This window comes from Paracidovorax sp., from assembly GCF_057642795.1.
This window is the reverse complement of the sequence record NZ_JBXYZY010000049.1, coordinates 1-57,671: the sequence shown is the minus strand read 5'-3', so window position 1 is coordinate 57,671 and position 57,671 is coordinate 1. Positions and strand designations below refer to the sequence as shown.

The following is a 57,671-nucleotide window of genomic DNA, read 5'->3' as shown; positions in this document are numbered from 1 at the left end:
GAAAGCGCGCGGGCAAGGCGCGGCCTCGCGCACGGGAAGGATGGCCGCTGCATCGGTGGCGGCCGCCCCATCCACGCAGGTGTCGTTGCGCGAGCGACGTGCGAAGTTCAGATGGCCCTTCAAGCCCGGCGCCGGCGGCAGCGCGCTGAGCGCCATGTCGCCGAGGCGCCGGACGATGGAATGGAAACGAGCTGGCATGGAATGGCCCCTTCGGGTGACGGCCTGTGTCCTGGAAGGGAACGAACCTACATGCGGAACACGCCGAACTTCATGTCGCCGATGGGCGCGTTGCGCGCCGCCGCCAGCCCCAGCGCCAGCACGCGCCGCGTGTCGGCCGGGTCGATGATGCCGTCGTCCCAGAGCCGGGCCGTGGCGTAGTAGGGGTGGCCCTGGTCTTCGTACTGCTGGCGGATCGGGGCCTTGAAGGCTTCCTCCTCCTCGGCGCTCCACTGGCCGCCCCGGGCCTCGATGCCGTCGCGCTTGACGGTGGCCAGCACGCTGGCGGCCTGTTCGCCGCCCATCACGCTGATGCGGGCGTTGGGCCACATCCAGAGAAAGCGCGGGCTGTAGGCACGGCCGCACATGCCGTAGTTGCCGGCGCCGAAGCTGCCGCCGATGATGATGGTGAACTTGGGCACGTTGGCCGTGGCCACCGCCGTGACCATCTTGGCGCCGTTGCGCGCGATGCCTTCGTTCTCGTACTTGCGGCCCACCATGAAGCCGGTGATGTTCTGCAGGAAGATCAGCGGGATCTTGCGCTGGCAGCACAGCTCGATGAAGTGGGCGCCCTTCAGGGCCGATTCGGAGAACAGGATGCCGTTGTTGGCGATGATGCCCACCGGCATGCCTTCGATGTGGGCGAAGCCGGTGACCAGCGTGGTGCCGAAGCGGGCCTTGAACTCGTCGAACGCACTGCCATCGACGATGCGGGCGATGATCTCGCGCACGTCGAAGGGCTTGCGCGTGTCCACAGGGATAACGCCGTAGAGCTCCTCCGCTGCGAATCTGGGAGCAGCAGGCGCAGGCTGGTCAAGGGCTGCAGGCTGACGGGCATTCAGGTTCTTGACGGCGGCGCGCGCTAGCGCCAGCGCGTGCAGGTCGTTCTGGGCCAGGTGGTCGGCCACGCCCGAGAGGCGCGTGTGCACGTCGCCTCCCCCGAGGTCTTCCGCCGTCACCACCTCGCCCGTGGCGGCCTTTACCAGCGGCGGGCCGCCCAGGAAGATGGTGCCCTGGTTCCTGACGATGATGGTCTCGTCGCTCATGGCGGGCACGTAGGCGCCCCCGGCCGTGCAGGAGCCCATGACCACGGCGATCTGGCCGATGCCCTGCGCGCTCATGTTCGCCTGGTTGTAGAAGATGCGGCCGAAGTGGTCGCGGTCGGGGAAGACCTCGTCCTGGTTGGGCAGGTTGGCGCCGCCCGAATCGACGAGATAGATGCAGGGCAGGTGGTTCTGCTCGGCCACCTCCTGCGCGCGCAGGTGCTTCTTGACGGTGAGCGGGTAGTAGGTGCCGCCCTTCACGGTGGCGTCGTTGCAGACCACCATGCAGTCCACGCCGGCCACGCGGCCGATGCCGGCGATCAGTCCCGCGCCGGGCGCGTCGCCGCCGTACATGCCCAGCGCGGCGAGCGGCGCCAGTTCCAGGAAGGGCGTACCCGGGTCCAGCAGCCGGTCCACCCGCTCGCGCGGCAGCAGCTTGCCGCGCGCGACGTGCTTGGCGCGCGCGGCCTCGCCGCCGCCCTGGGCGACCTGGGCGAGCCGGGCGCGCAGGTCGTCCACCAGGGCGCGCATGGCGGCGGCGTTGGCCAGGAAGTCCGCCGAGCGGGCGTTGAGTTGGGTGTCGAGGATCATGGTGTTCCGGTGTCGGGCAAGGGTCGAGCGATGGGCCGGGGGCCTGCGGATGGAAGGCGGCCGCCGCTCAGGCGGTGCGGCTTTCCTGCAGCCCCAGCTGTTCCTTCATCGCTTCGCGGATCTTGAATTTCTGGATCTTGCCGGTCACCGTCATCGGGAATTCGGTGACGAAGCGGATGTGGCGCGGCACCTTGTAGTGCGCGATCTGGCCCTGGCAGAAGGCGCGGATGCCTTCTTCGGTGGGCTCGGCGCCGGGCTTGGCGATGATCCAGGCGCAGAGTTCTTCGCCGTAGCGCGCGTCGGGCACGCCCACCACCTGCACGTCCTGCACTTGCGGGTGGCGGTAGAGGAATTCCTCGATCTCGCGCGGATAGACGTTCTCGCCGCCGCGGATCACCATGTCCTTGATGCGGCCGACGATGTTGACGTAGCCCTCGGCATCCATGGTCGCCAGGTCGCCCGTGTGCATCCAGCCCTCGGCGTCGATAGCCTCACGGGTCTTGGCTTCATCGCCCCAGTAGCCGTGCATGACCGAATAGCCGCGCGTGCAGAGCTCGCCCGACGTGCCGCGCGGCACCACGGCGCCGGTCTCGGGGTGAATGATCCGCACCTCCAGATGCGGCTGCACCGTGCCCACGGTGGACACGCGCTTGTCCAGCGGCGTGACAGTGCTGCTCTGGCAGCTGACCGGGCTGGTCTCGGTCATGCCGTAGGCGATGGTGATCTGCTCCAGGTGCATATCGCGCACCACGCGCTTCATCACCTCGATGGGGCACGGCGAGCCCGCCATGATGCCGGTGCGCAGGGTGGAGAGGTCGAACTCCGCGAAGCGCGGATGGTCCAGCTCGGCGATGAACATGGTGGGCACGCCGTGCAGGCCGGTGCAGCGCTCGGCCTGCACGGCCTCCAGCACCCTGAGCGGATCGAAGCCGTCGGCGGGATAGACGATGGCCGCGCCATGCGTCACGCAGGCCAGGTTGCCCAGCACCATGCCGAAGCAGTGGTAGAGCGGCACGGGAATGCAGAGGCGATCTTCGGGCGTGAGCTGCATGCATTCGCCGATGAAGAAGCCGTTGTTGAGGATGTTGCGGTGCGTGAGCGTCGCGCCCTTCGGAAAGCCCGTGGTGCCGCTGGTGAACTGGATGTTGATCGGGTCGGTGCTCTTCAGCGTGGCGGCCACGGCGTCGATGCGCGCATCCTGCGCGTCGCCCTGCGCCATCAGCTCGGAGAAGCGCAGCAGGCCGGGTTCATCGGCGCCCTGCCCCGGGCCTTCGTCGATCCAGACCACGGTGCGCAGATCGGGCAGGCGCGCGGCCTGCAGGGCCCCGGGCGCGGTGGTGGCCAGCTCGGGCGCCAGTTCGCGCAGCATGGCCAGGTAGTCGCTGGTCTTGAAGCGCGCCATGGTCACCAGGGCCTTGCAGCCGACCTTGTTCAGTGCGTATTCGACCTCGGCCGTACGGTAGGCCGGGTTGATGTTGACCAGCACCAGGCCGACCTGGGCGGTGGCGAACTGCATCAGCACCCATTCGGCGTTGTTGTGCGACCAGATGCCGACGCGGTCGCCCGGCGCAAGCCCCAGGCCCAGCAGCGCGCCGGCCAGGCGGCGCACGGCGGCGTGCAGCTCGGCATAGGTGTAGCGCAGGCCCTGGTGGCGGCTCACCAGCGCCTCGCGGCCGGGCTGGCGGGCCGCCATGGCGGCGAAGAAGTCGCCCAGGGTCTGCTCGATGAGCGGCACGTGGGTTTCGCCCCGGGCGTAGCTCAGGGCGGTGGAGGCGGGCGAAGCAGCGGTGTTCACGGCGGTGTCTCCTGGCGGGCGGTCTCTGGCGGACGTCGGCATGCAAGTGCGCCAGCCCGGCCCGCAGGGCGGGCGCGGCGGGGGCGCCTTCTGGCCTGCAGCATACGCCCGGGGGTGCCCGGCCTCCACCCCCGATCAGGCCAGAGAGGTTGCAAATCGTGCCACCGCCGGACACACTGCCGCCATGCGCCAGTCCCCTGCCCCCGCCCGCTCCGCCCCCCCAGCCCAGCCCGTTGCTGCCACGCCTATGGCCTTTGTGCAGGCCATCGTGCAGGCCTACGCGCAGCGCGGCATGGACCCGGGCGGCGCGCTCGCAGCGGCACAAATCCCGCCAGATCGCGTGCGTGACCCCTCCGCGCGCATCACCGCGCTGCAGATGGAAGCGCTGTCGGCCGCCGCCATGCGCGAGCTGGACGACGAGGCGCTGGGCTGGTTCTCGCGCCGCCTGCCCTGGGGCAGCTACGGCATGCTGGCGCGGGCCTCGATCAGCGCGCCCACGCTGGGCCTGGCGCTGCGGCGCTGGTGCCGCCACCATGCGCTGATCGCGGACGACATCGGCCTGCACCTGGATGGCGACAGAACCACCGCCACGCTGGCGCTGGCCGAGCATCGCAGCCTGGGCGGCCTGCGGGAGTTCTGCATCGTCTCGGTGCTGCGCAATGCGCTGGGGCTGGCGTGCTGGTTCATCGATTCACGCCTGCCGCTGCTGGAGGCGGCGTTCCCGTTCGCGCCGCCGCCGCATGCCGAGGTGTACCCGCTGCTCTTCGGCGTGGCGCCGCGCTTCGGCGCGCCGCAGGCGCTGCTGCGCTTCGACGCGCGCTATCTCGACATGCCCCTGCAGCGCGACGAGGCCATGCTGCGCCAGATGCTGCAGCGCGCTCTGCCGCTCACCGTGCGGCAATACCGGCGCGACCGGCTGCTGGTGCAGCGGGTGCGACAGTTGCTGGCGCACGCGCCGGAGCTGGCCCACAGCGCGCAGACGCTGGCCGCACAGCTGCACGTGTCGCCGCGCACGCTGCACCGGCAGTTGAAGGAAGAAGGCGCCTCGCTGCAGGCGCTCAAGGACGAGGCGCGGCGCCAGCGGGTGATGGAGCTGCTGCTGCGCACGGACCGGCCCATCAAGGCCATCGCCCAGATGGCGGGCTTCGCCAGCGAAAAGAGCTTCACCCGCGCCTTCCGCCACTGGATGGCGATGGCGCCCACCGAATACCGGCGGCGCCAGCGCGCTGCCTCGCTGATGACCCCGCCTGCCGTGCCCGCTTTGCCGGCTACAGGCCGTAGCAGCGCCTGAGGCCGGCGTAGTCGTAGTAGTGGCTGCCGGGTGCGTAGCGCGCGGCCTCGCAGGCGGCGGGAAAATCCACCTCCTGCTCGTTGAACAGCATCTTCACCAGCGTCACGCCCCAGGCGTCGCGCGCCACATCCCACTGCACGTTGGTGGCCATGGGCGAGACATCTTCGCCACGCCAGGGATTGCCGGCATAGGTGTAGGTGGAGGCCCGCGGCACGGGCGTGGCCGCATTGCGCAGGCCCAGCCGGGCGATGAAAGGAATCATGACCTCGGCATGGGTGAAGCGCAGGCGCGCGGCATGGCCCATGTCGCCCTGGGCGACGCGGCCCACTTCGTCGAAGAAGTCCTGCAGCAGCGCCTGCGTGAAGCGGGTGGTGACACCGCCGTATTCGGTCGCGGCCGGGCCCTTGCCATAGAAATCGTCGATGTCCTGCAGGTAGGCGAAGGTCGGCGCGTGCTCCACGGGCATGTAGGGGCTGAAGTCCAGGCCACCGGTTTCGGCCTTCATGCCGGGGGCAATGATGTAGAGCTCGTAGAGCAGCGCGGCGGCATCGACCGCGCTCTGGATCCGGGTCTTGCCGTCGCCCGTGAGCGTGCTGGTGAAGCGGCCATCGGCGCTGGAGAACGTGCGCTTGCCGTTGTTGGAGAAGCTGTAGGTGCCGGCATCGAGCTTGTCGATGAAGGCGCCGGTGAAGAGCCGTTCCAGCACGGCGCGCGCATGGGCGCGCACCTCGGGCGCATTGCGCGCGGCGGCTACCTTGGCAGCGGCCTCGGCGCCGAAGCCGGCCGCATCCTTGGCGGCGGCGTAGCGCTGGTAATCCTGGCTGGCGGCCAGCACGGCCGCCCGCACGGCGTTGCCGTCGGTCACCGCGTCGGTGCTGGTGGAGAGCTTGTGCGGATAGAGCTGGTAGCGGTCCACCACGGCCGGGGCGATGGCGGCGGCCGCCGCCGGCGCCGAGGCGGCCAGCGACGCGGCGAAGAACTGCGAGCTGTCCACGGCACGGTCCTGGCCGGAGTGCAGCACCTCGATGGCCCGCGCCCGGCCCTGGAAGCGCTGGCCGGAGAAGAGATCGGGGTCGCGCTGCACGAGGCGGGCGGCCAATTGGCGGTGCTCGGCGATACCCAGCTGAGTGAGGTTGCCATAGCCCGGCGTGCTGACGCCGGCGACGCCCCAGCCCAGCACGAAGTTGGCCTGCATGATCGTCTGCACGTCCGGGCCCAGCTGCTGGCCCAGGGCGGTGAGCGCGCCGTCGGCCTTGGCCCGCGCCCACATGTTCAGCACCGCATCGTCGTACTTCAGGCTGGACAGGCCCCGCGAGCCGTGCCGGGCCACCAGTTCCGCATACACCGTCCTGAAGCCGGTCGGAGGCGCCTCGTAGCTCGCCAGCAACTGGCGCGGCTGGTAGCCGGTCTTGGTGGCGTAAAAGCCCGAAGAGGCCGCGGCAGGAGTGCCATCGCCCCCGCCGCCGCACGCAGCGAGAGCCAAGGTGGTGGCCAGGCAGGCCCGGCGCAGGGAAGTGACGAGTGGAGACATGACGGCGGCAGTGCCAGAGAAACGCAAGGAGCCGGCCAGCCTAGGGCTGGCCCGTGGCAGCGCCATGACAGGAGGGGCGCCAGCCCCTCCAGCGGGCGGCCTCAGGCTGCGTTCAGCAGGCCCGGCAGCTCGCCCATGTGCGTGATGATCTTCCTGGCGCCAGCGGCCCGCAGCGCCTCGGCCACGTCGTGGCCCGGGCCGCCGGGGCTGTAGCCGACCACCGTGGCGCCGGCGGCCACGCCGGCGGTGACGCCAGTGGCCGAATCCTCCACCACCAGGCAGCGCGCAGGCGGCACACCCAGGGCAGCGGCGGCGGCGAGGTAAACGTCGGGCGCGGGCTTGGTGCGCGGCATCTCATGGCCGCTGAAGACACGGCCCGCGAAGAGCGGGGCGAGCCCGGTCTTGGCCAGCTGCAGCTCGACCTTCTGGCGGTCGGCCCCGGAAGCGCAGGCGATGCGGCCCTGCAGCCGCTCGTGCACGGCCGCCACGGCCTCGGCCGCGCCGGGAATGGCCTGCAGCTCCGCGGCCAGCGCGACGTTGCGCCGGGCGTAGAAATCGGCCATCCACGCATCGGTCAGCGGCCGGCCGGTGTGGGCTTCGATACGCGCGGTTTCCGACCGCACGGCCTTGCCCAGAAAGATGCCCATGCACTCCTCGTGCGTCATCTCCCAGCCGGTTTCGGCCAGCAGGTCGCGCAGCACGCGGTGCGTGATGGGTTCGCTGTCCACCAGAACTCCATCGCAATCGAACAGCACCGCATCGAAGTCCAGCATGTCAACGTCTTTCCCAAAGAGGTTCAAAGAAAAAAGAAAGCGCCCGAAGGCGCCTCTGAGTATGCGTCAGCCTCGCGATGGGGCCGGGCCGAACGCCCTCGCTGCGGTCATCGGCCCGGCAACTCGCCCACCCCGCAGAGGTCCTGGGCCACGATCGTGTTCCTGGCGGCCAGCGGCAGACACAGGCCGGGGATGGCGGTGAAGAGGAAATGGTCGCGCTCGGCCTGGGCGCGATCGCGGTATCAACACGCCGGAAGATCTGCAGCTGCGGCGCGAGGAAGTCGGCGGTGAAAAGCCGGGCCGAGGCAGACGCAGACCTTTGCGGCTCGGCCGTGTCAGCGCAGGTCGCCGTCCACGTAATACCAGCGGCCTGCGGTGCACACGAAGCGGCTGGTCTCGTGCAGGCGGTGGGCGCGCCCGCCGGGGGCACGCTGGCGGGCGACGAATTCGACTTCGGCGCGGTCCGGCCCCAGCGGGCGGTGGGCACGCACCTCCAGGCCCAGCCAGCGCGTGCCCGGGTCGAAGTCGATGGATGCGGGGCGGTGGGCCGCGTCCCAGGTGGCCAGCAGATAGGGGCCGTCTTCGCGCACGAAGGCGGTGTAGCGCGACCGCATCAGGCTTTCGGCATCGGGTGCGGGGCAGTCGTCCCAGTGGCCGAGGTAGCGGCCGCAGCAGTCGGCATAAGCCAGCAGGGCACGGGTGCGGGGCGCAGTGCGGCCGCAGGGGCAGGGAGAGCGGGGGTCCAGGGACATCGGAGAAGGAAACGGCGGAATCGGTGAAGGTCTGGCGGGCATTCTTGCACTGCGCAGGTGGCCCATATTGCTGCCATGATGGCAGACCCCGCAACGGCGGGATCAACGTCGTACATGAGGAGATTGCACTGATGTTTTCGCTCAGCGTGCCCTGGTGGGAGTTCATCGTCCGGGGTGTGGCGGTGTATGCCTTTCTGCTGGTCTTCCTGCGGCTGACCGGGCGGCGGCAGACGGGGCAGTTCGCACCCTTCGATCTGGTGCTGCTGCTGGTGCTCTCGAACGCGGTGCAGAACTCGATGAACGCGGGAGACAACTCGCTGATCGGCGGCCTGATCTCGGCGGCCACGCTGCTGTTGTGCCATGTGCTGCTCGCGCACCTGACCTACCGCTTCCCGCGCCTGGCAGACCTGGTGGACGGCCGGCCGAAGGAGCTGGTCTACCAGGGCCGCGTGAACGAGGCCCTGATGCGCCAGCAGCTGCTGTCGGCCGACGACCTTGCAGCCGCCCTGCGCGCGGGCGGCTGCCGCCATCTGCACGAGGTGGAGAGCGCCACGCTGGAGGTCAACGGGCAGATCACGGTGGTGCTGCGCAAGCGCGATTCGGAGTGAGGGGCGCAGCGGGGCCACGCCAGGCAATAGCAACCCTAATGGGCCTGCAGCCCGCCATTTACCTGCGCATCAAGCTATCATAAAAATAGCAAAATACCTCAAGCCAGCGCGCGCTGGATGAGGATCTTCTGCACGTCGCTCGTGCCTTCGTAGATCTGGCAGACGCGCACGTCGCGGTAGATGCGCTCGACCGGAAAGTCGTTGACCACACCGTAGCCGCCCAGGGTCTGGATGGCGGCGCTGCACACGCGCTCGGCCATCTCGCTGGCGAAGAGTTTGGCCATGGCCGCCTCCTTCAGGCACGGCCGGCCGGCATCGCGCAGCGCGGCGGCATGCCAGATGAGCTGGCGTGCGGCCTCGATCTGCGTGGCGCAGTCGGCCAGGCGAAAGCCCACGGCCTGGTGGTTGAAGATGGCGGTGCCGAAGCTCTCGCGCTCCTTGGCGTACTGCAGCGCCACATCGAAGGCGCTGCGCGCCATGCCCACGCTCTGCGCGGCGATGCCGATGCGCCCGCCCTCCAGCGCGCCCAGCGCGATCCTGTAGCCCTCGCCTTCGGCGCCGATCAGGTTCGCGGCCGGGATCCGGCAGTCGTCGAAGTTGATCTGCGCCGTATCGCTGCTGTGCTGGCCCAGCTTGTCTTCCAGCCGCGCCACCCCGTAGCCAGGGTTGCTGGTGGGCACGAGGAAGGCGCTCATGCCCTTCTTGCCGGCCGCCTTGTCGGTCACGGCGATGACAATGGCCACCTGCCCGTTCTTGCCGCTGGTGATGAATTGCTTGACGCCGTTGATGACGTATTCGCCGCCCTGCTTCACCGCCGTGGTCCGCAGCGCGGAGGCGTCGGAGCCCACATGCGGCTCGGTCAGGCAAAAGGCGCCCAGCATCTCGCCGCGCGCCAGCGGTGTGAGCCAGTCGCGCTTTTGCTCCGGCGTGCCGTAGCGCATCAGGATGGCGTTGACCGGGCAGTTGGTCACGCTGATGGCGGTGCTGGTGCCGCCGTCGCCGGCCGCGATCTCTTCGAGCACCACGGCGAGCGAGACGTAGTCCAGCGCGGCGCCGCCGTATTCCTCGGGCACGCAGATGCCGTAGGCGCCGAGCGCGGCCAGGCCCTGGTGGGCCGCCTTGGGAAAGTGGTGCTCGCGGTCCCAGCGCGCGGCATGGGGCCAGAGCTGGTCCTGGGCGAAGTCGCGCACGGCGTCGCGGATCATTTCCTGGTCGGGGGTCAACAGCATGGTTCTCGTCTCCGGGTTCTCTGGTCTTGTCTTGTCGTTGCAGGCCTGGCGTTCGGCCTTCGCCCCTACCAGCGCTCCGCGCGGCGGCCGTCGTGGTGCAGCAGGCGGCCCTTGTCGGCCGCGCTGATGCTGGCGATGGTGGCGACCAGCCCGGCCACGCTGCGCTCCACCGTCAGCGGGGCGCCGGCGCCGCCCATGTCGGTCTGCGTCCAGCCCGGGTCGAGCGTGACCAGCGTGGCGCGCGGCCAGGCGGGCTGGGCCGCCGCCACGGCCATGTTGAGCGCGGCCTTGCTCACGCGGTACAGCCAGGCGCTGCTGCCCGCTTCGCTGATGAGCGACATCTGGCTGGAGAGAAAGCCGAACACGCCGCCCGCCTCTTCCACCAGCGGCGCCACCTGGGGCAGCGCCTGCATGGCGCCCAGCACGTTGGTGTGCATCACGCGGTCGAAGGCCTCGCGCGTGGGCGGCGTGGCGGCGCCGTGGTCGTCCCACAGACCGGCCACGTAGAGCGCCACGTGGATCTTCTCGCCATCGAGCTGCCAGGCCAGGCCGCTCACGCTGGCCGGGTCGCTCACGTCCACGATGAGCGCCTGCGCGCCCAGGGCCTGCACGCGCTCACGGCCGGCGGCGTCGCGCACGGTGGCCACCACGCGCCGGCCGGCTTCACGGTACTGGCGCACCAGCTCCAACCCGATGCCGCGCGAGGCGCCGATCACGAGAACCACGGACATGTCGATTTCCTTCCTGCCGCGTTGCAGCGGGTTGCAGGGCCCATTCAGAGCCTTTTCGGCCTGCAGCGCTCTCGAAAAGAGCGCATGCAGCTATTCAATTCATAGCAATCAGATCTCGCCCTGCTCCTGCGCGATCTGCCGCGCATAGCGCTCGACCATCGCCTCCTGGGCCTCGGGCGGGGCGGCATTGCCGGACTGCGCGTGGATCATCTGGTTGAGCGTGGGCAGCACGCTGCGCTCGACCTGCGATTCGGCGCGCCACAGGCGCGAGCGCATCAGGGCCTTGGCGCAGTGCAGATAGGCCTCGCGCACCTGCACCTGCACGACCAGCCGGGGCGGCTGGCGCTCGACGCCGAAGCGGGCGATGAATGCGGGCTCGTCGCGCAGGCAGGCCGTGCCGTTCACGCGCAGGGTCTCGTCCACGCCGGGGATGAAGAACAGCAGGCCGATGCGCGGGTCGTGCAGCAGGTTGGCGAGCGAATCCAGCCGGTTGTTGCCGCCCGCATCGGGCAGCAGCAGGTCGCCGTCCTCGCCCACCTGCACGAAGCCCGGCGGGCCGCCCCGGGGCGAGGCGTCCAGCAAGCTGCCCGCGCCGCCGCCGGTGGCGAGAACGCACAGGGGCGAGAGCGCGATGAAGCGGCGGCAGTGCGCGTCCAGCCGGTCCAGCTGCTTGCGCAGGGCCCGCTCGGCGGGCGCGGCGTAGAGGGCGCGCAGCTGGGCTTCGGTGGTGATCATGGTGGCCGCCTTGTTTTTCGTGCGCCGGCCCGTCAGACCAGCTCGATGGCCATGGCCGTGCCCTCGCCGCCGCCGATGCACAGCGTGGCCAGGCCGCGCTGCAGGCCGCGGGCCTTGAGCGCATGGATCAGCGTGACCAGGATGCGCGCGCCGCTCGCGCCGATGGGGTGGCCCAGGGCACAGGCGCCACCGTTCACGTTGACGATCTCGTGCGGGATGTTCAGCTCCTTCATGAGCGCCATGGGCACGACGGCGAAGGCCTCGTTCACCTCCCAGAGCTGCACGTCGGCCACGCTCCAGCCGGCTTTGTCCAGCGCCTTCTGCGTGGCGCCGACGGGCGCGGTGGAGAACCATTCGGGCGCCTGCGCATGCGTGGCGTGCGACACCACCCGCGCCAGCGGCTGGCAACCCAAGCGCGCGGCGGTGGCGGCGCGCATCATCACCAGCGCGGCGGCGCCGTCGTTGATGCTGGAGCTGGAGGCGGCGGTGATGGTGCCGTCCTTCTTGAAGGCGGGCTTGAGCTGGGGGATCTTGTCCAGGCGGGCCTTGGCAGGGCCTTCGTCGGTGGACACGACCGTCTCGCCCGCGCGCGTCTTGACGGTGACGGGCGCGATCTCGGCCGCGAAGGCGCCCGAGGCGGTGGCCGCCTGTGCGCGCTGCACGCTGGCGATGGCGAAGGCGTCCTGCGCCTCGCGGCTGAACTGGTACTTGGCCGCGCAGTCCTCGCCGAAGGTGCCCATGCTGCGGCCGGGCTCGTAGGCGTCTTCCAGGCCGTCGAGCATCATGTGATCGAAGATGCGGTCGTGGCCCATGCGGTAGCCCCCGCGGCCCTTTTGCAGCAGGTAGGGCGCGTTGGTCATGCTCTCCATGCCGCCGGCCACGATGACTTCGTGCGTGCCGGCCAGCAGCAGGTCGTGCGCCAACATGGCGGCCTTCATGCCGGAGCCGCACATCTTGCTGAGCGTGACGGCGCCCGCGCTCTGCGGCAGCCCGCCCTTGAAGCCGGCCTGCCGCGCCGGGGCCTGGCCCTGGCCGGCCATCAGGCAGTTGCCGAAGAGCACCTCGCCCACGGCCTCGGGCGCCACGCCGGCGCGCTCCACTGCGGCGCGGATGGCGGCGCCGCCCAGGTCGTGCGCGGCCAGGCCGGCGAAGTCGCCCTGGAAGGCGCCCATGGGCGTGCGCGCCGCGCCGACGATGACGATGGCGTCGTCGGCCAGCGAAGAAGGCGTGTTGGAGGAAGTGGAAGTCATGCGGTGTCTCCTGCAGTCAAGGGGGATGGGCTGGTGCGGGCGCCGTTCTGGAAGCGGCGCTCCGCGTCGTAGGGGAAAACGTCGGACATCTGGCCGGCACGGATGCGCGCCTGGTGGGCCTGCCAGAAGGCGGGATCGAGCAGGTCGGCGTGGTGGCGCAGGAAGGCTTCGCGCACCGCGGGGTTGCCCAGCAGGAAGGGCGCGAAGGTCTCGGGGAATACATCGCGCGGGCCCACCGGCCACCAGATCTCGCCGCTCATCTCGTCCTCTTCGTTGCGCGGCGCGGGCACGCGGCGGAACTGGCAGTCGGTGAGGTATTCGATCTCGTCGTAGTCGTAGAAAACCACCTTGCCGTGGCGGGTGATGCCGAAGTTCTTCCACAGCATGTCGCCGGGGAAGATGTTGGCCGCCACCAGGTCCTTGATGGCGTTGCCGTATTCGATGACGCAGCGCTCGATCTGCCGCGCGGCCTCGGCGTTGCCGGAGCCGGCGTCGAAGGCTTCCTGCAGGTAGATGTTGAGCGGGATCATGCGCCGCTCGATGTAGAGGTGCTTGATGATGACCTCGGTGCGGCCGTCGCCGTCGCGGTCGCTGATCTCCAGCTGGCTGGGCGCGAAGCGCTCGATCTCGGCGATCAGCGCGTCGCTGAAACGCTCGCGCGGGAAGGCCACCTCGCTGTATTCCAGCGTGTCGGCCATACGGCCCACGCGGTCGTGCTGCTTGACCAGCAGGTACTTGCCCTTGACCTGCTCGCGCGTGGTTTCCTTGGGATGCGGGTAGAAGTCCTTGATGAGCTTGAAGACGTAGGGAAAGCTCGGCAGGTCGAACACCAGCATCACCATGCCCTTGATGCCCGGCGCGATGCGGAACTGGTCGCTGGAATATTTCAGATGGTGCAGGAAGTCCCGGTAGAAGAGCGTCTTGCCCTGCTTGGCCAGGCCCAGCGCGTTGTAGAGCTCGGCGCGGGGCTTGCGCGGCATCAGGCCGCGCAGGAAGCGCACGTAGGCGCTGGGGATCTCCATATCCACGAGGAAATAGGCGCGCGCAAAGCTGAAGAGCGCGAGCAGGTCGTCCTCGCCGAAGAGCGCCGCGTCGATCACCAGCCCGGCGCCCGACGGCGCATGCAGCAGGGGCAGCGCGAGCGGAATCTCGGTGAAGCCGTTGATGAGCTTGCCGACCAGATAGGCGCCTTTGTTGCGGTAGAACAGGCTGGAGAGCACCTGGATCTGGAAGTTGGCGCGCAGCTTCATGGGCGCGACGTGCGGCTGCATGGCAGCCACCACGCGGGCCACGTCGCGCGGCAGATCCTCGAAGCCGCAGGCGAGGCCGAAGTCTTGCACGATGCGCTGCAGCGTGGCCGGCAGGCCCTCGCCCGCCGGGTAGTAGGCGCGGTAGGTGGGCAGCGCGCCCGCACCGTCGTTCTCGATGTATTCGGTGCTGACGGCGGGCCGCACGAAGATGAAGTCGTTCTGGAAGTGCGTGCGGTGCAGGATCTTGGTGGTGACCGAGTTGAAGAAGGTCTCGGCCAGCTCGGGCTGGAAATGGCCCACCAGCAGGCCGATGTAATGCAGCTTGGCCTGTTGCCAGACCTCCATGGGCTGGCGGCCGGCGTCGAACTCCTCGTCGAGCCGGCGCACGCATTCCTTCACGCGCTGCTCGTAGAACTCGATGCGCTCGCGCTGGGCGCGCTGCTGGCCGTGCCAGTCCTGCGCCTCGAAGCGCGCCTGCGCGCCGGCCGACGCAGCGCGGAACAGGCGGTAATGGCGATCGAATCCGTCCATCATCGCCTGGGCGATGCCCCAGGCTTGCGGCGAATCGAGGCGCTGGGGGAACATGGCCGGCGCGGCGGTTAAAAGGTGCGCGGCCTCACTGGCCGCGCGGCGCCCGGGCCACGCCGTCGATGGCGGCGCGGTAGCAGTCCGCCAGCGCGTCCCGTCCCGCCACGGTCATGTGCAGGTTGTTGATGAGCCCATCTTTGAGGCCGTAGCACCAGCCATGCAGGGTCACCTGCTGTCCGCGCTCCCAGGCATCCGCCATGACGGTGGTCTGCGCCACGTTGACCACCTGCTCGATCACGTTCAGCTCGCACAGCGCGTCGTGGCGCCAGGCAGGGGCGATGGAGTCGAGCAGCGCGCGGTGGCGGTCGCGCACGTCGGAGACGTGGCGGATCCAGTTGTCGGCCAGGCCCACGCGCTTGCCGGTCAGGCCCGCCATCACGCCACCGCAGCCGTAGTGGCCCACGACCATCAGGTGCTCGACATGCAGCTGGTCCACCGCGTACTGGATGGTGGACAGGCAGTTCAGGTCGGTGGGCACCACCACGTTGGCGATGTTCCGGTGTACGAACACCTCGCCCGGCTGCAGGCCGGTGATCTGGTTGGCCGGCACGCGGCTATCGGAGCAGCCGATCCACATGTACTTCGGTTCCTGCTGCGCCAGCAGGTTGGTGAAGAAGCCGGGGCGCTCAGCCTCCATACCGGCCGCCCAGGCACGGTTGTGAACGAAAAGGGCATCAATGGAGGTGGGCACGCTCGGGTCGCTTTCTACTATCGGCAACATCGAAAAACAAAAGAGGGAAGGTTCAACAGGTCTCGGCGAACAGCTCGCGGCCGATCAGCATGCGGCGGATCTCGCTGGTACCGGCGCCGATCTCGTAGAGTTTCGCATCCCGCCAGAGCCGGCCGAGGGGATAGTCGTTGATGTAGCCGTTGCCGCCGTGGATCTGCACGCCCTCGCCGGCCATCCAGGTGGCCTTCTCGGCACACCAGAGGATGACCGACGCGCAATCCTTGCGCACCTGGCGCACATGGGCCTCGCCCAACAGGTCGAGGTTCTTGGCCACGGTGTAGGCGAAGGCGCGGCCGGCCTGGAGCACGGTGTACATGTCGGCCACCTTGCCCTGGATGAGCTGGAATTCGCCGATGCTCTGGCCGAACTGCTTGCGGTCGTGGATGTAGGGCACCACGTTGTCCATGACCGCCTGCATGATGCCCAGCGGCCCACCGGTGAGCACGGCGCGCTCGTAGTCCAGCCCGCTCATCAGCACCCGGGCGCCCCCGCCCACCTGACCCAGAACGTTCTCGGCAGGCACCTCCACGTCGTGAAACACCAGCTCGCCCGTGTGGCTGCCGCGCATGCCCAGCTTGTCGAGCTTCTGCGCGACGGAAAAGCCCTTCATGCCTTTCTCGATCAGGAAGGCGGTGACGCCGCGCGCTCCCATCTCGGGTTCGGTCTTGGCATAGACCACCAGGGTGTCGGCGTCAGGGCCGTTGGTGATCCACATCTTGCTGCCGTTGAGCAGGTAGTAGCCGCCCTTGTCCTCGGCCTTGAGCTTCATGCTGATGACGTCGGAGCCGGCGCCCGGCTCGCTCATGGCGAGCGCTCCCACATGTTCGCCGCTGATGAGCCCGGGCAGGTACTTGCGCTTTTGCGCCTCGCTGCCGTTGCGGTTGATCTGGTTCACGCACAGGTTGCTGTGCGCGCCATAGGAGAGACCCACCGACGCGCTGGCGCGGGAGATCTCTTCCATGGCCACCATATGCGCCAGGTAGCCCATGGCCGCTCCGCCGTAGGCTTCAGGCACGGTGATGCCCAGCACGCCCAGATCGCCCATCTTGCGCCAGAGGTCCATGGGGAACTGATCGCTGCGGTCGATCTCGGCAGCGCGCGGAGCGATCTCGGCCTGGGCGAAGTCGCGCACGGCGTCGCGCAGCGCGTCGATGTCTTCGCCGAGCTGGAAGTTCAGGCCGGGCATGGGGGCAGTGCTCATGGTGTGTCTCCTGGTGTGTGTGGTGGGCGCGGGCCGCCACTGCGGCGAAACCCCGTGTGTGCCGGGATGCGCCCCAAAGGCCCTTGCATATTACGTTGACGTAAACGTCAATTGCCGATTATCGGCCATTTGCGCCCGCCGGGTCACCCCTGCTTCTCGCTCTTGCGCAGCAGCGCGCGGGCTTCCTTCTCGTGCTCACGGACCTCGTCCAGGTTGGCCTGCAAGTCGGCCATCTGCGCCTCCAGCTGCTTGCGATGCTGCCCCAGCACGTCGAGAAAGCGGCGCAGCTGCACCCCCGTATCACGAGGGCTGTCGTAGAGGTCGATGATCTCCTTGGCCTCGGTCAGCGACAGGCCCAGTCGCTTGGCCCGCAGCGTCAGGCGCAGCCGTGTGCGGTCGCGCGGGCTATAGAGGCGGTTGCGTCCGCCTGGTCCCGTGCGCTCGGGCTGCAGCAGGCCCATGTCTTCATAGAAGCGCATGGCCCGGGTGGTTAGGTCGAATTCCTTGGCGAGGTCGCTGATGGTGTAGGTAATGGACATGGGTGGGCGTGCGCCGGGGTCGTCGCCCCGTACACGCATGACGTTGACGTTAACGTCAATCCTACCGCACGCGCCGCAGCGCGGCCATCCGGCGGACCGGTCAGCGGTTCAGCGTCGCGGGCGGCGGCACCAGCGTATCGGCGGGCAGAGCGGCCACCTCCGCCAGCAGCTGCACCAGGGCCGCCCCGGCGGCCTCCACCACGGCGCGGCCTTTGTCGGCCGTGGCACCCACCGCGTTGCCGACGGCGCCGCTCGGGTGGTAGTCCTGCATCGCCCAGCCCATCTTGGCGCTGCGGCCGTTGCCCAGCACGGCATAGCGCTCGGCCCGGTCCTGCGAGCTGGAGCGCCATTGCGCGGCGTGCTCCATACGAACGGTCTCCGGGGCCAGGTGCAGCATCATCGAGGTCTCGATCTCGCCGGCATGGATGCCGAAGCGGTGCTCCTCGGCGCTGAAAAGTCCGTGCACCGCATCGGGCAGCGGCAGGCTGAACCAGCTCGCGCTATAGACCAGCATGCCCTGGTGCTGGCGCAGCTCGCGCGCCACGATGTCCATCACGCTCACCTGCCCGCCATGGCCATTGAGCAGCAACAGCTTCTTCACGCCCGCCCGCGCCACGCAGGCGCCCAGCTCGGTCCAGAGCGCGATGACCGTCGCCGGCGAGAGCGTGAGCGTGCCCGGGAAGGCCGTGTGCTCTGTGGAAAAGCCGACGTTCTGCGGCGGCAGGAAGAGCACCGGCAGATCGGCCGGCAACTGCGGCAGCGCCGCGTCGATCACGCCCTGCAGCAGCGTCGCATCGACATGCAGCGGCAGGTGCGGGCCATGCTGCTCGACGGCAGCCACAGGCAGCACGGCCACCGTCTGCGCGGCCAGGCCGGAGGCCCGGGCGTCGGAGAAGTCGCGCGTGGAAAGGTCGGCCCAGAAGCGTGAGGGATGGTGCATGGGGCGATGTTAGCGAGTCAATCCGCCTTGCCCAGTGTCCGCGCGCCCAGCCGCCGCTGCCACCACAGATCGCCCCCCAGCACCACCAGCAGCGACAGCCCCACCAGCGGGAACACCACGCCGCCCAGCGCCAGCACGGCCGTGAGCCCGGCCAGCACCTCGGGCCGCGCGGGCAGCGGCGGCACGGCCAGGCCGCCGCCGCTGGGCCGGCGCTTCCACCAGGCGACGGCGCCCGTCACGCACAGCAGCACGATGGCCGCGCAGGCGGCCAGCAGCAGCCACTGGTTGAGCGCGCCGAATTCCTGTCCCAGGTGGACGTTGATGCCCCACTCCAGCGCCTGGCCGGCGGGGCCGTAGTCGGCATAGCCCTGGTCCAGCAGCACGGCGCCGCTGTAGCGGTCGATGTGCACCACGCGCTGGCGCGCCAGGTCGCGCGGGTAGGCCGACGCGGTGAACACGCCCCGGGCGCCGATCGGCGGCGTCACGGTGTAGCCCGGCGCCAGCCCCAGCCGGCCGATCACGGCCATGGCGGCATCGAAAGGCAGCGGCGTGCCCAGCAGCGGCTCGTCGGCCGCGGGCGCTGCGCCGCCGCCGTGGCCTTCGTGGGCGGCACGCGGGTTGCCGGGCACCCGGGCCTGCTGCAGCGTCCAGGGCACGGGGGCGGCATCGGCCAGGCGCTGGCCGGACAGGGGCAGCTGCACGCGCACGCCGGCCGGGTAGCCGAAATCCTGGCCGTTGGCCCAGGCGTTGACCTGGCTGCCCCAGAGCACCGACCACGGCAGCCCGGTGATCGCGAGAAAGGCCAGCACCAGCCCCACGCCCACGCCGGTGATGGCGTGCAGGTCGCGCCAGAAAACGCGCTGCGCGGGCCGGCCGCGCACCGCGAGCACACCGCCCAGGCCCTGCCCACTGCCACGGTCCCTGCGTCCCCGGGGCCACCAGAGATAGAGGCCGCTCGCGACCAGCACCAGCGCCCAGCCGGCGGCCATCTCCATGAAGCCGCGCGCGATGGGGCCGAAGTACTTCAGGCTGTGCAGCTGGCGCACCGTCCACATCAGCGTGCCGCGCTCGGGCAGCTCGCCCAGCACGCGGGCCGTGGCCGGGTCCACATAGACCGCCAGGCGCTCGCCGTGCGGCAGGGCCACGCCCACATTGGCGGAATGGCCGGCATCGGGCGCAGGCGTGTAGCGGAACCACTGCCCGCCCGGATGGGCCGCCAGCGCCGCGCCGACGATGCGCCCGTGCGGCTGCGCGGCCTGCCCGGCCGAGGCCGCGGGCACGCTCAGCAGGCCGCGGTGATACCAGCCGTCGATCTCGTCATGGAACAGATAGGCCGCCCCCGTGACGGCCAGCCAGACGAGGAAGGGCAGCACCAGCAGGCCGGCATAGAAATGCCAGCGCCACACGGCGCGGTAGAGGCTGGGGGCCATCGGGGGCAAGGTGTCAGTCGTGGAAGGCATGGCGGTCTTTTGATTTGCAGTGATCCATGGCGCAGCGCGCTGCCGCAGCCTCTGGTACGGGCACGGCCCGGGCCAGCAGCAGCCGAGCAAGGGCCGCCCCGCAGTGAGGGCTGCGTCCCCCTGCCCGCCGTGCGCAGCACGGCGGGCAGGGGGAAAGCGCGCAGCGCTTCAGGGGGGTGTCGCTGCCCCACTAGAACTTCCAGCCCGTGGTCAGCGCCACGCTGCGGCCATCGCCGGGCGAGTAGCCGGAGGAGCCGCTGTCGTACCAGGCATAGACATAGCGGCGGTTGGTCGCATTGTTCACCTGCAGGCCCACGTCGACGGCGGGCGTGAGCTGCCACTGCGCGCCCAGGTTGAGCAGCGTGAAGCCGCCCGTGCGCGGCAGGGTGTTGGCGCGGTCCAGCCAGTAGTCGCCCTGCGCGCTGACCGAGGCCGAGAGGCGCAGCCGCTCCGTGGCGCGGTACTGCGCGCCGGCGGTGACGAGGGAGTGCGGCACGTTCTCGACCTCCTTGCCCGCCGTCTGCGGCGCGCTGGGGTCGGGCGTGACGATGCGGGCCCGCTGGTGCGAATAGGCCAGCCAGCCCGTCAGCCGCGCGCCCAGGTGGGCGTTGAACTGCAGGTCGTAGCCCCGGCGCAGCGTGCGCCCCACGTTGCCCAGGCCGCCCGGGTCGGGCAGGCCATCGACGCCCAGCACCCGGGCCACCTCGCCGGAGGCGCGCTGCTCCCAATAAGCCACGCGGGCGTCCAGCCACGGCAGCGGCTGGAACTTCACGCCCGTCTCCCAGCCGTCGTTGATCGAGGGCGCGAGGTTGCGCGGCTGGGTGCGGTAGGCGTCGATGCCGGTGCCGATCTGGAAGGTACGGCCCCAGTTGCCATAGACGCTCACGTCGTCGCGCACGGCATAGGCCACGCTGATCTTGGGCTGGCGGATGGTGCCGTAGTCGTGCACGGGCGAGGTGATGCCGGTCATCACATCGTCGAACGATCCGCCCACCCGGTCCACGCGCAGGGCGGGCACGATCCTGAGCGCCGCCACGGGGCGGATCACGGCCTGCACATAGGCGCCGCGGGTGTTCAGGTCGAAGGCCCAGTCGCGGAACTGCGAGGTGCGTACGCGCTCGGCGGTGCGGTACCGCTGGGCAGCGTTGTCCTGCCACTGCGCGTCCAGCCCGCCTTCGAGCGTGAATTCATGCGCCCAGCGCACCTGCGGGCGCCAGGTCAGCGTGGAGATGACGCCGTGGTGGCTCTCGTCGTTGTCGCGCTCCTGCTGCACGCCGGCCTGCGAGAAGCGCACCCAGCGCTGGTTCTCGTAGCGGTTACGGTAGATGCGCGTGGACCACGAGAGCCGGTCGGCCAGCTCACCGTCCAGGTAGAGGCCCAGCTGCGTGGTGTCGCGCGTGCTGCGGTCGGACGCGGCAAACGCCGGCGAGCTGCGCGGCGCGGCCTGGGCCTGCGCCCAGGTGAGGTAGCCCGATTCCAGCGCCCGATTGCGATAGGCCCGCGCCGAGAGGCCGGCGCGCCAGCGGCCGTCGTCGGTCGTGTAGAACCACTTGCCCGAGAGCGCGTGCTTGGTGGCGTCGGCATGGTCGCGCCAGCCGTCGCCGTCGCGCCAGGCCAGCGAATAGTTCTGGCTCCAGTTGCCGCTTTCGATGCCCTTGGCCACCTGCAGCTCGCGCGTGCCGAAGCTGCCCACGGTGGCCGTGGCGCGCCCGTCGTTGCCGCCGGTGCGCGTGACCACGTTGGCATTGCCCGCGATGTTGTTCAGTCCGTAGCGCGGGTCGTTGGTGCCGCGCACGATCTCGATGGCCTCGATGTCGATGGGGAACACCGCGTCGAGGAACGGCATGCCCCCCGCGTTGTCGTTGGACGGAATGCCGTCGATCAGCAGCTTGACGGCGTTGACGCGCCCCTCGCCGTTGAAGCCGCGCATGGAAAAGCGCCCGGCATCCGTGCCCTGGCGGAAGGGCGTGACCTGCACGCCGGGCGCGCGCGAGAACAGCTCCCAGCTGTAGTCCACATGCTGGTCCTGCACGATGCTCGCGCCCACGATATCCACCGAGCTGAACACGCCGCGCACGGGCAGCGGGCCGGTGGAGATGGCCTGCACCTGTACGGTACCCAGCGACAGCGCGGCGTCACCGGCTGGCTGCCGGGTCTGTTGGCGTGGCGGCGGCTGCTGCGACGGCGGCGAAGTCTGGGCCATGGCTGGCAGACAGGCCAGCAGCGCCAGCACGGCGCCGGCCAGGGCATGGAAAGGCGCGGGGCCGGTTGGCGGGAAATGAGATGAGTGGGTGCGTCGTGGCATGGATCGCCCGAAAGAGGAATGCGCCCGCGCTGGCCTCCGGCCAGCCGCGCACAGGCGAGGCAGCCAGGCCGGGCCGGCGGGCAGATGAACGGACAGGCACGCGCCGCAAGCACTGCGGCGGCACCCGGAATCAGGGGAGGAAAAGGTGGCCGACGTGCAGCCATCGCCAGAGCGAGCCCGTCATCGAGCCCGGCCCCGCACGAGGCCCGCCTCAGAACGCAGACACGTTCTTACGCCGCAGCGTCCGGAGGCCCGCGCGCCGGCAGCGGCGCCCCCACCAGGGCAGCGATGCGGGCGGCCTCCACCGGCAGCAGCACATGCGGCAGCGCAGCGGATTCGGCCGGCGTCCAGGCCAGGATCGGCGGCGGCGCGCCACCCGGCAGGCAGAACGCGCAGTCCAGCGTGTGGTGCAGGCCACCCGTGGACGTGGCGGCCCCGTCGGTGCTGGCGCCGTCATCATCCTGCAGGGCGACGAGGGCCACCACGCCGCTGGCGCTGCAGACCAGCACCCAGGGCTTGGGCTGCACGAGCGGGGCGGCGGTGGCCACGCCCAGCGCCAGCAGAAACCACGCCAGTACCCAGCGGGTGATCGCTGGGGCGGTGGTTCGGCGGCGCAGGTGGGCGGGCATGGCGCGGATTATCGGGCCGCGCGCTGGAAGCCCTCGAGCACGTTCACCACATTCACGCCGATGTCCTCGACCGCATAGCCACCCTCCATCACGAAGACGGTGGGCAGGCCGGCCGCGGCGATCTGCTGGCCGATGCGCAGGTAGTCGGGGCTTTGCAGCAGGAACTTCGAGATCGGGTCGCCCGCGAAGGTGTCCACGCCCAGCGCCACCACCAGCGCCTGGGCGCCCGATTGCGCCACCCGCGCCAGCCCCTGCTGCAGGGCGCCGAACCAGGCGTCGGGTCCGGTGCCGGCGGGCAGCGGCAGATTGAGGTTCCAGCCCGCGCCGTCGCCCTCGCCCGTCTCGTCGGCATAGCCCAGGTAGAACGGGTATTCCGTCACCGGATCGCCGTGCAGCGAGACGGTGAGCACGTCGCCGCGCGCATAGAAGATCTCCTGCGTGCCGTTGCCGTGGTGGTAGTCCACGTCCAGCACAGCCACACGCGCCAAGCCGGCTTCGCGCAGGGCCTGGGCGGCCAGCGCGGAGTTGTTGAGAAAGCAGTAGCCGCCGTAGAAGTCGCTGCCCGCATGGTGGCCAGGCGGGCGCGTGAGCGCGAAGGCCGCGCGCGGCCCGCCGGGCTGCGCGACGGCGCGTGCGGCGTCGATGGCGCAGGCGGCACCGGCCTGCGCCGCCTCCCAGGTGCCGGCCGTGATGGGCGAACCGCTGTCGAAAGCGAAGCGCCCGACCTCGGCCGAGAAGTTGGCCGGCCGCGCATCGCGCCGCAGCCCGTGGCCGGGCCAGACGGAGGGCAGGATGTCCAGCTCCGCATGGGCTGCATCCAGCGCCAGCCACCGCGCCCAGGCTCCCTGCAGGAAGTCCACGTAGTCGGGCGCATGCACGCGCCGCACCAGCGCCATGTCGGCCGCGCCGGGCGTGGCCAGCGGCCCCTGGGGGCGGCGCTCCAGCGCAGCCATCACGTGGTCGAAGCGGCCAGGGTTTTCATGGCAGTCCACCAGGCGGCCACGGAACATTTCCTGGCGGCCGGCGTGGCGCGATTGCAGGGGGTTGTGCAGGATGAGCATGGGCGATGGAAGGGCAGAGATGAAGCGACGTGTCCGTTACGGCCCTCGTTTATGCCACGCGCTTCAACGGCACCGCCTGGCGCGCACGCGCCGTCAACCCGAACAGGTCTTTGGGATCGTCCAGCTCGGGCACCAGGGCAATGCGCTGGCCCACGCCATGCTCCTTGGCCAGCTGGTGCACGTAACGCAGCGCGGAAAAATCCTCCAGCGCGAAGCCCACCGAGTCGAACACCGTCACCTCGCGCTCGTCCCGGCGGCCCTGCGCGGTGCCGGCCAGCACCTGCCACAGCGCCTGCACCGGGAAATCGGCCGGCATCTGCTGGATGTCGCCCTCCACGCGCGTCTGCGGCTCGAACTCCACGAAGACGCGGGACATGCGCAGCACGTCCGGATGCAGCTCGGTCTTGCCCGGGCAGTCGCCGCCCACCGCATTGATGTGCATGCCGGGCTCGACCATCTCCGCCGTGAGGATGGCCGCCCGCGCCTTGTCAGCTGTGACGGTGGTCACGATGTCGGCCCCGCGCACGGCCTCGCGCGCAGATGGCGCCCGCGTCACGTGCAGGCCGGGCTGCTGCAGCGCCAGGTTGCGTTGCAGCTTGGCCGTGGCGGCAGGGTCGGTGTCGAAGGCGCGGATCTCGCGCACGCCCAGCAGCGCGTGGAAAGCCAACGCCTGGAATTCGCTCTGCGAGCCGTTGCCGATCAGTGCCATGCTGCGGGCGCCCGGCCGCGCCAGCGCGCGGGCCGCCAGCGCCGAAGTGGCGGCCGTGCGCAACGCCGTGGTCAGGGTCAGCTCCGACAGCAGCACCGGGTAGCCGGTATCCACCTCCGCCAGCACGCCGAAGGCCATCACCGTCGGCAGGCCGCGCGCGGTATTGGCAGGGTGGCCGTTGACGTATTTGAAGGCGTAGGTGGCGGCGTCGGCCACCGGCATCAGCTCGATCACGCCCAGCCGGGAATGGGCGGCGGCGCGCGGCGACTTGTCGAAGTCGTTCCAGCGAATGAAGTCGGCGTGCAGTGCGTCGGCGAGTTCGCACAGAAAGCGCTCTGCGCCGCGCTGCTGCAGCAGGGCCAGCAGGCTGGCGATGTCGATGAAGCGGGTCATGGGGCCTCCCTGGGTCGTGAAGATGGAATGTCCGGGAAATTCTTGCCCCGCCCACCGCCAAAGGCCAGCCGGAAAACTGCCCAACGGGAGGGCCTTCGCTGCGCAATCTGCCCGGCGTGGCTGTGCAAAGTGATCGATCCTCCCGCGCAACAGGCCTACACTCGCTGCGTGACCATGGACCTGGACGACACCGACCACCGCCTGATCGCGCTGCTGCGCGACGATGCCCGCATGCCCGTTGCCACGCTGGCCAGGCGCCTGCAGCTGGCGCGCGGCACGGTGCAGAACCGGCTGGCGCGGCTGGAGCGCGAAGGCGTGATCGTGGGCTACACCGTGCGGCTGAAGCCGCTGGCCGTACCCACCGGGGTACGCGCGCTGATGACCATCGCGGCCGACGGCAACCAGGCGACGCAGGTGCTGCATGCGCTGCGCGGCAATCCGCACGTCACCTCCCTGCACATGACCAACGGCCGCTGGGACATCGTGGCGGAACTGCAGACCGACAGCCTGTCGGAGTTCGAGCAGCTGCTGAGCAGCCTGCGCCGGCTCTCGGGCATTGCCAGCTCGGAAACGAGCATCCTGCTGTCCACGCAGAAGCTGGGCTGACGCATGGAGCCGGGCCGCCCGGCCCCGGTCAGAAATCCACCTTGGCCAGCAGCTTGACGGTGCGCGGGGCGCCGGCGGCCAGGCGCGAGCCGCCGGCGGCCCAGTAGCGCTTGTCGGCCAGGTTCTCCACGTTGAGCTGCCAGGTGGTGCGCAGACCCTGCACGCGCGTCATGTAGCGCAGGCCGGCGGCGAACACGGTGTTGCCGCCCAGGAAGCCCTGGTTCAGATCGTTCACCGGACGGCGGCCGGTGAAGTAGGCGCCGCCGTTGACCGACAGGCCCGTGACGGCCGCGATGTCGTAGCTCAGGAATGCGCTGGCCGTGCGGCGGGCGGCGTTCTCGGGCCGCTTGCCGTCGTAGGCGAGGCCAATGCCCTCGAAGCGCGGGTCCAGCCACTGGGCGGAGGCCTGCCAGCCCAGCTGCCGCGACAGCTGGCCCTGGGCCGACAGCTCCAGCCCGGTGTAGCGCTTGGTGCCGTCCGCCACATAGACGTTGGCGGCGTTGGTGTAGTAGCCCGGCTGGGCGATGTCGAACAAAGCGGCGGACCACAGCGTGCCGTTGCCGGCGAGCCAGCGCAGGCCGATCTCCTTTTGCTTGCTCACGCCGGGCTGCAGACGCTGCGCCTCGTTCACGGTGCCGGCCGGGCCGGCCTCGCCGGGCTCCAGGCCCTGGGCATACGAGGCGTAGACCGAGAGGCGGTCCGTGGGCTTGCACACCAGGGCCGCCAGGGGTGTGGTCTTGGTCACGTCGTAGTGGTCCGTTCCCTGGTCGCTGCGGTAGCTGGAATGGCGCAGCCCGCCGATGAGCTGCCATTGGGACGACAGCTGCATGCGGTCCACCAGGTAGAGGCCGGTGTCGCGGGTGTCCAGCGCCGCCGTGGTCGGAGCGGTGGGCACGGCACCCCAGGCGGCGGTGCCAGGCGCCGAGGGGCGGTAGAGGTTCTGCGAGGCGATGGTGTAGGCGCGCTGGTAGACCGGGTCCTGAGAAAAGTCCGTGCGGCTCGCGCCCAGGGTGACCTCATGCCGCACGGCGCCGGTGCGCAGGGTGCCGAACAGTTCGGCACGCAGCAGTTCGGAGGTGACGTCGGTGCGCTGGCTGTTGCCACGGATGCTGCCCGCGCCCGTGGCCACGGCGGCGGCGGTGTTGCCGTTGAAGCGGAACACCGGCAGATTGCGCTCGCGCTCGGTGTGCGCGCGGCCGGCCTCCACGGTCAGCGACCAGTCGTCGCTCAGCGCATAGTCGGCGCGCAGCTGCGCGTTGGTGGTCTCGGTCTCGAAGCGGGCCCAGCTCGGCCCCACCAGCTTCTTCGGGTCCACCGCAGCTGGCAGGGCGATGGTGCCGCCCACGGCGGCGGGCAGCTGTATGCCGACCTGTTCGGTCGTGCGGCGGCGCTCGTGCTCAAAGTCCGCCTTGAGGGTCAGACGCTGGGTGACGCGCCAGTCGAAGGCCGCCGACAGGAAGGCCCGGTTGCCGTTGCCCACTCCGTCCATGTACGAACCCAGCGTGCCGCCCGCGGCATTGATGCGCAGCCCGTACTCGCCGTTGTCGCCGAAGCGCCGGCCGATGTCGGCCGTGGCCACGGCGGAGCCGTACTGGTCCACGGACAGCCCGAGCGAGCTGACCGGCGTGCTGCCGGCGCGCTTGGTGACGAAGTTGACCACGCCCGACGGCGAGGTGAAGCCGTAATACAGCGCAGAGGCGCCCTTGAGCACCTCGACGCGCTCCTTGTCCTCCAGCGGCACTTGGCCGAAATTCATGACCGGCAGCGAACCGTTGAGGCGGTAGTTGGTGCGGTTCTGCACCTCGATGCCGCGGATCACCAGCTGGTCCCAGGTCTCCCCGCCGTTCTGCTGGCGCGTGACGCCGGCCGTGTTGCGCAGCGCGTCGTACACACCGGAAGCCGCCTGCGCATCCAGCGCCTCGCGCGTGACCACGTTGACGGTGGAGGGTACGTCCATGATGTCCGCCCCGCGGAAGGTGCCGGCCTCGACCGTCTCGGGCCGTAGGCCCGCCGCCCTTGTGCCCTGCACCGTCACGGCGGACAGCGCTGGCGCATCGCCCGCCGTCAGGGTTTGGGTCCAGCCGGAACTGGCGGCCAGGGAGGCGGCGAGCACCGCGACGGCGCGAACGATGGGGGTCGGGGAAACGGAGGGACGACGATGCATGGCGGGACGCGCGGCAGCGCAGCGGCCCGCCAGAGCCGCTCGCCACCGGGCGATGACAATATATTGAGAAAGATTCGTATTATCACGCCATCCTGCGGCCCGTCCGCAAAGCCGGCCGCGGGGTTCCGGCGCCCTGCAGCGCCCTCCTCCGACAGACCCCCGCCCTGCCCGCTGTCACGATGTAGGCCATGCCCGCCGCATCCGCTTCCTCGCCCTCCTCCGCCCGCGACCTGACCCACGGCCCCATCGCAACCACCCTGCTGCTCTTCGCCCTGCCCATCCTGGCAGGCAACGTGCTGCAGTCGCTCAACGGCTCGGTCAATGCGGTCTGGGTGGGCCGCTACCTCGGCGAGGCGGCGCTCACCGCCACGGCGAACGCCAACAACATCCTGTTCCTGCTGATCGGCGCGGTGTTCGGCGTGGGCATGGCGGCCACCATCCTGGTGGCGCAAGCCATGGGTGCGCACAACCCGCAGCAGGCGCGCCGCGTGATCGGCACCAGCGCCACCTTCTTCGGCGGCACGTCCGTGCTGATCGCGGCGGCCGGCCCACCCCTCTCGCGCGAGATCCTGGGCTGGATGGGCACACCCGCCGCCGCGCTGCCGCTGGCCGAGACCTATCTGCGCACGCTCTTTCTGGCCATTCCGCTGCTGTACCTGTTCGCCTTCATCTCGGCCGTGCTGCGCGGCGCGGGCGACACGCGCACGCCCTTCGTCTTCCTCCTGCTGGTGGTGGTGCTGGACACCGCGCTGAACCCGCTCCTCATCTTCGGCTGGGGGCCGGTGCCGCCGCTGGGCATCGCGGGCTCGGCCCTGGCCACGCTGGTGGCCAACGCGATCAGCTTCGCCGCGCTGCTGGCCTGGCTGCGCTGGCGCCGGCACCCGCTCTGGATCGGCCGGGCCGACTGGCGCCTGTTCGTGCCCGAGGGCGCCATCCTGCGCGCACTCATCGTCAAGGGCCTGCCCATGGGCGCGCAGATGGTGATGATCTCCACCGCCATGCTGATGCTGATGGGCCTGGTCAATGCGCAGGGCGTGGTCACCGCGTCGGCCTACGGCGCTGCCTTGCAGCTGTGGACCTACGTGCAGATGCCGGCCATGGCCATCGGCGCGGCCTGCTCCTCCATGGCCGCGCAGAACGTGGGCGCAAGGCAATGGAGCCGGGTGGACGGCGTGGCCCGCAGCGGCACACTCTTCAACTTCGTGCTGACCGGCGCCCTGATCGTGCCCCTGGTGCTGCTGGACCGCACGGTGCTTTCGCTCTTCCTGCCCGCCGGCAGCGCGGCACTGGAGACGGCACGGCACCTCAACCACATCGCCGTGGGCTCGTTCCTCTTCTTCGGCGTGACCTTCGTGCTCTCGGGCGTGGTGCGCTCCACGGGCGCGGTGGTGCCGCCGCTCATCATCCTGGGCCTGGCGCTCTGGGGCATCCGCCTGCCCATCGCCTATGGGCTGCAGCCCTGGCTGGGCGCGGACACGATCTGGTGGAGCTTTCCGGCCAGTGCGCTCAGCGCCATGCTGATGTCGATCGCCTACTACCGCTGGGGCCGCTGGCGCCAGGCCAGGATGCTGGCGGCCGACGACGCCCCGCCGGTAGGCACCCCCGCCGAGGTGGGGGCGCTGCCGCCGTCGCCGGTGTGCGCGCATGCACAGCGGCCTCCACTGGCTGGCCAGGGCAACACAGCGTCCATGCGGGCGCGGGGATCGGGCCAGCAGCGCGCCGCTTGAACGCGCCATTGCAGTCGTGCCCCGTTACGGCACACGGCCACCACCGCGCCCCTTGCGCAGCCCCTTCAATGCCAGCCGGCGGCCTCGCTCGTGCCGGACAGGTTGGCGATGTCAGCCACGTGCATCGGCGCAGGCCCGGATGACTCCGCATCGCGGAACCGGGCAGCGATGGACACGATCGTGGGTTCGATCGCGAAGAATGCCTCCAGCACCTCGGGATCGAATGCAGCGCCGCTTTGCTCGCGAATCAACTGCATGGCGTTCTCATGTGTGAAAGGCGGCTTGTAACACCGGCGGCAGATAAGCGCGTCGTACACATCGGCCACGGCCATGATCCGGGCGGCGAGCGGAATGGCCTCGCCGGCCAGGCCGAGAGGGTACCCACTGCCATCCCACCGCTCGTGGTGGCAGCCCGCGATGTCCGCCGCGATGGTGAGGAAGTTCTCGCCGTCGATGCGCTGGGCTGCGCTCAGCAGGATCTGGCGGCCGTAGTCGGCGTGCCGCTTCATGTGTTCCATCTCCTGCGGGGTCAGCCGGCCCGGCTTGAGCAGGATGTGGTCAGGCACCCCGACCTTGCCGATGTCGTGCAGGGGCGCCGACCGGAAGAGCAGCTCGATGTAAGCCCGCTTCAAGACCTCGGGATGGCGGCCCATGCTGCGCAGCTTCAGGGCGATCTCCCGCACGTAATGCTGCGTGCGTTTGATGTGCGCTCCGGTTTCGGGGTCGCGCGTCTCCGCCACCGAGGCCATGGACTCGATGGTGATTTCGCGGGCGTTCGCCAGCTGGCGCTGCCAGGTCAGGGCACGCCACCGCTCGATGGCATAGCGCGCGGCGACCCCCCCGGCCAGCAGCCCCGAGGCCACCAGCACCGGCACCGCTGCCGACACGAACATCCCTGTGCGCAGGAAGAGCAGGAGACTGGCGGCACACGGCAACAGGCCGGCCACCACGCCGCCCAGCAGCAAAACGATGCTGTTGCTCCATGTGAAGAGGCAGGCCAGGGCGGCAGCAACCAGCAGTGCCGCCACCGTCGCCGCATAGGGCGACCATGACGGCTGGCGTACGAAGCCGGCGTGCAGCAGATTCTCGGCCGTCGCCGCCTGGATGAGCAAGCCCGGCATCCGGGAGGCCGCGGCAGTGCGGTGGTAATCGTTCAACCCGATGGCGGAGCTCCCCAGGAACACGACGCGGCCCGCGAAGGCATCGGAAGAGAAGCGCCCATTCAAGATGTCCACTGCGGACACGGCTGGGTAGTCTGCGGCACGGGGTGCGGTGCGCAGCAGGGCCTGTCCGTGCCGGTCAATCGGCACGCTGAGAGACCCCACCTTCAACTGCAGGCCATCCCGAGTGTCGTCCACCTGCACGCCCTGCACGCCCCGGGCCTGCAGCACAGCCGCCAGCGCCAGGCTGGGATGGACGCGCTCCGCATGCGCGATCAGCAGCGGGACGCGGCGCAGCACGCCATCGCCGTCCACGGATTCGTTGACGAACCCGCTGCGGCTGAGACGGCCTTCGATGGCCGGGGTGTTGGACAGGACGCCGGTCGCCCGGGGCAGGTCCAGCAGACCGAACGAGGGCTCCGGCGGCAGGGCCCAGGGCGCCGTGCCATCCGGCGCAGGCATGGTGCGGCGGTCGAAGTACAGGTAGTTCGCGCCGACCGCGCGCGTCTGGGCGAGCACTCCGGCCAGGTAGCGGTCGTTGTCCTCGAGGCCGGAAGGGGCGCCTGTGATTTTCAGTTCCACGCCGAAGTCGTGCCGAAAGCTCTCGCGCAGCGTGTCCAGGGAGCTGCGGTCGGGCTCAGGGAAGAAGATGTCCAGGGCGATCGCGGCCGGCCGCGCACTTTCGATGCGCCGCAGCAGCGTGGCGATGCGATAGCGCGGCCAGGGCCACTGGCCCACGGCATCCAGGCTGGACTCGTCGATATCGACCACGATCGTGCTGGGCGCCGGGTTCGACGACGAGCTCAGGCGCAGCCAGCTGTCGAGCAGCAGGTTGTCGGCCGGCGCGAACGCCGCGGGCCACAGCGCAAGCAGCCCGCCCGCGGCGGCCGCAACGGCCAGGCTGCCGCAGAACAGGGCGAGGCTCTGCCTGCGGCTGAACCGGTGATCGAACCGGAGCCAGCGGAGCCAGGCCATCAGAACACCTGGACCTCGACCCGGCGATTGCGCGGGTCGGTGGGGCCGATGCCGGGGTCGGTGAGCGGCTCGGCGCTGCCCAAGCCGCGTACCTCCACCGCACCCACTTCGGGATCCCCCTCCCGCAGGAGCCGTTCGACGGCCTGCGCCCGACCCAGTGAGAGTTGCTGGTTCAATGCCCCTTCGCCCTCCGCACTGGCATGGCCGTAGACGCCGATGACCGCAGGCCTGCGTTCGCGCACGGCGCTCAGCACCTCGGACAGCAGGGCCGTGGAGGCAGGCGTGAGCACGGTCTTGCCACTCAGAAAATACAGCGTGTAGCTGCGCGGCGGGAGCGGCTGCGCTGCCAGCAACGAGGCATATCGGGCATCGACGGCACTCTGCCCCAGCACGAGGGCAGAGGGCGCAGTGGAGCCGCCGACGACGGAAGCCCCGCTGAACCCCTGGGTGACGGTCTGGCGCCCCTGGGCACTGCCAAGCCAGGCGGTGCCGACATGGCCGTCATCGTCGGGCAGCAGGATCAACGTGGTGCCCCGCTGGGGCTGTGGCGAGGCGCAGCCTCCAGAGAGCAGCAGGCCCGCCGCACTGCAAAGCACGGCGACGATCCGGCCTGCGCGGCATAGAAAAGGAACGGTTCGGCCCATCACTGCACCTCCAGGATCAAGCGGGTGCCCCGCACCCCGGCGATGGCATTGGGCGTTTCCAGCTGGACCGACTGCGGCGCGAGCTTGCCGATCTTGCCGGACGCATAGACCGCCCGCCCCTTGGCCAGATAGATGTCGAATGCACAGCCGTCGCATCCGTCGGCCTTCGGCGCGAACGCATAGCGGCGCAGCTGCAGTTCGGACGAGTGCCCGACCGTGAGCCGAGTCCCGTCACGGAACACCAGCGCGGCCGCCCCATCGGCGCCGGTCTGCACGAGGTCGGACGATGCGAGCGTCTGCCCTTCCTTCAGCGACTGACCGACGCCGCCGCGCCATAGCTGTACCTGGCCCGCCACTCGCTTGACCAGCGCGATGCCGCCGGGAGGGTCGGAGGCCTGAGGCTCATCGGCGGCATGGGCAACGTGCGGGAAGACCCCGACTGCCAACCAACAGACAAGGCCCGTCAGAGCGGAACGGCCGGCACATCGGCGGGCAGGCTTGAGCAGCGAAGTCATATGGCAGCAGTCCCTTACGAATAGTGGGGAGTGAACGACAGGTGCTATCGAAGCTCGCCCAGCGGGGGCAAGCCTCCGCCCAGAGCTTGACGTCCTGCGAACTCACATGTTACCAACACTCACAAACCGAATTCCTGTAGGACGAGGGGGCCGCGCATCGCCGAAGGGCGGCCGCCCCGGTCCGCCTCAGCACCCCGTCTCGCCCCCCCTCTCGGCCCCCGCCATGCCAGCGCAAGGGCAGGCCCTGTCGCCAGGATTGACTACCATCACACGATGACCCAAGACCTCTTCCGCCAGGACAGCCATCTCCAAGAATGCAGCGCCACCGTCACCGCCCACACGCCCGAGGGCGGGGTGGTGCTGGACCGCACCGTGTTCTACCCGCTGGGCGGGGGCCAGGCAGGCGACAGCGGCGTTCTCCTGCAGGCGGACGGCAGCATCTGGGCAGTAGCCGACACGCGCAAGGCCATGGATGCCGAGGGCCGACCCACCGCCGCGATCGTGCATCTGCCGCGCGACGCTGCTGCGCCCCGCCCCGCCGTGGGCGACACGGTCACGGCCCGGCTGGACTGGGAGCGCCGCCACCGGCTGATGCGCTTTCACACCACCACGCACCTGCTCTGCCATGTGGTGGCGCAGCCGGTCAACGGTTGCTCGATCTCGCCGGACTCCGCTCGCCTGGACTTCCACATGGACGGCGCGCTGGACAAGGACGCGCTCACCGCCGCCATCGCCCGGCTGGTGGCCGAGGACCACCCCGTCACCATCGGGTGCATCAGCGATGCCGAGCTGGACGCCAACCCCGCGCTGGTCAAGAGCATGAGCGTGCAGCCGCCGCGCGGCACCGGCACGGTTCGTACCGTGCGCGTAGGCGGCACGGGCGACGACGGCGGCATGCAGATCGACCTGCAGCCCTGCGGCGGCACCCACGTCGCGCGCACCTCGGAGATCGGCGCCGTGGTGGTCACCAAGATCGAGAAGAAGGGCGCGATGGCGCGCCGCGTGGTACTGGGCTTTGCCTGACCGGGCATCGAAGCCCCGGGAACCCCGCCGCTCGCCACCGATCCCACACAGCCACCACCCCGCGCCATGTTGTCCACACGCCCGCTGCAGCGTTTGCTGCCCACTCTTTTTTTCATAGCACTCAGCGCTCTATCCATGAGCGCAGGCGCCCAATTGACACCCAGGCATGAGTCGGCGGGCAGCATCGTCACCACGCCGCACGTGCGGGCCGAGCTGGTGGCCCAGGCGCCTGAAGGCGTGGGCCCGGGCAAGCCGCTCTGGCTGGGGCTGTCGATCACCCATCAGCCTGACTGGCACACCTACTGGAAGAACCCGGGCGACTCCGGGCTGCCCACGCAGTTCGAATGGCAGCTGCCGGCCGGCATCGACGCGGGCGAGATCGCCTGGCCCGTGCCGCGCAAGATCCCCATCGGCAACCTGGCCAACTACGGCTACGAGGGCACGGTGCTGCTGCCCGTGCCCCTGACGGTCAGCAGCGCCTTTGCGCCCGGCCCGCTGGCGCGGGAGGCGAGCTTCACGCTGCACGCCTCATGGCTGGCCTGCCGCAAGGAATGCATTCCCGAGGAGGGCCGCTTCACGCTGACGGTGCCGCTGCAGGGCTCCACCGCGCTCAATTCCGCCGCCTTCGCGGCCGCTGCCAAGGCGCACCCCGCGCCGCTGGCGCCGGTCGCCGGCACCATGGCGCATGTGGAAGGCACGGCGGTGGCGCTGTCCGTGGCGGGCCTGCCGCCATCGCTGCAGGGCAAGACGCTGGACGTCTTCCCCGAAACGCCCGGCGTCGCCGAAACCGCCGCTCCAGTGGCGCAGCGCTGGCAGGGCACGGTGTGGACGGCGCGCCTGCCGCTCTCGCCCCACCGCGGCGCCAGCCCCGAGCCCTTGCCGCTGGTGCTGGCACACGCCGGCCAGGGCTGGCGGGTGGAGCTCTCCGTGCAGGACGGCTGGCCGCCGCTGCCAGGCCAGGCTGGGGTGTCGCCCGCCCTGCAGGCCGCGCTCCAGGCCAATGCCGACGCGGCAGCAGCGGCCCCGCGCGCCGCACCCACGCCCGCACCGTTGGGCGCCTTCCTGGTGGCGCTGTTCGGCGCCCTGCTGGGCGGGCTGATCCTGAATCTCATGCCCTGCGTGTTCCCGGTGCTGGCGATCAAGGTGGTGGGCTTCGCGCGCCACACGCAGAGCCTGCGCTCGCACCGCATCAGCGGCCTGGCGTACACGGCCGGCGTGGTGCTGTCGTTCGTGCTGCTGGGCGCCCTGATGCTGGGGCTGCGCGCGGCCGGCGAGTCCGTGGGCTGGGGCTTTCAGCTGCAGTCGCCCGCCGTGGTGGCGGCGCTGGCCGCGCTCTTCACCCTGCTGGGGCTGAACCTGGCGGGCGTCTTCGAGTTCGGCCGCATGCTGCCGGGCGGCCTTGCCAGCCTGCAGGCGCGCCACCCGGTGGCCGACGCTTTCCTGACCGGCATGCTGGCCGTGGCCGTGGCCTCGCCCTGCACCGCGCCCTTCATGGGCGCCTCGCTGGGCCTCACCGCCACGCTGCCGGGCGTGCAGGCGCTGGCCATCTTCGCGGCGCTGGGCCTGGGGCTGGCCCTGCCCTATCTGGCGGCCAGCTGGGTGCCGGCCGTGGCGCGCGCCCTGCCCCGCCCTGGCCTGTGGATGGACACGCTGCGCCGGCTGATGGCCTTCCCCATGTTCGCCACCGTGGTCTGGCTGGTCTGGGTCCTGGGACAGCAAAGCGGCATCAACGGGGCGGCGGCGCTGCTGGCGCTGCTGGTGGCCCTGTCGATGGCCGTGTGGTCGCTCACGCTGGCCGGCCGCACCCGCGCCGTGATTGCTCCGCTTTCCATAGCAATCTGCGCTTATCTGACCTGGGCCTGGGGCCCGAAAGCCATCGGACCCGCACCCGCCGCGCTAACCGCTTCAGACGCCCCCGCAGGCTGGCAGCCCTGGCAGGCCGACCTGCCCGGACAACTGCTCGCCGAGGGCAAGCCGGTGTTCGTGGACTTCACCGCCGCCTGGTGCGTGACCTGCCAGTACAACAAGCAGACCACCCTGTCCGACCCCGACGTGCTGGCCGCGCTGGCCGCCAAGCAGGTCACCCTGCTGCGGGCGGACTGGACGCGGCGCGACGCGCAGATCACCGCCGCGCTGGCCAAGCTGGGGCGCAGCGGCGTGCCGGTCTATGTGCTGATGGCGCCGGGCAAGCCGCCGGTGGTGTTCAGCGAGGTGCTGGGCCGCAAGGAGCTGACGGACGCCGTCAACGCGATCTGACGCCTGCCGGCCACAGCGCCGGCCCCCGCGCTCTTCGCGTTCCCTTTACTTTTCTTCGCACGGCAGCCTGGAAAACGCCAACGTGCGCGCCTACGATCGGCACCAGCGCCCGGCGCCGACGACAGGCCGCCCGGTCGGCGCCACTTCGCCCAGACACAGGACCGCCATGAGCCCGCAAGACTCTTCCCCCCCCGCGCCCGCCCAGCCGCCCGCCTACGCCCCGCCCACCCACACCGTTGCCCCGGCCCGCCGCCGCCGCTGGGTGGGCACCGTCGTCGCAGTCGGTACCGTGGCCCTGATCGCGGCGGCTGCCTGGTATCTGGTGCAGCGCTCGCAGGCGCCCGGTGGGGGCGGTTTTCCTGGCGGGCGGCCCATGGTCACGGTGGGCGAGGCCACGGCCCGCGAATCCCGTCTGCCGGTGGCCATCGAGGCGCTGGGCACGGTCACGCCGCTGGCCACCGTCACGCTGCGCCCGCAGGTCTCGGGGGTGATGACCGACGTGCTGTTCACCGAAGGCCAGCGCGTGAAGAAGGGCCAGGTGCTGGCCCGCATCGACCCGCGCCCCTTCGAGCAGGCACTGCTGCAGGCCCAGGGCACGCGCCAGCGCGACCAGGCGCAGCTGGACAACGCCCGCATCGTGCTCGAACGCTACCGCACCCTGCTGGGGCAGGACTCCATCGCCCGCCAGGACGTGGACACCCAGGCCGCGCTGGTGCGCCAGCTGCAGGGCACGGTGACCACGGATCTGGCGCAGGAGCAGGCTGCCCGCCTGAACCTGGACTACACGCGCATCACCGCGCCGGCCAGCGGCCGCATCGGCCTGCGCACGGTGGACGCGGGCAACTATGTGAGCGCCGGCGAGGCCAACGGTATCGCCACGCTGACCCAGGAAGACCCGATCGACGTGGAATTCGCCATTCCGCAGGACCGGCTGGGCGACGTACAGGCCGCGCAGCGCGGCGGCTCGCCGCTGGCGGTGACGGCCTTCGACCGCACCCGCACGCGCTCGCTGGCCGAGGGGCGCTTCCTCACGCTGGACAACCTGGTGGACACGGCCACCGGCACCGTCAAGGCCAAGGCCCGCTTCGGCAATTCAGAGGGCACGCTGTTCCCCAACCAGTTCGTCAACGTGCGGCTGCTGTTGAGCGAGGTGCCGGCCGTGGTGGTGCCGGTGACCGCGGTGCGCACCGGCGCCAACGGCGACTTTGTCTATGTCATCAACGAAGACCGCACCGTGTCGCTGCGCAAGGTCAAGCGCGGCCAGGCCACGGTGAGCCTGGTCGCCATCACCGGAGGCCTGAAGCCCGGCGAGCGCGTGGTGACCGAAGGCGGCGACCGCCTGAAGGACGGCGCGAAGGTGCAGCTGCAAGGCCAGGGCCCGCGCCCGGGCGGCGCCGATGGCGCCCCGGGCCGGCGCGCGCGCGGCTCCGAGCCGCAGGGCGAAGGCCGCCGCCACCGCCCGCCGCAGGACGGCGGCGCAGCGCAGGCACCGGCCGCTCCGGCCCCTACAGAGCCGGCCCCCACCGCACCCGCCGCCGCGCCCGCTGCCTCGCAGCCGGCGGCCCGATGACGCCTCGCGCACGGCCCCGCCCATGAGTGCCCTGAGTCCGTCGCGCCCGTTCATCGAGCGCCCCGTCGCCACCGCGCTGCTGATGCTGGCCATCGTGCTGGCAGGGCTGCTGGGGTTCCGGCTGCTGCCGCTGTCGGCCCTGCCCGAGGTGGATTACCCCACCATCCAGGTGCAGACCCTCTACCCCGGCGCCAGCCCCGAGGTGATGAGCCGCACCGTGAGCGCGCCGCTGGAGCGCCAGTTCGGCCAGATGCCGGGGCTGGACCGCATGTCGTCCACCAGCGCGGCGGGCGTGTCCATCGTCACGTTGCAGTTCGGCCTGGGCCTGGCGCTGGACGTGGCCGAGCAGGAGGTGCAGGCCGCCATCAACGCCGGCGCCTCGCTGCTACCGGCCGACCTGCCCGCGCCGCCCATCTACGCCAAGGTGAACCCGGCCGACGCGCCGGTGCTGACGCTGGCCATCAGCTCCGACACCCTGCCCCTCACCGAAGTGCAGAACCTGGTCAACACCCGGCTGGCGCAGAAGATCAGCCAGGTGCCGGGCGTGGGCCTGGTCACCCTCGCGGGCGGCCAGCGCCCGGCCGTGCGCATCCAGGCCGACACCAAGGCGCTGGCTTCCTACGGCCTGGGCCTCGACACGCTGCGCACCGCCATCTCGGCGGCCAACGCCAACAGCGCCAAGGGCAGCTTCGACGGGCCGCAGCGCGCCTACAACATCAACGCCAACGACCAGCTGGTGACGGTGGACGACTACAAGCGCCTCATCCTCACCTGGAAGAACGACGCGCCGGTGCGCCTGTCGGACGTGGCCCGCGTGGTGGATGCGGCCGAGAACAATCGCCTGGGTGCCTGGGCGAACGAGACGCCGGCCGTCATATTGAACGTGCAGCGCCAGCCCGGCGCCAACGTGATCGCCACGGTGGACGGCATCAAGCGCCAGCTGCCCGAGCTGGAATCGCAGCTGCCCGCCTCCATCAAGGTGCAGGTGCTGTCCGACCGCACCACCGGCATCCGCGCCTCGGTCGAGCACGTGCAGATGGAACTGGTGCTGGCCGTGCTGATGGTGGTGCTGGTGATCTTCTTCTTCCTGCACAGCCTGCGCGCCACCGTCATCGCCAGCCTGGCCGTGCCCATCTCGCTGATCGGCACCTGCGGCGTGATGTACCTGCTGGGCTACAGCCTCAACAACCTGAGCCTGATGGCACTGACCATCGCCACCGGCTTCGTGGTCGATGACGCGATCGTGATGATCGAGAACATCGCCCGCTACATCGAAGAGGGCGAGCCGCCCTTCCAGGCCGCGCTCAAGGGTGCCACGCAGATCGGCTTCACCATCATCTCGCTCACCGTGTCGCTGATCGCGGTGCTGATCCCGCTGCTCTTCATGAGCGACGTGGTGGGGCGCCTGTTCCGCGAATTCGCGGTGACGCTGGCCATCACCATCCTGATCTCGGCGGTGGTGTCGCTCACGCTGGTGCCGATGATGTCGGCGCGATGGCTGAAAGCCGAACCGGCCCATGGCAGCCAGCGCGGCTGGACGGGCGCGGTGCAGCGCGGCTTCGACCGCGTGATCGCGCGCTACGACGTGTGGCTGCAGTGGGTGCTGCGCCACCAGCGCGCCACGCTGGTGGTGGCGCTCTTGACCATGGCGCTCACCGCCCTGCTCTACGTGGTGATCCCCAAGGGGCTCTTTCCCACGCAGGACACCGGCCAGCTGCAGGCGCGGGTGCAGGCCTCGCAGGACGTCTCTTATGCCCGCATGAGCGAGCTGCAGCAGGCCGCCGCGCGCGCCATCCTGCAGGACCCGGACGTGCAGTCGCTCAGCTCCTTCGTGGGGGTGGACGCGGCCAACAACACCATGCTCAACGCCGGGCGCATGCTGATCAACCTCCAGCCCAGCCACGACGCGCAGGCCACCGTCATGCAGCGCCTGCGCGAGCGCGTCGCCGCCGTGGCCGGCGTGACGCTCTTCCTGCAGCCCACGCAGGACCTGACCATCGACGCCGAGACCGGCCCCACCGAATACCGCGCCTCCATCGGCGGCGTGGACTCAGCCCAGGTCAACGGCTGGACGCAGAAGCTGGTCGAACGCCTGAAGACCGTGCCCGAGGTGCGCAACGCCACCACCGACGCGGGTGCGCAGGGCCTGTCGGCCTATGTGGACATCGACCGCAACACCGCCTCGCGCGTGGGCGTCACGGCCAGCTCGGTCGATGACACGCTCTACAGCGCCTTCGGCCAGCGCATCGTCTCCACCATCTTCACCGAGACGAACCAGTACCGCGTGATCCTGGAGGCGCAGCAGGAGCACCTGAACAGCCCCGAAGGCCTGGGCACGCTGCCGCTGCGCACCGGCAGCAACGTGCCCACGCCGCTCTCGGCGGTGGCCAGCATCCGCGAGCAGTTCGCGCCGCTGCAGGTCACGCGCGTGGCGCAGTACCCGGCGGCCACGCTGGGCTTCGATACGGCGCCGGGCGTGTCGCTGGGCCGCGCGGTCGATGCCATCCGCGCCGCGGCGCAGGAGATCGGCATGCCCGCGGGGCTCTCCATGGAGTTCCTCGGCGCGGCGAGCGCCTACGAGAAGTCGCTCACCAGCCAGCTCTGGCTGATCCTGGCCGCCATGGTCTGCGTCTATATCGTGCTGGGCGTGCTCTACGAGAGCTACGTGCACCCGCTCACCATCCTCTCCACCCTGCCCTCGGCCGGCGTGGGCGCGCTGCTGGCGCTGATGGTGACGGGCAACGACCTGGGGGTGATCGGCATCATCGGCATCATCCTGCTCATCGGCATCGTGAAGAAGAACGCGATCATGATGATCGACTTCGCCATCGACGCCGAGCGCAACCAGGGCATGGGCCCGCAGCAGGCCATCCACCAGGCCGCGCTGCTGCGCTTCCGCCCCATCCTGATGACCACGCTGGCCGCGCTGTTCGCCGCGCTGCCGCTGATGCTGGGCTGGGGTGACGGAGCCGAGCTGCGCCGGCCGCTGGGCCTGGCCATCTTCGGCGGGCTGGTGCTGAGCCAGCTGCTCACGCTGTTCACCACGCCGGTGATCTACCTGGCCTTCGACCGCCTGGGCCGTCGCTGGACGGGCCGGGGCACGGCCGCAGCGCCCACCGCCTCCAGCGCGCCCGCCACCCCGGCAACGGCCGCGCCGGGCGATGCCGCGCCATGAACCTCTCGCGCCCTTTCATCGAGCGGCCGGTGGCCACCGTGCTGCTGACCATCGGCCTGGCGCTGGCGGGCATCGCCGCCTTCTTCGTGCTGCCGGTGGCGCCGCTGCCGCAGGTGGACTACCCAGCCATCTCGGTGTCGGCAAGCCTCGCGGGCGCCAGCCCCGAGACCATGGCCAGCAGCGTGGCCACGCCGCTGGAGCGGCGCCTGGGCGTGATCGCGGGGGTCAACGAGATGACCTCCAGCAGCTCGCAGGGCTCGGCGCGCATCAGCCTGCAGTTCGACCTGAGCCGCAACATCGACAGCGCAGCGCGCGAGGTGCAGGCTGCCATCAACGCATCGCGCGTCGATCTGCCCGCCACGCTGCGCAGCAACCCCACCTACCGCAAGCGCAACTCGGCCGACTCGCCGGCCGTCATCCTGGCGCTCACCTCCAAGACACGCACGCCCGGCGAGATCTACGACGAGGTCTCCAACGTGATCAGCCAGCGCCTGTCGCAGGTGGACGGCGTGGGCGAGGTCGAGATCGGCGGCGGCTCGCTGCCCGCCGTGCGCGTGGAACTGCTGCCCTTCGCGCTCAACCAGTACGGCATCAGCACCGAAGACGTGCGCGCCGCCATCCAGGCGGCCAACGCCAACCGGCCCAAGGGCGCCGTCGAGGGCGACGGCCGGCGCCTGCAGATCTACACGCCTTCGCCTTCGCGCAAGGCGTCCGACTACGCATCGCTGGTGATCGCCTGGCGCAATGGCGCCGCCGTGCGCCTGGGCGACGTGGCGCGGGTGGTGGACGGCGTGGAGAACACGCGCACGCTGGGCCTCTTCAACGGCCAGCCGGCCATCATCGTGCTCATCACGCGCCAGCCGGGCGCCAACATCATCGAGACGGTGGACAGCGTGCGCGCCCTGCTGCCCGAACTGCAGGCGCAGCTGCCGCAGGACATCCGCATCTCCGTCGCCTCGGACAGCACCAACTCCATCCGCGCCTCGCTACACGAGATCGAATTCACGCTGATGCTCTCCATCGCCCTGGTGGTGCTGGTGGTCGGGCTCTTTTTGCGCAAGGCGCGCGCCACGGTCATTCCGGCCGTGGCCACGGTGGTGTCGCTGCTGGGCACCTTCGGCGTGATGTACCTGCTGGGCTTCAGCCTCAACAACCTGAGCCTGATGGCGCTCACGGTGGCCACCGGCTTCGTGGTCGATGACGCCATCGTGGTGCTGGAGAACACCAGCCGCCACATCGAGGCGGGCATGGACCGCCTGCAGGCCGCGCTGCTGGGTGCCCGCGAGGTCGGCTTCACGGTGCTCTCGATCAGCCTGTCGCTGGTGGCGGTGTTCATTCCGCTGCTGTTCATGGAAGGCCAGGTCGGTCGCCTGTTCCGCGAATTCGCCATCACGCTCTCGGCGTCGGTGGCGATCTCGCTGGTCATCTCGCTCACCGCCACGCCCATGATGTGCGCTTGGCTGCTGCGCTCGCACGAGGGCGGCAGCGGCGCAGAGGGCGCGCCACCGAAGCCACCCGGCCGGCTCGCGCGCGGGACCGAGCGCGCCTACCAGGCCCTGCTGCGCGGCTACGGCCATGCGCTGGACTGGGCGCTGGCCAGCCAATGGCTGGTCATGGCGCTGCTGCTGGTGGTGGTGGGCCTCAACGTCTATCTGTTCCGCCACATCCCCAAGGGCTACTTCCCGCAGCAGGACAACGGCCAGATCAACGCCGGCCTGCGCGCCGACCAGAGCATCTCGTCGGCCGCGCTGGCCGCGAAGCTGCGCCAGGCGGTGGACATCATCCACCGCGACCCGGCCGTGAACACGGTGGTGGGCTTCTCGGGCGGCGGGCGCGCGGGCGGCGGCTTCATGTTCGTCAACCTCAAGCCGGTGGACCAGCGCGCCGACAGCAGCGCCACCGTCATCAACCGGCTGCGCCCGCAGCTGGCGCAGCTCACCGGGCTGCGCGTGTTCCTGAGCCCGGTGCAGGAGCTGCGCATGGGCGGGCGCTCCAGCAACTCCACCTACCAGTACACGCTGCAGAGCGACAACCTGGCGGACATGCGCCTCTGGGCCACGCGGCTGACCGAACGCCTGAAGCAGGAAGAACGGCTGGTCGATGTGGACACCGACCAGGCCGACAACGGCGTGGAGACCTTCGTGGACGTGGACAAGGCCTCCGCATCGCGCCTGGGCGTGAGCGCCGCCGCCATCGACAGCGCGCTCTACAACGCTTTCGGCCAGCGCTCGGTCGCCACCATCTACGGCGAGCTGAACCAGTATTCGGTGATCATGGAATGGGCGCCCGAATACACGCGCGGCCCGCCCGCACTGGCCGACATCTTCGTGCCGGCCAACCCCACGGGCACGGTGGGCACGGCCGCCAACCCGGGCCAGCGCGGCGCTTCCACCGGCCAGGTGCTGAGCAACACGCCCGCCACCATGGTGCCGCTCAGCGCCTTCGCACATGTGTTGGAGAGGGCTTCGCCCACCTCCATCAGCCACCAGGACGGCGAGCTGGCCACCACCATATCGTTCGACCTGGCGGACGGCACCACGCTGGACGATGCGCGCCAGATCATCGCGCAGGCCGAGGCCGACATCGCCATGCCCACCAACGTGCGCGGCAGCTTCCAGGGCACGGCCCTGGGCGCGCAGCAGTCACAGTCGCAGCAGCTCTTCCTCATCCTGGCGGCGCTGGTGGTCATCTACATCGTGCTGGGCGTGCTCTACGAAAGCCTGATCCACCCCATCACCGTGCTCACCACCCTGCCCTCGGCCGGTGTGGGCGCGGTGCTGGCGCTCTTGCTCTTTCACATGCAGTTCACGGTGATCGCGCTGATCGGCGTGTTCCTGCTGATCGGCATCGTGAAGAAGAACGCCATCCTCATCATCGACTTCGCGCTGGAGGCCGAGCGCGCCCGGGGCCTGTCGGCCACCGAGGCGGTGCGCGAGGCCTGCATGCTGCGCTTCCGCCCCATCCTGATGACCACGCTGGCCGCCGCCCTGGGCGCGCTGCCGCTGGCCATCGGCTTCGGCCAGGGCTCGGAGCTGCGCCAGCCGCTGGGCGTGGCCATCATCGGCGGCCTCATCGCCAGCCAGGTGCTGACCCTGCTGACCACCCCCGTGGTCTATGTGCTGCTGGACCGGCTGCGCCGCCCAGCCGCCAACGACCGCCAACTGAGCCGCCTCGCGGAGCCCCCCGCGGCCGCACAACAGCCCCCACTGCAACAACCATGACCACCGGCCGCCGCCCCACCATCGCCTTCTGCGCCCCCCGCGCCCTGCGCGCCGCCTGCCTGGGCGCCCTGCTGCCGCTGGCCGCCTGCTCGGTCGCGCCGGTCTATGAACGCCCTGCGCTGCCCGCCATGCCCGCCGCCTTCAAGGAAGCCGGCGCGCTCTGGCAGCCCGCGCAGCCGGCCGACGCCATCGACCGCGGCGACTGGTGGACGCTGTTCCAGGACGAGGACCTCAACCGCCTGGCCGCGCAGGTGCAGCTGTCCAACCAGAACATCGCCGCCGCCGTGGCCGCCTACGTCCAGGCCCAGGCCCTGGTGCGCGAGCAGGGCGCGGCCCTGCTGCCCTCGGTGAACCTCACGGTCAGCGAGACGCGCTCGGGCGGCGAAGGCTCGGCCCGGCGCGGCACCACGGCCCAGGCGGCGCTGGGCGCAAGCTGGGCGCCCGACCTCTGGGGCCGCCTGGGCAACACGGTGAGCGGCGCCCGGGCCAGCGCCCAGGCCAGCCAGGCGGACCTGGCCTCGGCGCGCCTGTCGGCCGTGGGCTCGCTGGTGGCGGCCTATTTCCAGCTGCGCGAGGCCGACGCCGAGATCGCGCTGCTGCAGGAGATCGACCAGGCCTACCAGCGCAGCCTGCAGATCACCCGCAACCGCTACGAGGCCGGCGTGGCGCCCGCCTCCGACGTGCAGCAGGCCCGCACCCAGCTCGCCAACGCCCAGGCCGACCTCGCCACCGTGCGGCAGAACCGCGCGCGCTACGAACACGCCATCGCGGTGCTGACGGGCGTGGCGCCGGGCAGCTTCAGCCTGCCGCCCGCCACCTGGGTGGCCCGCGTGCCGCAGGTGCCGGCGGCCGTGCCCTCGGAGCTGCTGCAGCGCCGGCCCGACATCGCCTCGGCCGAGCGCGCGGTGGCCGCCGCGAATGCGCAGATCGGCGTGCAGCGCGCTGCCTACTACCCCAGCCTCAGCCTCAGTGCGTCCCTCGGGCGCAGTGGCTCCAGCGTGGCGGACCTGTTCAGCGCCTCGGGTGCGCTATGGTCGCTGGGCCTGTCGGCGGCGCAGACGGTGTTCGACGGCGGCGCCATCGCCGCGCGGGTCGAAGGCGCCCAAGCGGCCCGGGACGCCCGCGAGGCCAGCTACCGGCAGACGGTGCTGACCGCCTTCCAGGGCGTGGAAGACCAGCTCACCACCATCCGCGCCCTGCAGACGCAGGAGCCGCTGCGCCAGGAAGCCGTGGCTGCCGCCCGTCTGACCGAAACCCAGCTGCAGAACCGCTACCGCGCCGGCCAGGCCAGCTACACCGACGTGGTCACCGCGCAGATCGCCGCGCTCACGGCCCGGCGTACGCTGCTGCAGCTGCAGGTCAGCCGCCAGCTGGCCGCTGCTGCGCTGGTGCAGGCGCTGGGCGGCGGCTGGCAGGCGCCCTGGGAACAGCAGCGCGCCCCTTGACGCGACACGGGGTCGGGTAGGCCCCGCTCGCGGCATACTCCCGGACCCAGGCCGCCTCGGCTATCCGCCAAGGCGGGCCGACGCCATCCCCTGCTTTCAACAAGAGACACAAGGAACATGCCGTGAATCGACAGATGCTTCTCCGCTCCGCGCTCCTCATCGCCAGCCTGGCCGCCGCCGGCTTCAGCCATGCGCAGGAGCGCATCCGCGTGGGCTTCATGAGCCCCGTCACCGGCCCGCAGGCCGCCAATGGCGTGGACAACCGCGACGGCGCGCTGCTGGCCATCAAGGAGCTGAACGCCAAGGGCCTGAAGCTGGGCGGCAAGCCGGTGCAGTTCGAGCTGGACATCAACGACGACGGCGCCGATCCCAAGCAGGGCGTGCAGATCGCCCAGACGCTGGCCGACAAGAAGATCAGGTTCGTGCTGGGCCCCTACAACTCGGGCGTGGCGATGCCGGCATCGCGCGTGCTGGCCGACGCGGACATCCTCACCTTCACCGTCGCCTCCAACCCCAAGATCACGCAGCAGGGCTACCGCCCGCTGTTCCGCATCGGCGCCAGCGACAACCAGCTGGGCACCAAGATGGCGGTCTATGCCGCGCAGGACCTGAAGCTCAAGACCGTGGCCGTGATCGACGACCGCACGGCCTACGGCCAGGGCGTGGCCAAGGAGTTCGAGGACGAGGCCAAGCGCCAGGGCCTGAAGGTGGTGAGCCACGAATTCACCACCGACAAGGCCACCGACTTCACCGCCATCCTGACCGGCCTGCGCTCCAGCAAGCCCGACGCCGTCTTCTTCGGCGGCTATTCGCCCCAGGGCGGCCCCATGCTGCGCCAGATGCGCGCGCTGGGCCTGAACATGCCCCTGCTGGGCGGCGACGGCATCTGCTCGACCGAGACGGCCACGCTGTCGCAGGTCGGCGGCAACCTGAACGTCTATTGCACCCAGGGCGGCTCCATGCTGGACCGCAGCGACAAGGGCCAGAAGTTCATCGAACGCTACCGCGCCGAATACAAGCGCGACCCGCTGACCTACGCCGCCGCTTTCTACGACGGCATGAATCTGCTGGCCTCGGCCATCGAAGCCACGCAGAGCACCGACGCGAAGAAGCTCATCGACCACATCGCCCGTGGCAAATACGCCGGTGTGAGCGGCGAGTACAGCTACGACGACAAGCACGACCTGCGCTCCTCGGCCGTGACGGTGTTCACGTTCAAGGGCAAGGAAGTCGTGCCGCTCAAGAGCCTGTGACGGGGTGAAGGCGCTGCGGCAGGCCCGCACCTTGCCGGCCGGCAGCGCCTCCCGAAGCCGGCGACGCTTTCTTCTCAGGGGCGGCCCGCGCAGGCGCTTCGCCCGCATCCAGCTCCCGCACCAGCCGCATGCCCACCAGCGTGTAGCGCGTGTCCGGCGCATTCCAGTTGCGGTAAGCGCAGCGGGCATAGAGCGGCCAGGTGTGCCAGGAGCCGCCCCTGCGCACCTTCACACGCCCGCGTGCCGGGCCCTGCGGGTCGGCCAGCGGCGCCTGCGCGTAGGCATTGTCGGCATGCCAGTCCGAAACCCATTCCCACACATTGCCCACCATGTCGTGCACGCCGAAGGCATTGGCCGGGTACTGCGCCACGGGCGCGGTGAAGGCGTGGCCGTCGTTGCCGCCCAGGGCCTGGGCCTGCCAGCGGGGCCAGAACGGCGCCGCAGCCTGATCGAACACATTGGCACGCTGCGCCAGCGCCTGGGGGTCGTCGCCGTGCGGCCAGCGGGTGGTGGTGCCGGCGCGGCAGGCGTATTCCCATTCGGCTTCGGTCGGCAGGCGGTAGCGATGGCCTTCGGCGGCGCTGAGCCACGCGGCCAGCGCGGCGGCGTCGTGCCAGGTGACGTTGACCACCGGGTGGTCGTCGCCCTGCGCGAAGCCTGGGTTCTGCCACGAATAGCGCACATCGCGCCCCTCGAAGGCATCGCCGCGCGCCGTGGCGGCGGGGTCGTAGGCCAGGTTGTAGCCATAGCCGCCCGAGCCATCGGCCACGGACTCGGGCTGGTAGCCTGATACCTGCAGGAAGCGGCGGAACTGCCCCACCGTGACCTCCGTCTGCCCCAACCAGAAAGCGTGCGTGATGCGCACGACGTGCGGGGGCGACTCGTCCTTCAGCTCCGCGAAGCGGCGGCGCTCCAGCTGCGGAAAGTCGCGCGCCAGCGCCTCGACCGGCTCGTCGCTGCCCATGCGGAACCGCCCGGCCGGGATCTGCACGAAGCGCATGCCCAGCGTGTTGGTCCACACCGGCGCGGCAGCGGCGGGCGGCGCGGCCTGCGCGGCGGGCCCGCACAGGCATAGCGCCATCAGCGCAGTGCTGCGCGGGGAAAGACGGGGGAGAGTCTCCATGGGGGCGCTCCTGCAAGAGGTATGCCGTGGCGGAACCGTCCCGGGCACGGTCGATGGCCCGGCCCGCAGCCCATGGTGCCACGGCATGCACGCTCCCCAATCGCGGCGATACCCTCGGCGGCCCCGGCTAGTGCGTCGGCCTGCCAGCGGCAGCGGCTGCACCCGCTTGCGCCATGCAAGCATCCACCCACTGCACCAGTTGCTGGGCGGTGGGTGTGCCCGCACCCATGAGCAGTCGGTAGATGATGGGCGATACCAACGTATCGAGCACGCAGTCCACGGAGGGTGTCGCAGCGCTGCGGGCCAGCGCTCGCTCGACCATCATGGTGATCTGCCCGGCCGTGATCTGCAGGCACTGGCAGGGCGCCGAGCCGTCGCCGTAGCCGCTGGCCGTGAGCACGTCCTTGAGCATCTGCCGGCCCAGCTCGGACGACATCTCTTCGAGGAACTGCTCGCCCCAGGCCAGCAGGTCGCCGCGCACGCTGCCGGTGTCGGGCGGCTCGGCCTCGTCGCGCAGGCGCTCGATCGACACGTCGGCCAGCAGCTCGACCAGATCGCCCCAGCGGCGGTAGATGGTGGACGGCGTCACACCCGCCTGCGCCGCGATCTGCGGAATGGTGAGCGCATCGCGGCCGTGCAGCGCCGTCAGGTCGCGCACGGCCTGGTGCACGGCGGCCTGCACGCGGGCGCTGCGCCCGCCGGGGCGCAATCGGGTAGTGGCTATAGACGTCATGCGGCAATTCTAGGGTGGGCCGTGCCGCCGGGGCTGGCGTAAAGCAAAGACTTTGCTTTAGTGAGACAATCTCACTAACGCAACTTTTTAGCGTTAAGGCAGCACTCTGCATGCCGCAGCATGCAGAGTGCGAGAGACCGCTCGTACCGGGCTGCCTTAACGCCATGTCCGCCGCAATGATCTCCACTCTTTCATCACCCGCGTGGCCCGCGCACCGCCTGCGACCCGAAGCCGCACTGTGGCTTGTGGTGTCCGTGTTGATGATGTTTCTGGCTGCGTCGAGCGCGCCCTCGCCCCTTTACGCGCTGTACCGTGAGATGTGGGGTTTCTCGGCGCTCAGCCTCACCGTGATCTTCTCCAGCTATGCGTTCGCGCTGCTAGGGGCACTGCTGTGTTTCGGCGCGCTGTCGGACCACGTGGGGCGGCGCAGCGTGGTGGTGGCCTCGCTGGCGCTGGAGTTCGTCTCGATTCTGGCCTTCTGGCGTGCCGACTCGGTCGGCTGGCTCGTGGCGGCCCGTCTGCTGCAAGGCCTGGCCACGGGCATGGCGACCAGCGCGCTGAGTGCCCTGCTGGTGGACCTGCATCCGGTGCGCGGCCCGCTGATGAACGCGCTGGCGCCCATGACCGGCATGGCCGTCGGTGCGCTCGGCACCAGCCTGCTGGTGCAGTACCTGCCCGCGCCTACGCACCTGGTGTTCGAGCTGCTGCTCGTGGTGATCGCGCTGCAATGCGCCGCCGCCTTCTGGCTGCCGGAGACGGTCGCGCGCCGCGCGGGCGCCTGGCGCTCGCTGGTGCCGAGCATGCACGTGCCGCAAGCGGCGCGGGTGCCGATGCTGCGCATCCTGCCGCTGAGCACGGCCGGCTGGGCTTTGGGCGGCTTCTACCTGTCGCTGGGCCCCTCGCTGGGCCGGCTGGTGACGCATAGCGCGTCGCCCCTGGTGGGCGGACTGCTGATTTCCGCCCTGGTGTTGCCCGGCGCGCTAGCCATCGCGATGTCGCGCCACCACTCACCGCGCAGCGTGCTGCAGGGCAGCGCCGTGGCGCTGGCGGTGGGCCTGGCGATCACACTCACGGGCGTCGCCGCCCATAGCACGGCGGGCTTCTTCTGCGGCACGCTGGTGGCGGGACTGGGCTTCGGAGCGGGCTTCAGCGCGTCGGTGCGCAGCCTGGTGCCCCTGGCCTCGGCGCAGGACCGGGCAGGCCTCATGGCGAGCTTTTTCGTGCTGAGCTACCTGGCCTTCAGCCTGCCGGCCATTGCCGCCGGAGTTCTCACCGGGCTCTATGGCCTGCAGCCCACGGCGATGGGCTACGGCCTGCTGCTGATCGCGTTGGCCTCCACCGCCGCATTCACGGCCCGCGCAGTGCCGACGCGCTGAAGCCCTGACATAGCGCCGGACCTCGACATCCCGGCTTATCGCCTGCGCTGAACCCGGTGCCACACGGGCACCAGCCACAGGGCCTGCACCGTCGCATAGCCCACCAGCGCGAAGGCCAGTGCCAGCAGCGGCAGGCCCACAGCCAGCGGCGCGCCCAACGCCTGCATCCACGTCGCCACGGCTTCCACGCCGCCCGATGCGGGCCAGCCTTCCCACGCCGGCAGCCGCTGCTCGCCCGGCAGCACCCAGGCGCCCACCTGGAAGGCCAGGGCATAGAGCGGCAGCGTGGTGAGGGGGTTGGTGTAGAGCGTGGCCGCCGCGCCCGCCACGGCGTTCCCGCGCAGCGCAGCGCAGGCAGCCACCGTGGCGGGCACTTGCAGCGGCCCGGGGATCAGCCCGCAGAAGAGCCCGGCGGCCGTGCCACGCGCCAGGGCTTCGCGCCGCAGGCACAGCAGCTGGCGCCGCTCCAGCCAGGGGCGCAGCCGCGCGAGAAGGGGGCGCTCCATGAGCGCACGGGTGGCCGGCTCCTGCCGGCGCAGCCAACGGCGCACGCCAGTCATCGCACGGGCCAGCGCCCAGCCCGCGTTCACAACGCCACCGCCACGGCGCTGGCCGCGCCCCAGGCCCAGGTCAGGGCTGCGAGCAGGCGCACGTCGCTGCACTCGTTGCCGCCGCGCCAGCTCAACCAGGTGGTGAGCGCGAACGCGGCCAGCATGGTGGCCATCACGGCCTCGAACATGGTCAGATCCATGGCATCGGTCCTTTGCCTGCAGCCGTGCCCGGGGCTCAGGCGCCCTGGCCCGGCAGGGCGGGAGGCGGGGGGCCGTCGCCGCCACTGCCGTCCTTGCCGCGCGAGGTCCAGAGCGACGCCACGATGGAACCGGCGATCAGCGCACCGGTCACCAGCAGCGCATAGCCGATCGGGATCTTGTAGAGGTCGATCAGCAACATCTTCGCGCCGATGAACACCAGCACCATCGCGAGGCCGTAGGCCAGCAGGTGGAAGCGGTCCGCCAGGTCGGCCAACAGGAAGTACAGCGCGCGCAGACCCAGGATGGCGAAGATGTTGGCCGTGAGCACGATGAACGGGTCGCTCGTGATCGCGAAGATGGCCGGAATGCTGTCCACCGCGAAGATCACGTCTGTCACGCCGATCATGATCAGCACCACGAAGAGCGGGGTGAAGCGCTTCACGCCATCGACCATGGTGGTCATCTTCTCGCCGTCGAAGTGGTCCGACATGCGGATGCGCTTGCGCAGGAACTTGAGCACCGGGTTGGTGGAGATGTCCGGCTCCTGGCCTGCGGCGATCCACATCTTCACGCCCGTGATCACGAGGAACGCGCCGAAAACGTACAGCAACCAATGGAAGGTGGCCAGCAACCAGGCGCCCGCCAGGATCAGCACTGTGCGCAGCACGATGGCGCCGATGATGCCGATGATGAGCGCGCGCTTCTGGTATTCCGCTGGCACGGCGAAGTAGCTGAAGATCATCAGGAAGACAAAAATGTTGTCCACCGACAGGCTCTTTTCCACCAGGTAGCCCGTGATGAACTGCATCGACACCGTGTTGGCCACCTCCCGGCCCTGCGAGCCGTCCAGGTGCCACCACAAGAGGCCCACGAACACGAAGGCCAGCGAGAACCAGAGAACGCTCCACTTGAGCGCCTCTTTCATGGTCACCTTGTGCGCGCCCTGGCGCTCCATCACCAGCAGGTCGATGGCGATGGCGATCACGACAAATAGGCCGAAGCCGGCCCACATCAGCGGAGTTCCAATGGTTTCGACCATGGCGTCAGCCCTCCCCGCGCCGCCAGGCGGCATCGATGGCAGTAGGTACGGAGGCGACAACGCCCCGGCGCCGGTCCGGCGTGGTGCGCTGCTGCACCAGTGAGAGTGTGTAAGTTGTCGTCATGGCGAAGCGATCCTGGAATTTCATCGAAGAAGAAGACGTGTAAGGGGAAGAGCGGCACGAGCCAGCACTGTCGCCCGTGACGGAGCGCGGAAAAAGATGGCGAAACGGTAAGATCACTTCGTTTTTTCCGAACTGTTTCGCCGTTTCGTCCTACAAAAATGAGCCAGAGCTTCAACTACCGACATCTCCACTATTTCTGGGTTGTGGCCAAAGAAGGGGGTTTGAGCCGCGCTGCCGAGCGCCTGGACATGTCCGTGCAGACCATCAGCGCTCAGGTGCGCTCGCTCGAGAAAGACCTGGGCACGGCCCTGCTGCGCACCGAAGGGCGCAATCTGGTGCTGACCGACGCCGGCGTCGCTGCGATGCACGAGGCCGACCAGATCTTCGCGCTGGGCGAGCAATTGCCCCACCGCGTAGCCGAAGCCTCCACCGGCCGCATCCTGCGGCTGAACCTGGGGATCTCGGATGGCATCGCCAAGGTGGCCGTCCATCGCCTACTCAAGCCTGTGCTTGACGCTCCGGATCTGCGTCTTTTGTGCCACGAAGGCGAGTTCCAGCCCCTGCTGGGCGAACTGGCCCTGCACAAGCTCGACGCCGTGCTGGCGGATCGCCCCGCGCCGCCCAACCCGGCCCTCAAGACCACCAGCCAGCTACTGGGCACCAGCCCTCTCGCTTGGTATGCCCCGCTCCAGTGGGCAGAGGCCGCCACCCGAAGCTTCCCTCAGAGCCTCGCGGTCGTGCCCGTGCTGCTACCGACCGAACACGCCGCCGCCCGCGCGCGCATCGACCACTGGCTGGAGCGCCAACGTATCCGCCCCCGCATCGCCGGGGAGTTCGAGGACAGCGCCCTGTTAGCGACCTTCGCCAGTACCGGCATGGGCGTGATGCCCGCGCCAGAGTCAATGGGCGAGCATTTGGCTCAAACGCATGGACTCGTGACGGTGGGGACAACAGCGGATGTACAGGAACAGTTTCACCTGATCTTCAGTGCGAGGAAGGTGATGCACCCATTGGTGCTGAGATTGGTGAAGGGGCAAGGATTGAGTTCAGGGGACTCCCCGCAAGTGCTTCAGGGGTAAAGGCCCACACGCTCACGACTGCGCCGATCCGGCGTGAATCAGTCCGGGTTTGAACTCCTCCCCGAGTGGACGAACCTCCAGGGGTTAGTAACGAAGCACGAACCGAAGGGCAAGCTGCGCCCATGGAGGTGGCTCTGCACCTAAGAGGCTGCACAAAGCAAAGCGCCCCGAGTACTTTCGTACGCGGGGCGATTTGGGCTGTAAGAGCCTGACGATGACCTACTTTCACACGGGAACCCGCACTATCATCGGCGCGAAGTCGTTTCACTGTCCTGTTCGGGATGGGAAGGAGTGGTACCAACTTGCTATGGTCATCAGGCATAAAGGGTTGCTACCGAGAGATCCTAGTGGATATCTGGGCGGCGAATTCATAGAGTTAAATCAGCTTTGGTTATTTGACTGCGTCACTTGGCATAACAACCTGACAGCAAGGAGTTTGCTGATCAAAGTTATAGGGTCAAGCCGCACGAGCAATTAGTACTGGTTAGCTTAACGCATTACTGCGCTTCCACACCCAGCCTATCAACGTCCTGGTCTTGAACGACTCTTCAGGGGGCTCAAGGCCCCGGCAGATCTCATCTTGAAACGAGTTTCCCGCTTAGATGCTTTCAGCGGTTATCTCTTCCACACTTAGCTACTCGGCAATGCCACTGGCGTGACAACCGATACACCAGAGGTGTGTCCACTCCGGTCCTCTCGTACTAGGAGCAGGCTTCCTCAAATCTGCAGCGCCCACGGAAGATAGGGACCAAACTGTCTCACGACGTTTTAAACCCAGCTCACGTACCTCTTTAAATGGCGAACAGCCATACCCTTGGGACCGGCTACAGCCCCAGGATGAGATGAGCCGACATCGAGGTGCCAAACACCGCCGTCGATATGAACTCTTGGGCGGTATCAGCCTGTTATCCCCAGAGTACCTTTTATCCGTTGAGCGATGGCCCTTCCATACAGAACCACCGGATCACTATGTCCTGCTTTCGCATCTGCTCGACTTGTCAGTCTCGCAGTTAAGCACGCTTATGCCATTGCACTATCGTCACGATGTCCGACCGTAACTAGCGTACCTTCGAACTCCTCCGTTACGCTTTGGGAGGAGACCGCCCCAGTCAAACTGCCTACCATGCACTGTCCCCGATCCCGATAAGGGACCTAGGTTAGAACCTCAAACACACCAGGGTGGTATTTCAACGTTGGCTCCATGAGAACTAGCGTCCTCACTTCAAAGCCTCCCACCTATCCTACACAGATCTGTTCAAAGTCCAATACAAAGCTACAGTAAAGGTTCATGGGGTCTTTCCGTCTTTCCGCGGGGAGATTGCATCATCACAAACATTTCAACTTCGCTGAGTCTCAGGAGGAGACAGTGTGGCCATCGTTACGCCATTCGTGCAGGTCGGAACTTACCCGACAAGGAATTTCGCTACCTTAGGACCGTTATAGTTACGGCCGCCGTTTACTGGGACTTCAATCAAGAGCTTGCACCCCATCATTTAATCTTCCAGCACCGGGCAGGCGTCACACCCTATACGTCCACTTTCGTGTTTGCAGAGTGCTGTGTTTTTATTAAACAGTCGCAGCCACCGATTTTTTGCAACCCCTTTGGGCTCGCCTTGTACAGGTTCACCTACTTGGGGCATACCTTCTCCCGAAGTTACGGTATCAATTTGCCGAGTTCCTTCTCCTGAGTTCTCTCAAGCGCCTTAGAATACTCATCTCGCGCACCAGTGTCGGTTTGCGGTACGGTCGTCAATAGCTGAAGCTTAGTGGCTTTTCCTGGAAGCAGGGTATCACTCACTTCGTCTGCAAGCAGACTCGTTATCACCCCTCATCTAAGCCTGGCGGATTTGCCTACCAGGCACGACTACAGGCTTGAACCAACATATCCAACAGTTGGCTGAGCTAACCTTCTCCGTCCCCACATCGCACTATTGATCGGTACAGGAATATTGACCTGTTTCCCATCAGCTACGCATCTCTGCCTCGCCTTAGGGGCCGACTCACTCTACGCCGATGAACGTTGCGTAGAAAACCTTGCGCTTACGGCGAGGGGGCTTTTCACCCCCTTTAACGCTACTCATGTCAGCATTCGCACTTCTGATACCTCCAGCATCCGTTACCAGACACCTTCACAGGCTTACAGAACGCTCTCCTACCACGTGCAATAAATTGCACATCCGCAGCTTCGGTAACTGGCTTAGCCCCGTTACATCTTCCGCGCAGGACGACTCGATCAGTGAGCTATTACGCTTTCTTTAAATGATGGCTGCTTCTAAGCCAACATCCTGACTGTTTTAGCCTTCCCACTTCGTTTCCCACTTAGCCAATTTTAGGGACCTTAGCTGGCGGTCTGGGTTGTTTCCCTCTTGAGTCCGGACGTTAGCACCCGGTGCTCTGTCTCCCAAGCTGTACTCTTCGGTATTCGGAGTTTGCCTTGGTTTGGTAAGTCGCCATGACCCCCTAGCCAAAACAGTGCTCTACCCCCGAAGGTAATACTTGAGGCACTACCTAAATAGTTTTCGGAGAGAACCAGCTATTTCCAAGTTTGTTTAGCCTTTCACCCCTATCCACAGCTCATCCGCTAGTTTTGCAACACTAGTCGGTTCGGACCTCCAGTACCTGTTACGGCACCTTCATCCTGGCCATGGATAGATCACTTGGTTTCGGGTCTACACCCAGCGACTGGACGCCCTATTCGGACTCGATTTCTCTACGGCTTCCCTATTCGGTTAACCTTGCCACTGAATGTAAGTCGCTGACCCATTATACAAAAGGTACGCAGTCACCCTTGCGGGCTCCTACTTTTTGTAAGCATGCGGTTTCAGGATCTATTTCACTCCCCTCCCGGGGTTCTTTTCGCCTTTCCCTCACGGTACTGGTTCACTATCGGTCGATGATGAGTATTTAGCCTTGGAGGATGGTCCCCCCATATTCAGACAGGGTTTCTCGTGCCCCGCCCTACTTTTCTCTAACTTAGTACCACACGTCTGTTTTCGCATACAGGGCTATCACCTGCTGTGGCCGGACTTTCCATTCCGTTTTGCTAACAGTCGTGCTATCACTAGAAGGCTCCTCCGATTTCGCTCGCCACTACTTTCGGAATCTCGGTTGATGTCTTTTCCTCGAGCTACTGAGATGTTTCAGTTCACCCGGTTCGCCTCGCATGACTATGTATTCATCATGCGATACCTCTTGCGAGGTGGGTTTCCCCATTCAGAAATCTCCGGATCAATGCTTATTTGCCAGCTCCCCGAAGCTTATCGCAGGCTTTCACGTCTTTCGTCGCCTATCATCGCCAAGGCATCCACCACATGCTCTTAGTCACTTGACCCTATAACTTTGACGTCTCTTTCGAGACATCTCCATTGTTGTCTGGACTTGCGAGGTCTTTCACCTCGCGCGTTATGCCGTAATGTGAATAATTCCTCGATATCACTATCAAGAAACATTCGTCATTACTGAATTTCAACTAGCTTTCGCTCATTGAACATTCGTTTTGACGCAATCAAAAAATTGTCATCAGAGGCACGGTCTGCACTAAACCTTTACGAATGTGCAGTTTCCTCTGACAACGCTGATTCGACTCTATGAATTTTTAAAGAACAGCCGATTGATCCGAGTAATCTCGGTCAACAACAAAGTGGCCTCTTGCGAAGCCGCTTTGGTGTTGATTGATAAGTGGTTGGTGGAGGATGACGGGATCGAACCGACGACCCCCTGCTTGCAAAGCAGGTGCTCTCCCAGCTGAGCTAATCCCCCAGTGATCCTCGCATCTGATGTTCGGAAGATATGGTGGGTCTAGTTGGGCTCGAACCAACGACCCCTGCGTTATCAACACAGTGCTCTAACCAGCTGAGCTACAGACCCATCGCACTCACCCGTAAGTCACCCTACAAGCAAGCAGCTTTCTTCTTCCAACAACCGATAAGTGTGGGCGTTCAATATTGAATGCAGTTTTCCAGAAAGGAGGTGATCCAGCCGCACCTTCCGATACGGCTACCTTGTTACGACTTCACCCCAGTCACGAACCCTGCCGTGGTAAGCGCCCTCCTTACGGTTAGGCTACCTACTTCTGGCAGAACCCGCTCCCATGGTGTGACGGGCGGTGTGTACAAGACCCGGGAACGTATTCACCGCGACATTCTGATCCGCGATTACTAGCGATTCCGACTTCACGCAGTCGAGTTGCAGACTGCGATCCGGACTACGACTGGCTTTATGGGATTGGCTCCCCCTCGCGGGTTGGCAACCCTCTGTACCAGCCATTGTATGACGTGTGTAGCCCCACCTATAAGGGCCATGAGGACTTGACGTCATCCCCACCTTCCTCCGGTTTGTCACCGGCAGTCCCATTAGAGTGCCCTTTCGTAGCAACTAATGGCAAGGGTTGCGCTCGTTGCGGGACTTAACCCAACATCTCACGACACGAGCTGACGACAGCCATGCAGCACCTGTGTTACGGTTCTCTTTCGAGCACTCCTCTATCTCTAAAGGATTCTGTACATGTCAAAGGTGGGTAAGGTTTTTCGCGTTGCATCGAATTAAACCACATCATCCACCGCTTGTGCGGGTCCCCGTCAATTCCTTTGAGTTTCAACCTTGCGGCCGTACTCCCCAGGCGGTCAACTTCACGCGTTAGCTTCGTTACTGAGTCAGTGAAGACCCAACAACCAGTTGACATCGTTTAGGGCGTGGACTACCAGGGTATCTAATCCTGTTTGCTCCCCACGCTTTCGTGCATGAGCGTCAGTGCAGGCCCAGGGGATTGCCTTCGCCATCGGTGTTCCTCCGCATATCTACGCATTTCACTGCTACACGCGGAATTCCATCCCCCTCTGCCGCACTCCAGCGATGCAGTCACAAATGCAGTTCCCAGGTTGAGCCCGGGGATTTCACATCTGTCTTACATCACCGCCTGCGCACGCTTTACGCCCAGTAATTCCGATTAACGCTCGCACCCTACGTATTACCGCGGCTGCTGGCACGTAGTTAGCCGGTGCTTATTCTTACGGTACCGTCATGACCTCTCTTTATTAGAAAGAGGCTTTTCGTTCCGTACAAAAGCAGTTTACAACCCGAAGGCCTTCATCCTGCACGCGGCATGGCTGGATCAGGCTTTCGCCCATTGTCCAAAATTCCCCACTGCTGCCTCCCGTAGGAGTCTGGGCCGTGTCTCAGTCCCAGTGTGGCTGGTCGTCCTCTCAGACCAGCTACAGATCGTCGGCTTGGTAAGCTTTTATCCCACCAACTACCTAATCTGCCATCGGCCGCTCCGTCCGCGCAAGGCCTTGCGGTCCCCTGCTTTCATCCGTAGATCGTATGCGGTATTAGCAAAGCTTTCGCTCCGTTATCCCCCACGAT

Annotated in this window: 42 protein-coding genes, 2 tRNA genes and 3 rRNA genes (1 of these 47 running past the window's edge); 13 read left to right on the top strand and 34 right to left on the bottom strand. The window is 68.5% G+C overall.

Annotated features, from left to right (window positions below; translation table 11 throughout):
* The 3 genes from AC3A84_RS18820 to AC3A84_RS18810 all read right to left on the bottom strand — a co-directional run.
* A protein-coding gene (locus tag AC3A84_RS18820) for a hypothetical protein (RefSeq protein ID WP_487971548.1) crosses the window boundary here: on the bottom strand, positions 1 to 198 show its 5' portion. Its footprint begins 153 nt before the window's first position; 198 of the gene's 351 nt are visible here — the first part of the coding sequence; the start codon lies at positions 196 to 198; its stop codon lies off the left edge, out of view.
* A 47-nt stretch (positions 199 to 245) separates the two neighbouring features.
* A complete protein-coding gene (locus AC3A84_RS18815; protein ID WP_487971547.1) occupies positions 246 to 1,850 on the bottom strand; it encodes a carboxyl transferase domain-containing protein in 1,605 nt (534 codons plus the stop codon).
* Positions 1,851 to 1,917: 67 nt separating this feature from the next.
* Entirely contained in the window at positions 1,918 to 3,687 is a 1,770-nt protein-coding gene (locus AC3A84_RS18810) for an AMP-binding protein (protein WP_487971546.1), read from the bottom strand.
* 142 nt (positions 3,688 to 3,829) lie between these two features.
* On the opposite strand from AC3A84_RS18810, the gene AC3A84_RS18805 reads away from it, so the two are divergent.
* Positions 3,830 to 4,936: an AraC family transcriptional regulator gene (locus AC3A84_RS18805; RefSeq protein WP_487971545.1), complete on the top strand. Its 1,107-nt coding sequence runs from the start codon at positions 3,830 to 3,832 to the stop codon at positions 4,934 to 4,936.
* Here AC3A84_RS18805 and AC3A84_RS18800 read toward each other — a convergent pair.
* The 3 genes from AC3A84_RS18800 to AC3A84_RS18790 form a co-directional block, all read right to left on the bottom strand.
* Complete coding sequence (locus AC3A84_RS18800; RefSeq protein ID WP_487971544.1) at positions 4,914 to 6,467, bottom strand: histidine-type phosphatase; 1,554 nt, start codon at positions 6,465 to 6,467, stop codon at positions 4,914 to 4,916. The two genes, AC3A84_RS18805 and AC3A84_RS18800, sit on opposite strands and share 23 nt — an antisense overlap.
* A 101-nt stretch (positions 6,468 to 6,568) precedes the next feature.
* Positions 6,569 to 7,240 carry an HAD family hydrolase gene (locus tag AC3A84_RS18795; RefSeq protein WP_487971543.1) on the bottom strand — a complete coding sequence of 224 codons (672 nt, stop codon included), beginning with the start codon at positions 7,238 to 7,240 and terminating at the stop codon, positions 6,569 to 6,571.
* 335 nt (positions 7,241 to 7,575) lie between these two features.
* Positions 7,576 to 7,992: a YchJ family protein gene (locus AC3A84_RS18790; protein WP_487971542.1), complete on the bottom strand. Its 417-nt coding sequence runs from the start codon at positions 7,990 to 7,992 to the stop codon at positions 7,576 to 7,578.
* 131 nt (positions 7,993 to 8,123) lie between these two features.
* On the opposite strand from AC3A84_RS18790, the gene AC3A84_RS18785 reads away from it, so the two are divergent.
* Entirely contained in the window at positions 8,124 to 8,600 is a 477-nt protein-coding gene (locus AC3A84_RS18785; protein WP_487971541.1) for a DUF421 domain-containing protein, read from the top strand.
* A 98-nt stretch (positions 8,601 to 8,698) separates the two neighbouring features.
* Here the strand turns inward: AC3A84_RS18785 and AC3A84_RS18780 are convergent, their stop codons facing one another.
* The 14 genes from AC3A84_RS18780 to AC3A84_RS18715 form a co-directional block, all read right to left on the bottom strand.
* Complete coding sequence (locus AC3A84_RS18780) at positions 8,699 to 9,829, bottom strand: acyl-CoA dehydrogenase family protein (RefSeq protein ID WP_487971540.1); 1,131 nt, start codon at positions 9,827 to 9,829, stop codon at positions 8,699 to 8,701.
* 65 nt (positions 9,830 to 9,894) lie between these two features.
* Complete coding sequence (locus tag AC3A84_RS18775) at positions 9,895 to 10,560, bottom strand: SDR family oxidoreductase (protein WP_487971539.1); 666 nt, start codon at positions 10,558 to 10,560, stop codon at positions 9,895 to 9,897.
* A 108-nt stretch (positions 10,561 to 10,668) separates the two neighbouring features.
* On the bottom strand, positions 10,669 to 11,295 hold the full coding sequence (locus tag AC3A84_RS18770; RefSeq protein WP_487971538.1) for a pyridoxamine 5'-phosphate oxidase family protein: 627 nt from the start codon (positions 11,293 to 11,295) through the stop codon (positions 10,669 to 10,671).
* A 32-nt stretch (positions 11,296 to 11,327) separates the two neighbouring features.
* Positions 11,328 to 12,545, bottom strand: a complete 1,218-nt coding sequence (locus AC3A84_RS18765; RefSeq protein ID WP_487971537.1) for an acetyl-CoA C-acyltransferase — start codon at positions 12,543 to 12,545, stop codon at positions 11,328 to 11,330.
* Positions 12,542 to 14,380 (bottom strand): bifunctional isocitrate dehydrogenase kinase/phosphatase, encoded by a 1,839-nt coding sequence (aceK, locus tag AC3A84_RS18760; RefSeq protein ID WP_487971536.1) that lies wholly within the window; start codon positions 14,378 to 14,380, stop codon positions 12,542 to 12,544. Before aceK ends, AC3A84_RS18765 begins: the two co-directional genes overlap by 4 nt.
* A gap of 31 nt (positions 14,381 to 14,411) precedes the next feature.
* Positions 14,412 to 15,104 (bottom strand): carbonate dehydratase, encoded by a 693-nt coding sequence (can, locus tag AC3A84_RS18755; protein ID WP_487971535.1) that lies wholly within the window; start codon positions 15,102 to 15,104, stop codon positions 14,412 to 14,414.
* Between the two features lie 22 nt (positions 15,105 to 15,126).
* A complete protein-coding gene (locus AC3A84_RS18750) occupies positions 15,127 to 16,314 on the bottom strand; it encodes an isovaleryl-CoA dehydrogenase (protein WP_487971534.1) in 1,188 nt (395 codons plus the stop codon).
* Positions 16,315 to 16,457: 143 nt separating this feature from the next.
* Entirely contained in the window at positions 16,458 to 16,853 is a 396-nt protein-coding gene (locus AC3A84_RS18745) for a MerR family transcriptional regulator (protein ID WP_487971533.1), read from the bottom strand.
* Positions 16,854 to 16,953: 100 nt separating this feature from the next.
* Complete coding sequence (locus AC3A84_RS18740) at positions 16,954 to 17,793, bottom strand: creatininase family protein (protein WP_487971532.1); 840 nt, start codon at positions 17,791 to 17,793, stop codon at positions 16,954 to 16,956.
* A gap of 17 nt (positions 17,794 to 17,810) precedes the next feature.
* Positions 17,811 to 19,253, bottom strand: coding sequence for a PepSY-associated TM helix domain-containing protein (locus tag AC3A84_RS18735; RefSeq protein ID WP_487971531.1), 1,443 nt, complete (start codon positions 19,251 to 19,253; stop codon positions 17,811 to 17,813).
* 190 nt (positions 19,254 to 19,443) lie between these two features.
* Positions 19,444 to 21,558 (bottom strand): TonB-dependent receptor, encoded by a 2,115-nt coding sequence (locus AC3A84_RS18730; RefSeq protein WP_487971530.1) that lies wholly within the window; start codon positions 21,556 to 21,558, stop codon positions 19,444 to 19,446.
* 230 nt (positions 21,559 to 21,788) lie between these two features.
* On the bottom strand, positions 21,789 to 22,187 hold the full coding sequence (locus AC3A84_RS18725) for a DUF2946 family protein (protein ID WP_487971529.1): 399 nt from the start codon (positions 22,185 to 22,187) through the stop codon (positions 21,789 to 21,791).
* An 8-nt stretch (positions 22,188 to 22,195) separates the two neighbouring features.
* Positions 22,196 to 23,248, bottom strand: coding sequence for a histone deacetylase family protein (locus tag AC3A84_RS18720; RefSeq protein ID WP_487971528.1), 1,053 nt, complete (start codon positions 23,246 to 23,248; stop codon positions 22,196 to 22,198).
* Between the two features lie 49 nt (positions 23,249 to 23,297).
* On the bottom strand, positions 23,298 to 24,350 hold the full coding sequence (locus AC3A84_RS18715; RefSeq protein ID WP_487971527.1) for an ornithine cyclodeaminase: 1,053 nt from the start codon (positions 24,348 to 24,350) through the stop codon (positions 23,298 to 23,300).
* A gap of 174 nt (positions 24,351 to 24,524) precedes the next feature.
* Here AC3A84_RS18715 and AC3A84_RS18710 point away from each other — a divergent pair, with 174 nt between their 5' ends.
* Positions 24,525 to 24,956: an Lrp/AsnC family transcriptional regulator gene (locus AC3A84_RS18710; protein WP_487971744.1), complete on the top strand. Its 432-nt coding sequence runs from the start codon at positions 24,525 to 24,527 to the stop codon at positions 24,954 to 24,956.
* A gap of 28 nt (positions 24,957 to 24,984) precedes the next feature.
* Here AC3A84_RS18710 and AC3A84_RS18705 read toward each other — a convergent pair whose 3' ends face one another.
* Positions 24,985 to 27,120, bottom strand: a complete 2,136-nt coding sequence (locus AC3A84_RS18705) for a TonB-dependent siderophore receptor (protein ID WP_487971526.1) — start codon at positions 27,118 to 27,120, stop codon at positions 24,985 to 24,987.
* A 188-nt stretch (positions 27,121 to 27,308) separates the two neighbouring features.
* Here AC3A84_RS18705 and AC3A84_RS18700 point away from each other — a divergent pair, with 188 nt between their 5' ends.
* Complete coding sequence (locus AC3A84_RS18700) at positions 27,309 to 28,847, top strand: MATE family efflux transporter (protein WP_487971525.1); 1,539 nt, start codon at positions 27,309 to 27,311, stop codon at positions 28,845 to 28,847.
* Between the two features lie 65 nt (positions 28,848 to 28,912).
* Here AC3A84_RS18700 and AC3A84_RS18695 read toward each other — a convergent pair whose 3' ends face one another.
* From AC3A84_RS18695 to AC3A84_RS18685, 3 genes are read right to left on the bottom strand one after another with little or no spacing between them, the layout of a single operon-like run.
* On the bottom strand, positions 28,913 to 30,982 hold the full coding sequence (locus tag AC3A84_RS18695; protein WP_487971524.1) for a CHASE2 domain-containing protein: 2,070 nt from the start codon (positions 30,980 to 30,982) through the stop codon (positions 28,913 to 28,915).
* On the bottom strand, positions 30,982 to 31,626 hold the full coding sequence (locus tag AC3A84_RS18690; protein ID WP_487971523.1) for an OmpA family protein: 645 nt from the start codon (positions 31,624 to 31,626) through the stop codon (positions 30,982 to 30,984). The genes AC3A84_RS18695 and AC3A84_RS18690 overlap by 1 nt, the downstream gene beginning before the upstream one ends.
* A complete protein-coding gene (locus AC3A84_RS18685; protein WP_487971522.1) occupies positions 31,626 to 32,141 on the bottom strand; it encodes a FecR family protein in 516 nt (171 codons plus the stop codon). The genes AC3A84_RS18690 and AC3A84_RS18685 overlap by 1 nt, the downstream gene beginning before the upstream one ends.
* 273 nt (positions 32,142 to 32,414) lie before the next feature.
* Here AC3A84_RS18685 and AC3A84_RS18680 point away from each other — a divergent pair, with 273 nt between their 5' ends.
* The 7 genes from AC3A84_RS18680 (at position 32,415) to AC3A84_RS18650 (ending at position 46,084) form a co-directional block, all read left to right on the top strand.
* Positions 32,415 to 33,164, top strand: a complete 750-nt coding sequence (locus AC3A84_RS18680) for an alanyl-tRNA editing protein (RefSeq protein WP_487971521.1) — start codon at positions 32,415 to 32,417, stop codon at positions 33,162 to 33,164.
* 66 nt (positions 33,165 to 33,230) lie between these two features.
* Positions 33,231 to 35,420: a protein-disulfide reductase DsbD family protein gene (locus AC3A84_RS18675; RefSeq protein WP_487971520.1), complete on the top strand. Its 2,190-nt coding sequence runs from the start codon at positions 33,231 to 33,233 to the stop codon at positions 35,418 to 35,420.
* A gap of 166 nt (positions 35,421 to 35,586) precedes the next feature.
* Entirely contained in the window at positions 35,587 to 36,990 is a 1,404-nt protein-coding gene (locus AC3A84_RS18670; protein WP_487971519.1) for an efflux RND transporter periplasmic adaptor subunit, read from the top strand.
* A gap of 31 nt (positions 36,991 to 37,021) precedes the next feature.
* Positions 37,022 to 40,165 (top strand): efflux RND transporter permease subunit, encoded by a 3,144-nt coding sequence (locus AC3A84_RS18665; RefSeq protein ID WP_487971743.1) that lies wholly within the window; start codon positions 37,022 to 37,024, stop codon positions 40,163 to 40,165.
* A complete protein-coding gene (locus tag AC3A84_RS18660; RefSeq protein ID WP_487971518.1) occupies positions 40,162 to 43,386 on the top strand; it encodes an efflux RND transporter permease subunit in 3,225 nt (1,074 codons plus the stop codon). Before AC3A84_RS18665 ends, AC3A84_RS18660 begins: the two co-directional genes overlap by 4 nt.
* On the top strand, positions 43,383 to 44,831 hold the full coding sequence (locus AC3A84_RS18655) for an efflux transporter outer membrane subunit (protein ID WP_487971517.1): 1,449 nt from the start codon (positions 43,383 to 43,385) through the stop codon (positions 44,829 to 44,831). Before AC3A84_RS18660 ends, AC3A84_RS18655 begins: the two co-directional genes overlap by 4 nt.
* A gap of 134 nt (positions 44,832 to 44,965) precedes the next feature.
* Positions 44,966 to 46,084 carry a branched-chain amino acid ABC transporter substrate-binding protein gene (locus AC3A84_RS18650; RefSeq protein ID WP_487971516.1) on the top strand — a complete coding sequence of 373 codons (1,119 nt, stop codon included), beginning with the start codon at positions 44,966 to 44,968 and terminating at the stop codon, positions 46,082 to 46,084.
* Here AC3A84_RS18650 and AC3A84_RS18645 read toward each other — a convergent pair.
* On the bottom strand, positions 46,071 to 47,207 hold the full coding sequence (locus tag AC3A84_RS18645) for a formylglycine-generating enzyme family protein (RefSeq protein WP_487971515.1): 1,137 nt from the start codon (positions 47,205 to 47,207) through the stop codon (positions 46,071 to 46,073). The genes AC3A84_RS18650 and AC3A84_RS18645 overlap by 14 nt on opposite strands.
* 127 nt (positions 47,208 to 47,334) lie before the next feature.
* Complete coding sequence (locus tag AC3A84_RS18640; protein WP_487971514.1) at positions 47,335 to 47,940, bottom strand: TetR/AcrR family transcriptional regulator; 606 nt, start codon at positions 47,938 to 47,940, stop codon at positions 47,335 to 47,337.
* Between the two features lie 164 nt (positions 47,941 to 48,104).
* Here AC3A84_RS18640 and AC3A84_RS18635 point away from each other — a divergent pair, with 164 nt between their 5' ends.
* Positions 48,105 to 49,316, top strand: coding sequence for an MFS transporter (locus AC3A84_RS18635; protein WP_487971513.1), 1,212 nt, complete (start codon positions 48,105 to 48,107; stop codon positions 49,314 to 49,316).
* A 35-nt stretch (positions 49,317 to 49,351) separates the two neighbouring features.
* On the opposite strand, the gene AC3A84_RS18630 is transcribed toward AC3A84_RS18635, so the two are convergent.
* The 3 genes from AC3A84_RS18630 to AC3A84_RS18620 all read right to left on the bottom strand — a co-directional run bounded on the left by AC3A84_RS18630 (position 49,352) and on the right by AC3A84_RS18620 (position 51,107).
* Positions 49,352 to 49,822 (bottom strand): DUF2062 domain-containing protein, encoded by a 471-nt coding sequence (locus AC3A84_RS18630; RefSeq protein WP_487971512.1) that lies wholly within the window; start codon positions 49,820 to 49,822, stop codon positions 49,352 to 49,354.
* 80 nt (positions 49,823 to 49,902) lie between these two features.
* Positions 49,903 to 50,067 carry a hypothetical protein gene (locus tag AC3A84_RS18625; protein ID WP_487971511.1) on the bottom strand — a complete coding sequence of 55 codons (165 nt, stop codon included), beginning with the start codon at positions 50,065 to 50,067 and terminating at the stop codon, positions 49,903 to 49,905.
* A 35-nt stretch (positions 50,068 to 50,102) separates the two neighbouring features.
* On the bottom strand, positions 50,103 to 51,107 hold the full coding sequence (locus tag AC3A84_RS18620) for a TerC family protein (RefSeq protein ID WP_487971510.1): 1,005 nt from the start codon (positions 51,105 to 51,107) through the stop codon (positions 50,103 to 50,105).
* Positions 51,108 to 51,389: 282 nt separating this feature from the next.
* Here AC3A84_RS18620 and AC3A84_RS18615 point away from each other — a divergent pair, with 282 nt between their 5' ends.
* Positions 51,390 to 52,310, top strand: a complete 921-nt coding sequence (locus AC3A84_RS18615) for a LysR family transcriptional regulator (RefSeq protein ID WP_487971509.1) — start codon at positions 51,390 to 51,392, stop codon at positions 52,308 to 52,310.
* 206 nt (positions 52,311 to 52,516) lie between these two features.
* Here the strand turns inward: AC3A84_RS18615 and rrf are convergent.
* The 5 genes from rrf to AC3A84_RS18590 all read right to left on the bottom strand — a co-directional run.
* Positions 52,517 to 52,629, bottom strand: a 5S ribosomal RNA gene (gene rrf, locus AC3A84_RS18610).
* 134 nt (positions 52,630 to 52,763) lie between these two features.
* A 23S ribosomal RNA gene (locus tag AC3A84_RS18605) occupies positions 52,764 to 55,641 on the bottom strand.
* 352 nt (positions 55,642 to 55,993) lie between these two features.
* Positions 55,994 to 56,069, bottom strand: a tRNA-Ala gene (locus AC3A84_RS18600).
* 31 nt (positions 56,070 to 56,100) lie between these two features.
* Positions 56,101 to 56,177: transfer RNA gene (locus tag AC3A84_RS18595), tRNA-Ile, on the bottom strand.
* A 95-nt stretch (positions 56,178 to 56,272) separates the two neighbouring features.
* Positions 56,273 to 57,671 (bottom strand): 16S ribosomal RNA (locus tag AC3A84_RS18590); the annotation flags it as partial.

Bases quoted from the DNA above. Each gene is read 5' to 3' on its own strand.
- AC3A84_RS18815 (WP_487971547.1), bottom strand. From the start codon at position 1,850: ATGATCCTCGACACCCAACTCAACGCCCGCTCGGCGGACTTCCTGGCC.
- AC3A84_RS18810 (WP_487971546.1), bottom strand. From the start codon at position 3,687: ATGCCGACGTCCGCCAGAGACCGCCCGCCAGGAGACACCGCCGTGAAC.
- AC3A84_RS18805 (WP_487971545.1), top strand. From the start codon at position 3,830: ATGCGCCAGTCCCCTGCCCCCGCCCGCTCCGCCCCCCCAGCCCAGCCC.
- AC3A84_RS18800 (WP_487971544.1), bottom strand. From the start codon at position 6,467: ATGTCTCCACTCGTCACTTCCCTGCGCCGGGCCTGCCTGGCCACCACC.
- AC3A84_RS18795 (WP_487971543.1), bottom strand. From the start codon at position 7,240: ATGCTGGACTTCGATGCGGTGCTGTTCGATTGCGATGGAGTTCTGGTG.
- AC3A84_RS18790 (WP_487971542.1), bottom strand. From the start codon at position 7,992: ATGTCCCTGGACCCCCGCTCTCCCTGCCCCTGCGGCCGCACTGCGCCC.
- AC3A84_RS18785 (WP_487971541.1), top strand. From the start codon at position 8,124: ATGTTTTCGCTCAGCGTGCCCTGGTGGGAGTTCATCGTCCGGGGTGTG.
- AC3A84_RS18780 (WP_487971540.1), bottom strand. From the start codon at position 9,829: ATGCTGTTGACCCCCGACCAGGAAATGATCCGCGACGCCGTGCGCGAC.
- AC3A84_RS18775 (WP_487971539.1), bottom strand. From the start codon at position 10,560: ATGTCCGTGGTTCTCGTGATCGGCGCCTCGCGCGGCATCGGGTTGGAG.
- AC3A84_RS18770 (WP_487971538.1), bottom strand. From the start codon at position 11,295: ATGATCACCACCGAAGCCCAGCTGCGCGCCCTCTACGCCGCGCCCGCC.
- AC3A84_RS18765 (WP_487971537.1), bottom strand. From the start codon at position 12,545: ATGACTTCCACTTCCTCCAACACGCCTTCTTCGCTGGCCGACGACGCC.
- aceK (WP_487971536.1), bottom strand. From the start codon at position 14,380: ATGTTCCCCCAGCGCCTCGATTCGCCGCAAGCCTGGGGCATCGCCCAG.
- can (WP_487971535.1), bottom strand. From the start codon at position 15,104: ATGTTGCCGATAGTAGAAAGCGACCCGAGCGTGCCCACCTCCATTGAT.
- AC3A84_RS18750 (WP_487971534.1), bottom strand. From the start codon at position 16,314: ATGAGCACTGCCCCCATGCCCGGCCTGAACTTCCAGCTCGGCGAAGAC.
- AC3A84_RS18745 (WP_487971533.1), bottom strand. From the start codon at position 16,853: ATGTCCATTACCTACACCATCAGCGACCTCGCCAAGGAATTCGACCTA.
- AC3A84_RS18740 (WP_487971532.1), bottom strand. From the start codon at position 17,793: ATGCACCATCCCTCACGCTTCTGGGCCGACCTTTCCACGCGCGACTTC.
- AC3A84_RS18735 (WP_487971531.1), bottom strand. From the start codon at position 19,253: ATGCCTTCCACGACTGACACCTTGCCCCCGATGGCCCCCAGCCTCTAC.
- AC3A84_RS18730 (WP_487971530.1), bottom strand. From the start codon at position 21,558: ATGCCACGACGCACCCACTCATCTCATTTCCCGCCAACCGGCCCCGCG.
- AC3A84_RS18725 (WP_487971529.1), bottom strand. From the start codon at position 22,187: ATGCCCGCCCACCTGCGCCGCCGAACCACCGCCCCAGCGATCACCCGC.
- AC3A84_RS18720 (WP_487971528.1), bottom strand. From the start codon at position 23,248: ATGCTCATCCTGCACAACCCCCTGCAATCGCGCCACGCCGGCCGCCAG.
- AC3A84_RS18715 (WP_487971527.1), bottom strand. From the start codon at position 24,350: ATGACCCGCTTCATCGACATCGCCAGCCTGCTGGCCCTGCTGCAGCAG.
- AC3A84_RS18710 (WP_487971744.1), top strand. From the start codon at position 24,525: ATGGACCTGGACGACACCGACCACCGCCTGATCGCGCTGCTGCGCGAC.
- AC3A84_RS18705 (WP_487971526.1), bottom strand. From the start codon at position 27,120: ATGCATCGTCGTCCCTCCGTTTCCCCGACCCCCATCGTTCGCGCCGTC.
- AC3A84_RS18700 (WP_487971525.1), top strand. From the start codon at position 27,309: ATGCCCGCCGCATCCGCTTCCTCGCCCTCCTCCGCCCGCGACCTGACC.
- AC3A84_RS18695 (WP_487971524.1), bottom strand. From the start codon at position 30,982: ATGGCCTGGCTCCGCTGGCTCCGGTTCGATCACCGGTTCAGCCGCAGG.
- AC3A84_RS18690 (WP_487971523.1), bottom strand. From the start codon at position 31,626: ATGGGCCGAACCGTTCCTTTTCTATGCCGCGCAGGCCGGATCGTCGCC.
- AC3A84_RS18685 (WP_487971522.1), bottom strand. From the start codon at position 32,141: ATGACTTCGCTGCTCAAGCCTGCCCGCCGATGTGCCGGCCGTTCCGCT.
- AC3A84_RS18680 (WP_487971521.1), top strand. From the start codon at position 32,415: ATGACCCAAGACCTCTTCCGCCAGGACAGCCATCTCCAAGAATGCAGC.
- AC3A84_RS18675 (WP_487971520.1), top strand. From the start codon at position 33,231: ATGTTGTCCACACGCCCGCTGCAGCGTTTGCTGCCCACTCTTTTTTTC.
- AC3A84_RS18670 (WP_487971519.1), top strand. From the start codon at position 35,587: ATGAGCCCGCAAGACTCTTCCCCCCCCGCGCCCGCCCAGCCGCCCGCC.
- AC3A84_RS18660 (WP_487971518.1), top strand. From the start codon at position 40,162: ATGAACCTCTCGCGCCCTTTCATCGAGCGGCCGGTGGCCACCGTGCTG.
- AC3A84_RS18655 (WP_487971517.1), top strand. From the start codon at position 43,383: ATGACCACCGGCCGCCGCCCCACCATCGCCTTCTGCGCCCCCCGCGCC.
- AC3A84_RS18650 (WP_487971516.1), top strand. From the start codon at position 44,966: ATGCTTCTCCGCTCCGCGCTCCTCATCGCCAGCCTGGCCGCCGCCGGC.
- AC3A84_RS18645 (WP_487971515.1), bottom strand. From the start codon at position 47,207: ATGGAGACTCTCCCCCGTCTTTCCCCGCGCAGCACTGCGCTGATGGCG.
- AC3A84_RS18640 (WP_487971514.1), bottom strand. From the start codon at position 47,940: ATGACGTCTATAGCCACTACCCGATTGCGCCCCGGCGGGCGCAGCGCC.
- AC3A84_RS18635 (WP_487971513.1), top strand. From the start codon at position 48,105: ATGTCCGCCGCAATGATCTCCACTCTTTCATCACCCGCGTGGCCCGCG.
- AC3A84_RS18630 (WP_487971512.1), bottom strand. From the start codon at position 49,822: ATGGAGCGCCCCCTTCTCGCGCGGCTGCGCCCCTGGCTGGAGCGGCGC.
- AC3A84_RS18625 (WP_487971511.1), bottom strand. From the start codon at position 50,067: ATGGATCTGACCATGTTCGAGGCCGTGATGGCCACCATGCTGGCCGCG.
- AC3A84_RS18620 (WP_487971510.1), bottom strand. From the start codon at position 51,107: ATGGTCGAAACCATTGGAACTCCGCTGATGTGGGCCGGCTTCGGCCTA.
- AC3A84_RS18615 (WP_487971509.1), top strand. From the start codon at position 51,390: ATGAGCCAGAGCTTCAACTACCGACATCTCCACTATTTCTGGGTTGTG.